This window comes from Paenibacillus sp. 598K, from assembly GCF_003851045.1.
GTDB lineage: Bacteria > Bacillota > Bacilli > Paenibacillales > Paenibacillaceae > Paenibacillus_D.
Window position 1 is genome coordinate 14,428 of record NZ_BFBX01000042.1, and the last position, 57,671, is coordinate 72,098.

The 57,671-nt window shown below is 56.6% G+C and carries 50 protein-coding genes, 2 tRNA genes and 1 pseudogene (1 of these 53 running past the window's edge); 43 read left to right on the forward strand and 10 right to left on the reverse strand.

All coding sequences use genetic code 11. The features are described 5' to 3' along the window. Nucleotides 1-110: 110 nt before the first annotated feature. From PA598K_RS13755 to PA598K_RS13775, 5 genes are all read left to right on the forward strand, one after another. Nucleotides 111-1,076 (forward strand): DoxX-like family protein, encoded by a 966-nt coding sequence (locus PA598K_RS13755; RefSeq protein WP_128657522.1) that lies wholly within the window; start codon nt 111-113, stop codon nt 1,074-1,076. Beyond that, the gene (locus PA598K_RS13760; RefSeq protein ID WP_128657523.1) at nt 1,045-1,722 is read left to right on the forward strand and encodes a DUF4166 domain-containing protein; all 678 of its coding nucleotides are present in this window, start codon (nt 1,045-1,047) and stop codon (nt 1,720-1,722) included. Before PA598K_RS13755 ends, PA598K_RS13760 begins: the two co-directional genes overlap by 32 nt. 122 nt (nt 1,723-1,844) lie before the next feature. Beyond that, entirely contained in the window at nt 1,845-2,330 is a 486-nt protein-coding gene (gene fur, locus PA598K_RS13765) for a ferric iron uptake transcriptional regulator (RefSeq protein ID WP_128657524.1), read from the forward strand. Nucleotides 2,331-2,462: 132 nt separating this feature from the next. After that, nucleotides 2,463-2,858 carry a GNAT family N-acetyltransferase gene (locus tag PA598K_RS13770; RefSeq protein WP_128657525.1) on the forward strand — a complete coding sequence of 132 codons (396 nt, stop codon included), beginning with the start codon at nt 2,463-2,465 and terminating at the stop codon, nt 2,856-2,858. Nucleotides 2,859-2,864: 6 nt separating this feature from the next. Further along, a complete protein-coding gene (locus PA598K_RS13775; RefSeq protein ID WP_128657526.1) occupies nt 2,865-3,626 on the forward strand; it encodes a DUF4184 family protein in 762 nt (253 codons plus the stop codon). A gap of 84 nt (nt 3,627-3,710) precedes the next feature. On the opposite strand, the gene PA598K_RS13780 is transcribed toward PA598K_RS13775, so the two are convergent. After that, complete coding sequence (locus PA598K_RS13780; protein ID WP_128657527.1) at nt 3,711-4,073, reverse strand: c-type cytochrome; 363 nt, start codon at nt 4,071-4,073, stop codon at nt 3,711-3,713. A 159-nt stretch (nt 4,074-4,232) separates the two neighbouring features. Between PA598K_RS13780 and PA598K_RS13785 the strand changes: the two genes are divergently transcribed. The 5 genes from PA598K_RS13785 to PA598K_RS13805 all read left to right on the forward strand — a co-directional run bounded on the left by PA598K_RS13785 (nt 4,233) and on the right by PA598K_RS13805 (nt 9,613). Further along, nucleotides 4,233-4,664, forward strand: coding sequence for a disulfide oxidoreductase (locus PA598K_RS13785; protein WP_128657528.1), 432 nt, complete (start codon nt 4,233-4,235; stop codon nt 4,662-4,664). Between the two features lie 53 nt (nt 4,665-4,717). Continuing rightward, nucleotides 4,718-5,482, forward strand: a complete 765-nt coding sequence (hisA, locus tag PA598K_RS13790; protein WP_128657529.1) for a phosphoribosylformimino-5-aminoimidazole carboxamide ribotide isomerase — start codon at nt 4,718-4,720, stop codon at nt 5,480-5,482. Nucleotides 5,483-5,710: 228 nt separating this feature from the next. Further along, nucleotides 5,711-6,562 carry a M15 family metallopeptidase gene (locus PA598K_RS13795; protein WP_128657530.1) on the forward strand — a complete coding sequence of 284 codons (852 nt, stop codon included), beginning with the start codon at nt 5,711-5,713 and terminating at the stop codon, nt 6,560-6,562. 78 nt (nt 6,563-6,640) lie between these two features. After that, entirely contained in the window at nt 6,641-7,315 is a 675-nt protein-coding gene (locus tag PA598K_RS13800; protein ID WP_128657531.1) for an SOS response-associated peptidase, read from the forward strand. 150 nt (nt 7,316-7,465) lie between these two features. After that, a complete protein-coding gene (locus PA598K_RS13805; RefSeq protein ID WP_128657532.1) occupies nt 7,466-9,613 on the forward strand; it encodes a DNA topoisomerase III in 2,148 nt (715 codons plus the stop codon). A 44-nt stretch (nt 9,614-9,657) separates the two neighbouring features. On the opposite strand, the gene PA598K_RS13810 is transcribed toward PA598K_RS13805, so the two are convergent. Continuing rightward, on the reverse strand, nt 9,658-10,290 hold the full coding sequence (locus PA598K_RS13810; RefSeq protein WP_128657533.1) for a TraX family protein: 633 nt from the start codon (nt 10,288-10,290) through the stop codon (nt 9,658-9,660). Nucleotides 10,291-10,483: 193 nt separating this feature from the next. Between PA598K_RS13810 and PA598K_RS13815 the strand changes: the two genes are divergently transcribed. The 5 genes from PA598K_RS13815 to PA598K_RS13835 all read left to right on the forward strand — a co-directional run bounded on the left by PA598K_RS13815 (nt 10,484) and on the right by PA598K_RS13835 (nt 13,997). After that, the gene (locus tag PA598K_RS13815; protein ID WP_128657534.1) at nt 10,484-10,951 is read left to right on the forward strand and encodes a GyrI-like domain-containing protein; all 468 of its coding nucleotides are present in this window, start codon (nt 10,484-10,486) and stop codon (nt 10,949-10,951) included. A gap of 91 nt (nt 10,952-11,042) precedes the next feature. Next, nucleotides 11,043-11,492: a DUF6789 family protein gene (locus tag PA598K_RS13820; protein ID WP_128657535.1), complete on the forward strand. Its 450-nt coding sequence runs from the start codon at nt 11,043-11,045 to the stop codon at nt 11,490-11,492. Between the two features lie 6 nt (nt 11,493-11,498). Continuing rightward, entirely contained in the window at nt 11,499-12,077 is a 579-nt protein-coding gene (locus PA598K_RS13825; protein ID WP_128657536.1) for a GNAT family N-acetyltransferase, read from the forward strand. A 109-nt stretch (nt 12,078-12,186) separates the two neighbouring features. Further along, nucleotides 12,187-12,657 (forward strand): VOC family protein, encoded by a 471-nt coding sequence (locus PA598K_RS13830; protein ID WP_128657537.1) that lies wholly within the window; start codon nt 12,187-12,189, stop codon nt 12,655-12,657. 185 nt (nt 12,658-12,842) lie between these two features. Beyond that, the gene (locus tag PA598K_RS13835; protein ID WP_128657538.1) at nt 12,843-13,997 is read left to right on the forward strand and encodes a glycosyltransferase family 4 protein; all 1,155 of its coding nucleotides are present in this window, start codon (nt 12,843-12,845) and stop codon (nt 13,995-13,997) included. On the opposite strand, the gene PA598K_RS13840 is transcribed toward PA598K_RS13835, so the two are convergent. After that, nucleotides 13,986-15,023 carry a YkvI family membrane protein gene (locus PA598K_RS13840; RefSeq protein WP_128657539.1) on the reverse strand — a complete coding sequence of 346 codons (1,038 nt, stop codon included), beginning with the start codon at nt 15,021-15,023 and terminating at the stop codon, nt 13,986-13,988. The genes PA598K_RS13835 and PA598K_RS13840 overlap by 12 nt on opposite strands. 90 nt (nt 15,024-15,113) lie before the next feature. Then, nucleotides 15,114-15,839 carry a hypothetical protein gene (locus tag PA598K_RS13845; RefSeq protein WP_128657540.1) on the reverse strand — a complete coding sequence of 242 codons (726 nt, stop codon included), beginning with the start codon at nt 15,837-15,839 and terminating at the stop codon, nt 15,114-15,116. A gap of 163 nt (nt 15,840-16,002) precedes the next feature. Between PA598K_RS13845 and PA598K_RS13850 the strand changes: the two genes are divergently transcribed. From PA598K_RS13850 to PA598K_RS13925, 16 genes and pseudogenes are all read left to right on the forward strand, one after another. Next, nucleotides 16,003-16,572 (forward strand): xanthine phosphoribosyltransferase, encoded by a 570-nt coding sequence (locus PA598K_RS13850; protein WP_128657541.1) that lies wholly within the window; start codon nt 16,003-16,005, stop codon nt 16,570-16,572. 78 nt (nt 16,573-16,650) lie between these two features. Next, nucleotides 16,651-16,977, forward strand: coding sequence for a hypothetical protein (locus PA598K_RS13855; RefSeq protein WP_128657542.1), 327 nt, complete (start codon nt 16,651-16,653; stop codon nt 16,975-16,977). 106 nt (nt 16,978-17,083) lie between these two features. Next, complete coding sequence (locus tag PA598K_RS13860) at nt 17,084-17,311, forward strand: hypothetical protein (protein WP_128657543.1); 228 nt, start codon at nt 17,084-17,086, stop codon at nt 17,309-17,311. Nucleotides 17,312-17,313: 2 nt separating this feature from the next. Next, nucleotides 17,314-17,475, forward strand: a pseudogene (locus PA598K_RS37950) (TFIIB-type zinc ribbon-containing protein); the annotation flags it as partial. A gap of 575 nt (nt 17,476-18,050) precedes the next feature. After that, a complete protein-coding gene (locus tag PA598K_RS13870) occupies nt 18,051-18,824 on the forward strand; it encodes an ABC transporter ATP-binding protein (RefSeq protein ID WP_185601937.1) in 774 nt (257 codons plus the stop codon). A gap of 25 nt (nt 18,825-18,849) precedes the next feature. Continuing rightward, nucleotides 18,850-20,190: an FAD-binding oxidoreductase gene (locus PA598K_RS13875; protein WP_128657546.1), complete on the forward strand. Its 1,341-nt coding sequence runs from the start codon at nt 18,850-18,852 to the stop codon at nt 20,188-20,190. Between the two features lie 5 nt (nt 20,191-20,195). After that, nucleotides 20,196-21,068, forward strand: a complete 873-nt coding sequence (locus tag PA598K_RS13880) for an ABC transporter permease (protein ID WP_128657547.1) — start codon at nt 20,196-20,198, stop codon at nt 21,066-21,068. Nucleotides 21,069-21,080: 12 nt separating this feature from the next. After that, nucleotides 21,081-22,403 carry an amidohydrolase family protein gene (locus PA598K_RS13885; protein WP_128657548.1) on the forward strand — a complete coding sequence of 441 codons (1,323 nt, stop codon included), beginning with the start codon at nt 21,081-21,083 and terminating at the stop codon, nt 22,401-22,403. 25 nt (nt 22,404-22,428) lie between these two features. Beyond that, a complete protein-coding gene (locus PA598K_RS13890) occupies nt 22,429-23,502 on the forward strand; it encodes an ABC transporter substrate-binding protein (protein WP_128657549.1) in 1,074 nt (357 codons plus the stop codon). 77 nt (nt 23,503-23,579) lie between these two features. Then, on the forward strand, nt 23,580-25,253 hold the full coding sequence (locus PA598K_RS13895; protein WP_260405406.1) for a CocE/NonD family hydrolase: 1,674 nt from the start codon (nt 23,580-23,582) through the stop codon (nt 25,251-25,253). Further along, a complete protein-coding gene (locus tag PA598K_RS13900; RefSeq protein ID WP_128657551.1) occupies nt 25,246-26,085 on the forward strand; it encodes a creatininase family protein in 840 nt (279 codons plus the stop codon). The genes PA598K_RS13895 and PA598K_RS13900 overlap by 8 nt, the downstream gene beginning before the upstream one ends. Before the next feature lie 315 nt (nt 26,086-26,400). Next, the gene (locus tag PA598K_RS13905) at nt 26,401-26,646 is read left to right on the forward strand and encodes a hypothetical protein (protein WP_128657552.1); all 246 of its coding nucleotides are present in this window, start codon (nt 26,401-26,403) and stop codon (nt 26,644-26,646) included. 187 nt (nt 26,647-26,833) lie between these two features. Continuing rightward, a tRNA-Leu gene (locus tag PA598K_RS13910) sits at nt 26,834-26,917 on the forward strand. 830 nt (nt 26,918-27,747) lie between these two features. After that, entirely contained in the window at nt 27,748-29,460 is a 1,713-nt protein-coding gene (gene ilvB / locus PA598K_RS13915; RefSeq protein ID WP_128657640.1) for a biosynthetic-type acetolactate synthase large subunit, read from the forward strand. Between the two features lie 156 nt (nt 29,461-29,616). After that, a tRNA-Leu gene (locus tag PA598K_RS13920) sits at nt 29,617-29,700 on the forward strand. Between the two features lie 128 nt (nt 29,701-29,828). Next, on the forward strand, nt 29,829-30,251 hold the full coding sequence (locus tag PA598K_RS13925; RefSeq protein WP_128657553.1) for a hypothetical protein: 423 nt from the start codon (nt 29,829-29,831) through the stop codon (nt 30,249-30,251). A 50-nt stretch (nt 30,252-30,301) separates the two neighbouring features. On the opposite strand, the gene PA598K_RS13930 is transcribed toward PA598K_RS13925, so the two are convergent. Beyond that, a complete protein-coding gene (locus tag PA598K_RS13930; RefSeq protein WP_128657554.1) occupies nt 30,302-31,990 on the reverse strand; it encodes a beta-L-arabinofuranosidase domain-containing protein in 1,689 nt (562 codons plus the stop codon). 99 nt (nt 31,991-32,089) lie between these two features. On the opposite strand from PA598K_RS13930, the gene PA598K_RS13935 reads away from it, so the two are divergent. The 9 genes from PA598K_RS13935 to PA598K_RS13975 all read left to right on the forward strand — a co-directional run bounded on the left by PA598K_RS13935 (nt 32,090) and on the right by PA598K_RS13975 (nt 47,054). Next, on the forward strand, nt 32,090-33,004 hold the full coding sequence (locus PA598K_RS13935; RefSeq protein WP_185601939.1) for a helix-turn-helix domain-containing protein: 915 nt from the start codon (nt 32,090-32,092) through the stop codon (nt 33,002-33,004). Nucleotides 33,005-33,296: 292 nt separating this feature from the next. After that, nucleotides 33,297-34,805, forward strand: coding sequence for a sensor histidine kinase (locus PA598K_RS13940; RefSeq protein ID WP_221414137.1), 1,509 nt, complete (start codon nt 33,297-33,299; stop codon nt 34,803-34,805). Continuing rightward, on the forward strand, nt 34,798-36,417 hold the full coding sequence (locus tag PA598K_RS13945; protein ID WP_128657557.1) for a response regulator: 1,620 nt from the start codon (nt 34,798-34,800) through the stop codon (nt 36,415-36,417). The genes PA598K_RS13940 and PA598K_RS13945 overlap by 8 nt, the downstream gene beginning before the upstream one ends. Before the next feature lie 134 nt (nt 36,418-36,551). After that, nucleotides 36,552-38,363 (forward strand): hypothetical protein, encoded by a 1,812-nt coding sequence (locus tag PA598K_RS13950; protein WP_128657558.1) that lies wholly within the window; start codon nt 36,552-36,554, stop codon nt 38,361-38,363. A 29-nt stretch (nt 38,364-38,392) separates the two neighbouring features. After that, nucleotides 38,393-39,343, forward strand: coding sequence for an ABC transporter permease (locus PA598K_RS13955; protein WP_128657559.1), 951 nt, complete (start codon nt 38,393-38,395; stop codon nt 39,341-39,343). Nucleotides 39,344-39,367: 24 nt separating this feature from the next. Further along, nucleotides 39,368-40,246 carry a carbohydrate ABC transporter permease gene (locus PA598K_RS13960; RefSeq protein WP_128657560.1) on the forward strand — a complete coding sequence of 293 codons (879 nt, stop codon included), beginning with the start codon at nt 39,368-39,370 and terminating at the stop codon, nt 40,244-40,246. Beyond that, on the forward strand, nt 40,230-41,345 hold the full coding sequence (locus tag PA598K_RS13965; protein ID WP_128657561.1) for a hypothetical protein: 1,116 nt from the start codon (nt 40,230-40,232) through the stop codon (nt 41,343-41,345). Before PA598K_RS13960 ends, PA598K_RS13965 begins: the two co-directional genes overlap by 17 nt. Continuing rightward, on the forward strand, nt 41,342-43,792 hold the full coding sequence (locus tag PA598K_RS13970) for an FG-GAP-like repeat-containing protein (RefSeq protein ID WP_128657562.1): 2,451 nt from the start codon (nt 41,342-41,344) through the stop codon (nt 43,790-43,792). Before PA598K_RS13965 ends, PA598K_RS13970 begins: the two co-directional genes overlap by 4 nt. 49 nt (nt 43,793-43,841) lie before the next feature. Beyond that, complete coding sequence (locus tag PA598K_RS13975; RefSeq protein WP_185601940.1) at nt 43,842-47,054, forward strand: galactose-binding domain-containing protein; 3,213 nt, start codon at nt 43,842-43,844, stop codon at nt 47,052-47,054. Between the two features lie 55 nt (nt 47,055-47,109). Here the strand turns inward: PA598K_RS13975 and PA598K_RS13980 are convergent, their stop codons facing one another. After that, nucleotides 47,110-48,792 (reverse strand): carbohydrate-binding protein, encoded by a 1,683-nt coding sequence (locus PA598K_RS13980; RefSeq protein ID WP_128657564.1) that lies wholly within the window; start codon nt 48,790-48,792, stop codon nt 47,110-47,112. Between the two features lie 304 nt (nt 48,793-49,096). On the opposite strand from PA598K_RS13980, the gene PA598K_RS13985 reads away from it, so the two are divergent. Further along, nucleotides 49,097-49,939: a divergent polysaccharide deacetylase family protein gene (locus PA598K_RS13985; RefSeq protein WP_128657565.1), complete on the forward strand. Its 843-nt coding sequence runs from the start codon at nt 49,097-49,099 to the stop codon at nt 49,937-49,939. Here PA598K_RS13985 and PA598K_RS13990 read toward each other — a convergent pair. Then, nucleotides 49,907-50,593, reverse strand: coding sequence for an N-acetylmuramoyl-L-alanine amidase family protein (locus PA598K_RS13990; RefSeq protein WP_128657566.1), 687 nt, complete (start codon nt 50,591-50,593; stop codon nt 49,907-49,909). The two genes, PA598K_RS13985 and PA598K_RS13990, sit on opposite strands and share 33 nt — an antisense overlap. Before the next feature lie 142 nt (nt 50,594-50,735). Between PA598K_RS13990 and PA598K_RS13995 the strand changes: the two genes are divergently transcribed. After that, nucleotides 50,736-50,942 (forward strand): YqzE family protein, encoded by a 207-nt coding sequence (locus tag PA598K_RS13995; protein ID WP_128657567.1) that lies wholly within the window; start codon nt 50,736-50,738, stop codon nt 50,940-50,942. Between the two features lie 75 nt (nt 50,943-51,017). Here PA598K_RS13995 and PA598K_RS14000 read toward each other — a convergent pair whose 3' ends face one another. The 3 genes from PA598K_RS14000 to PA598K_RS14010 form a co-directional block, all read right to left on the reverse strand. Further along, nucleotides 51,018-51,881, reverse strand: a complete 864-nt coding sequence (locus PA598K_RS14000; RefSeq protein ID WP_128657568.1) for a hypothetical protein — start codon at nt 51,879-51,881, stop codon at nt 51,018-51,020. Nucleotides 51,882-52,044: 163 nt separating this feature from the next. Next, on the reverse strand, nt 52,045-52,965 hold the full coding sequence (locus PA598K_RS14005) for a YqhG family protein (protein WP_128657569.1): 921 nt from the start codon (nt 52,963-52,965) through the stop codon (nt 52,045-52,047). Then, nucleotides 52,962-54,770, reverse strand: a complete 1,809-nt coding sequence (locus PA598K_RS14010; protein ID WP_128657570.1) for a DEAD/DEAH box helicase — start codon at nt 54,768-54,770, stop codon at nt 52,962-52,964. The genes PA598K_RS14005 and PA598K_RS14010 overlap by 4 nt, the downstream gene beginning before the upstream one ends. A gap of 286 nt (nt 54,771-55,056) precedes the next feature. Here PA598K_RS14010 and PA598K_RS14015 point away from each other — a divergent pair, with 286 nt between their 5' ends. Then, nucleotides 55,057-57,671 carry the 5' portion of an adenosylcobalamin-dependent ribonucleoside-diphosphate reductase gene (locus PA598K_RS14015; RefSeq protein ID WP_128657571.1) on the forward strand. It continues 205 nt past the right edge of the window, so the window shows 2,615 of its 2,820 coding nt (coding positions 1-2,615); its start codon is at nt 55,057-55,059; its stop codon lies off the right edge, out of view.

The window sequence follows — 57,671 nt, forward strand, 5'->3', positions numbered from 1 at the left end:
GTCTATCGGTGGATCGCCGGTCGCCGCTACCGATGGTTCGGCCGCAGCGCCGTCTGCGCGCTGCCGGATGCCGAGCAGCGCGGGCGCGTCCTGGAGGGAGGAGATTCGCCATGACCAGACCCAAGCCTATCTATGTAGAGCTTGAGATCGCTACGGATATGGATACGTTATGGGAGCATACCCAGGTGCCGAGTTTGCATGAGCAATGGGATTTGCGTTTTAGCAGCATCGAGTATTTGCCGCGCTCGTCTGCCGAAGCGCCGCAGTCGTTTCTCTATCTGACACGCATCGGTTTTGGTCTGGCGATCCGTGGGACCGGCGAGACCCGGGCCAGCCTGACGAGGAACGGCCGGTTGTCGACGCTTCGCTTCGGTTCGGAGCAGCCGCTCTCGCTCATCCGCGAAGGCGCGGGCTACTGGCGCTACGAGCCATTGCCCGAGGGGCGCGGCATTACGTTTGCGACCCGCTTCGATTACGAGACGCGCTTCGGCTGGCTTGGCCGCTGGCTGGACCGCCTGTTGTTCCGGCCATTGTTCGGCAGGGCGACAGCGTGGAGCTTCGACGCGCTGCGCATCTGGATCGAGCGGCGCATCCCGCCTGCGGTGACGATCCGGCTGACGTTGCTCCACTATGCGCTCGTCCTCTTGCTGGGGGCGCTGTGGGTGTACCAGGGGCTCGTGCCCAAGCTGCTCTACCCCGAGGCGGGCGAGCTGGCGCTGCTGCAGCAGACCGGGATCGCCGCAGGCTTCGAGCGATCGGCCTTGCCGGCGCTCGGCTGCGCACAGATGCTGTGGGGGGCGGCGACGGTCGTCTGGCATCGCCGCCGCTGGATGTATCCAGGCCAAGCGCTGCTCATCCTCGGCTTGACCTTGCCAGCGCTCTGGCTCCAGCCCGAGCTGCTGCAGCAGCCGTTCCAGCCGCTCACGCTAGCTCTGGGCATGCTGGGCATCGCGCTGGGAGCAGGGCTGACGAAGCGTTTCGTGCCGCAAGCGGGCCGTTGTCGGCGTACAGAGTCAGCGGCGCGTGGAGAGAGGAGAGGTGACGATGCCATCGATCTATCAGCAAGCGTTAGGTGACGACTATGAACGGCTGCACCCCCGGATACGCGAGCGGTTCGGCTTGCGGAGCGAGGCTGGCGTCGCTTGCATCGGCCGCGGCGTGATGGACCGCGTATGGTACAACCGGCTGGCTGCGCTGCCGCTGGCAGTCGGCGCGCGGCGTCATCTGATGTTCCCGCAGGCGGGCGAGCAGGTGCCCTTCACCGTACACAACTATGCGTATACGGATCGCTGGGGCCGCGAGACGGTCAGCTGGGTGCGCAAGTTCCGCTTTCCCGGTCGTCTCCGGCAGTTCGACGCGACGATGATCTACAGCGACGAGCGCGGTCGCATCGTCGACTACCTCGGCAATCGTCAGCACCTCGCCGTCGATCTGGAGCTGTCCGTTGATCCGCGCGGCGGCATCCGCATCCGCTCGGGCGAGCAGCGTTGCTACGAGGGGCTGCTGCAGTTCCGCTGGCCGCAGCTCTTCACCGGCGCCGCCGAGGTGTGCGAGTGGTACGACGATGCGGCGGATTGCTACCGGATCGAGGTCGACGTCACGAGCCCGCTGCTTGGCCCGGTGTTCCGGTACGCTGGCCGGTTCCAGGCGGAGTTCGTGAAGTGTCCTTCTTCGGCGCTGCCGCTGGATATTCAGCCGCTTCGAGAGGAGCGGCGCGAGTAGTGAGGTATATTACCTCTGGCGTTCACAAGACATTCCTTTGCCAAATGAGCTCAGTTGAGATATAATCAAATGAGAATCATTCTAAACTAGCGTGTCTGGAACGACAAACGGAGGTGTTGGATATGATACCTATAGTCGAAGAGCTCGGCAAGATCAACCATCAGCTGAAGATGAAGGGCTACAAGCTGACTCCGCAGCGCGAAGTGACGGTGCGGGTGCTGCTGGAGAACGAACAGGATCATCTGAGCGCTGAGGACGTATATATGCTGGTCAAACAGAAATTTCCCGAAATCGGTCTGGCGACGGTGTACCGGACGCTGGAGATGTTAACGGAGCTGCAGATCGTCGAAAAGGTCAACTTCGGCGACGGCGTCGCCCGCTTCGATCTCCGCAGCGACGACCATGCTCATATGCATCATCATCTAATCTGCCGCGACTGCGGAGCGGTGCAGGAGATCAAGGACGACTGGCTGCAAAGCATCGAGGAGCGAATCGAGCGCGAGTTCGGTTTCCTCGTCAGCGACCATCGTCTGGACTTTACCGGCGTGTTCAACAAGTGCGCGAAGACCAACAAATCGGAGTGCCGCAAAAAACGCAAGGCTGTCTAACTCATAAGCAACCGCAAAGCTCCTTGAAGCATAGGAGCGGACACGATGCAGCGCCGATTGTCGGGCTTACCGGCAAGGCGCTTTTTGTGCTACAATGAATGGAAATGCTTGTCAGTCTACAGGAGGGATACGATGATCAAATACAGCAACAATCACGCGCTGGAAGCAGCTGATGTGGCAGAGGTGTTCCGGGCATCTGGCATGAAGCGGCCCTATGACGATCTGGATCGCATCCAGCGCATGATCGACCAAGCCGATGTGCTGATCACCGCATGGGAGGACGGCCGGATGGTCGGCGTGGCGCGAGGCATTACGGACTTTAGCTATTGCTGCTACCTGTCCGATCTGGCGGTCATCGCAAGCCACCAGAAGCGCGGGATCGGCAGGGAGCTGATGGACCGCGTCCGTCAAGCGATTGGCGAGGAGTGCTCGCTTGTGCTGCTGGCCGCGCCGGGCGCCGTATCCTATTACCCGCAGCTCGGCTTTGAGCGCTCGGAGCGAGCCTATGTGCTGGCAAGAGGGCGCTGAGATACGATGCCATTTACGTTTGCCCATCCGTTGTATGCTTTGCCCGCGCGCCTCGTTGTCCGTCGTCTCAGCTTGAGCGGGCTGGTGCTGGGCAGTATGGCGCCCGACTTTGAATATTTCCTCGCGCTGGAGCCCTATGCGACAATCGGCCATACGTGGCGAGGCTTCTGGCTGCAGGCGCTGCCGCTTGGCGTTGTGCTGGCTCTGACCTTTCATTATCTGGTCAAGCGTCAGCTGGCCCGTCATCTGCCGTCGCTCGGGGCGCTTGATCGACGAGCCGCAGCATTGGCGGCCGCTTCGACGAATTACAATCGCTTGCGTGACCGCATCCTGGCGGGTCTTAACTTCTTGCTGGCACTGCTTATCGGCTTCATCTCGCATATTGTGGTCGACGGTTTCACGCATCGCGGCGGTTATGCGGTCGTCCGCGCAGCCTGGCTTCAGCGCGAGCTGGGCGGCTACCCGGTGTACAAGCTGCTGCAGCACGGTTTGTCTCTGCTCGGACTTGCGGTGCTGACGGTGCTGATACTGCGGGCGCTAGCAGCCGTCAGGCTGACGACTTCCTCACCTTCGCTCCCCGTCTCGCGCAAGCTGGTCTATTGGGCCATCTTAGGTGTGGTTGCGCTCGCGACGCTCAGCCTGAAGCTGCTCCTGACGGACAGCGACAATCTGCTTGGGATAACGGTAGTCAGCACGCTCTCCGGCGGGATGCTCGGCATCGTCACGGCTTCGGTCTGGTCGGCCTGGTTCGTGCGTCGGCACACATAGCTTCGCAGCATCGAACTCATCGCAAAAAAAAGGCGGGCCGGGAAAATCCCGGCACACCTTTTTGCTGCAGCTTGTCCAGCTCTTTTATTTCTTTTCGGCCAGATAAAGCGAGATGTTGATAACCTCGTCTTCGGAGATCTTGCCCTCAAACCCAGGCATACCGTTGCCGCCATTCATAATGGTGCGGTAGATTTGCTCCTTGGTCAAGGTCGAGCCGATCTTGTCGAGAGCAGGGCCCATGCCACCTTCGAGATTGCCGCCGTGGCAGCCGATGCAGTTTTGCTGGCTGAGCAGCGTCTCTGCGGCGCCGGCGTCAATGTCGCGTACTGGCACCTCAAAGGCCGCTTCCTGCTCCGCCTCTTCCTTGCTAGGCAGGGTGAACAGGATTAGGTAGATACTGAGTAGTCCAGCCAGACAGAAAACCCCGAACATCGTCCATTTGTACATATACAAGCTCCTTTCTTCATGCTAAAATTTTATTCAATACATTCCAGTACATAAGTGAATCCGTCATGCAAACGCGAGCAATGGTGCCGGTACACGCGCCGGATCTTTCCTGGGTATGTAGAATATCAAAGTAATCGATGCGCAACAAGGAGTGATCATGTGAAATCAAGAAAAAGCAGCAATTGGTTGTTCCTCGCCTGGGCGGCTTCCGTTATCGCCACGCTGGGCAGTCTCTACCTGAGCGAAGTGCTCCACTATGTTCCCTGCAGTCTGTGCTGGTATCAGCGCATCTTTATGTACCCGCTGGTGCTCCTGCTCGGGATCGCCACTGCGCGCGGCTCTTCGGTTATTATACCCTATGCGCTGCCGCTTGCAATCATTGGCGGCGGATTTTCCGTCTATCACATCATCATCCAGCATATTCCGAAGGACTCTGCACTGGCCAACGCCTGTGGCGCCGTCTCTTGCGCAGAGGACTATCTGAACTGGTTCGGGTTCATTACGATCCCGATGCTGGCCCTGGCGGCATTCATCATTATTATAATTGCTCTGCTGCAGGTTCACAAGCTCGAGAAACGTTACGGCTACTAAAATCGGGCCTTTTGAACAAAGGGAATGGACGAGGAAAGGAAGGATTATGAACGATGCAATTCCGGCCATGTATTGATCTTCATCAAGGCAAGGTAAAACAAATCGTCGGCGAGACGTTAAATACCGAGCAAAAACCAATTATCGAAAATTTTGTGTCCGAGTACGGATCAGCCCATTATGCGTCCCTTTTCCAACGAGATGCGCTGCAAGGCGGTCATGTCATCATGCTGGGCGGCGGCAACGAGCAGGCTGCGACGGAGGCGCTGCAGGCGTATCCGGGCGGTCTGCAGATCGGCGGCGGCATCACGGCGGATAATGCGGCGCGTTACCTGGAGCTGGGAGCGACGCATGTCATCGTTACCTCCTATCTGTTCGAAGGCGGGGAGCTGAATGAACGCAACTTGCAGCGCCTGGTCGCCGAGGTAGGGAAGGACCGGCTTGTCATCGATCTGAGCTGCAAGGCCAAGGATGACGGCTGGTATGTCGTCACCAAGCAATGGACAGTCTTCAGCAGCTTCGCGGTCGACGAGACGCATCTGCGTCAGCTCGCCGAATATTGCGACGAGTATCTGATCCATGCCGTCGATGTCGAGGGCAAACGCTCCGGCGTTCAGCGGGATCTGGCCAAGGCGCTCTCGGAATGGACGACGATCCCGACGACGTATGCGGGCGGCTGCCGGTCGCTGGACGATCTGGAGCAGTTCCGCGAGCTGACCGACGGCAGACTGGACATTACGATTGGCAGCGCGCTCGATATTTTCGGCGGCGCACTGTCTTATGATGAGGTTGTGGCGTACAATCGCCAGTTGGCCCGATAAGCATCGCAAAGGCCGCGCTTCCTTACGAGGGAGCGCGGCCTTTGCGTTGCGGCATCTGTGCGATTAGCGAGCATGTAAAGTCTATGAAAATGTTTTCCTGGCTAGCTGTCCGGGTATGGAATGCTATAGCGCGTAATAGTTTTACAACTTGGAAACAAGTCGACACGATGGCGAGATATGAGAGCCCTATACTCAGGTCCAGAGATAGCAGGATGAGGAGGAAGGCATATGAAACTCTCAAAAACGTTAGTAGCGGCAGGTCTGGTCATCGCCTGCACCGGTTATCTGGCGCTGGCCCAGACGCCGCTCGATCAATGGCTCATCAAACGGGCCGCCTCGGAACCGATGGTTCAATCGATAAAAGGCGCGGAGATCCAGCCTGCTGCTCCGTTGTCAGTCGCATCGGCGGCCTCCCAAGCCAAAAACGCGCTGGAAAACGCGTTGGCGGCAATGATCCAGACCAACCGGGCGGACAAGACGATCGACAAGCAAGGCGGCAAGCAGGTGGTCACCAACCAGACGAGCATGCTGGTCCTCGTCAACAAAAAGCGCGAGCTGCCGGCCGATTATGTCCCTTCGGACTTGACGGTCCCGGACGTGCCCTTCACCTTCAAGGAGGATCATCCGAAGAAGCGGCTCCGCAAGCCGGCGGCCCGCGCCCTCGAGCGGCTGTTCGCAGCGGCGGAAATGGACGGAATCGAGCTGAAGGCGGTCTCGGGCTATCGCTCGTATGCAACGCAGAAGGCGATCTTCGAGCGTAATGTCGAGCAAAAGGGCGAAAAGGAGGCCAACCGGACAAGCGCCCGGCCGGGCCAAAGCGAGCATCAGACCGGTCTGGCGATGGATGTATCGAGCAGAAGTGTAGGCTACGGTCTTGTCTCGTCGTACGGCGAGACGAAGGAGGGCAAATGGTTGCGCAAGCACGCGCCGGAATATGGTTTTATCATTCGTTATGAGCAGGGAATGGAGAAGAAGACCGGATATGATTACGAGCCCTGGCATCTGCGCTTCGTCGGTATCGATGCGGCCAAGCGGATCGCGGAGAAATCGTTTATTCTGGAAAGCTTTTTGGCGGGGTAGCCCGCGGGGAATTATCGGGTCGATGCATAAGATAGCGGCAGCTGCGGATAATGGAGGTAAAAAAGGTGGCTGATCTCCATGTGCGAACGATTTTCGTTGACCGCTGATATTGCCGAACTGCAACATGCTTTTGGTCTGACCCAGATTCTTACCCCTTATCAAAGGCGTTACAATATTGCCCCGTTGCAGCAGATCCCCATCGTCATCGGCAGCCGTCACGAGCGGAAGCTGGTCGATTCGAGATGGGGATTGTTCCCGTATTGGGCCCCAGACTCGGTGAACGCCGACTTTGACTCCGTTAGCGGCAAGAAAATTTTCGAACGTATCTTGAAACGACAGCGTTGCATCATTCCGTGCAGCGGCTTTTACAGCACGCGCACCGAAGGCAAGGATAGCCGCTCCGTAAGGATCGTACTGCGAGAAAAGGCCGTCTTCGGCATGGCCGGGTTGTACGAGACTCGCGTCGATCCGCGCGGCGTCAAGCATCGCACCTTTACCGTCATTACAACAACGCCGAACCGCATCGTCTCCGAATATACGGAGCGGATGCCCGTCATCCTCGAGCGCGAGGATATGGAGCTGTGGCTGGACGCCGACGCGACCGACCCGACGCTATGGCAGACGCGGATCTATCCATACGCCGCCTCGCGGATGGACAGCTATCCGGTGAACCCTCGTCTCCAGCAGGACGGGATGGACTCGCCGGATTGCATCGTTCAATATGAGCCTGGCGCGCTCACTGTGAAGCGCTAGGCTCTCGGCGGCCCCCCGCGCAGTCTCTGTGAGCGGAGTCTAGCGACAGGACGGCGGTAGGAAAAAGCCGTCTCTGCTTTGACAATCGTCCCCGCTTCCGTGGATAATGGTGGTTACACCTGATTTTACGGAAATGGGGGCTTTTTTGGCATGAAAGCATTGGTATTGGCAGAGAAGCCGAGCGTCGCGCGGGAGCTGGCGCGCGTGCTCGGCTGCCATCAGAAGCAGCGGCATCACTTTGAAGGCGGGCAATATGTCGTCACCTGGGCGCTCGGACATCTCGTGACGCTGGCGGAGCCCGAGGACTACGACAGCAAGTACAAGAGCTGGACGCTGGAGGATCTGCCGCTCCTGCCAGGCAAGATGGAGCTGAAGGTGATGAAGGAGACCTCCCAGCAATTCCGGGGGGTGGCTCAGCTATGCAAGCGGAGCGACATCCAGGAGCTGATCATCGCCACCGATGCCGGTCGGGAGGGCGAGCTCGTCGCCCGCTGGATTATGGAGCTGGTCCGCTGGCGCAAGCCGTTCAAGCGGCTCTGGATCTCCTCGCAGACCGACCAGGCGATCCGCGATGGCTTCCGGTCGCTGAAGCCCGGGCGCGACTATGATCCGCTGTATGCCTCCGCCGTCTGCCGCGCCGAGGCCGACTGGCTGATCGGGCTGAACATGACCCGCGCCCTGACAGTCAAGTACAATGCCCAGTTGGCCGCCGGTCGCGTGCAGACGCCGACGCTCGCGATGATGATGACGCGCGAGCGCGAGATCGACAGCTTCCGGCCTCAGCCGTACTGGACGGTCAGCGCTGACCTGGGCGGCTTCCAGGGCGCATACCGGACTCAGGAGGGCCATGACGGCCGTCTATGGGACCAGAGCGAGGCCGAGGCGGTAGCTGCGCGCCTACAAGGCAAGCAAGCCCGAATAGACAAGCTGAAGACGTCGCACAAGACGGAGCCGCAGCCGCTCGCCTACGATCTCACCGAGCTGCAGCGCGACGCCAACAAGCGGCTCGGCTTCTCTGCCAAGCAGACCTCTACGGTGCTGCAGCGGCTCTACGAGCAGCACAAGCTCGTCACCTACCCGCGCACCGACTCGCGCTACCTGACGAGTGACATGGCGCCGACGCTCAAGGGCAGGCTGGAGAGCGTGGCGGTAGGGCCTTATACCTCGCTGGCGCGCAAGGCGCTCCGCCAGCGGCTCCAGATCACTGGCCGGATCGTCGACGACAGCAAGGTGACGGATCACCATGCGATCATCCCGACGGAGCAGTACGTGCAGCTGGGCGCGCTCAGCAACGAGGAGCGCAAGCTGTATGACCTGATCGTCAAGCGCTTCATCGCCCTGTTCTACCCGGTCTATCGCTATGACGAGACGAGCGTCGTGCTGCGGGCGGGAGAGGACGCGCTATATGCGCGCGGACGGATCGAGACCGATGCGGGCTGGAAGGAGGTCTACGGCGCCTCCAACGCAGTAGCGGAAGAGGACGAGGAGGAGGGAGCGCGAGAGCAGGAGCCGCAGCAGCTGCTGCCGGCGCTCCAGCACGGCCAGCAGCTCAGGATCGCCAGCGCCAAGGCGAGAGGACTGCAGACGCAGCCGCCGCCGCGCTACACCGAATCCGCGTTGCTCTCGGTGATGGAGAAGCACTCGCTCGGCACGCCGGCGACGCGAGCGGACATCATCGAGAAGCTGCTGCATACGGATACGATCGAGCGAGTACGGGGGCGGCTGCAACCGACGGGCAAAGGCAAACAACTGATCGAGCTCGTCGTCGAGGAGCTGCGCAGCCCGGAGTTGACTGCGGAGTGGGAGCGGGAGCTGGAGCGGATCGCGCGCGGCAAGGGCAATCGCGAGCAGTTCATGGCCGGCATCCGACAGCAGGCGGAGAAGTGGGTCGGCGAGGTGAAGGCGGAGACGCGGGAGTACAAGCCGCATAATCTGACGCACTCCCGCTGTCCCGAGTGCGCCAAGCCGCTCATGGAGGTCAAGAGCAAGCGGGGCACAACGCTCGTCTGCTCCGACCGCGAATGCGGATATCGGCGGTCGGCGGAGCCGGCGCTTTCGAACAAGCGTTGTCCCCAGTGCCGCAAAAAGATGGAGATCCACACGGGCAAGGCAGGCAAATACGCCCAGTGCAGGCCGTGCAACTTCGTCGAGAAGCTGGATGGCGAGCGGAGCGGGGGCGGTCGTCAGCATCGTCGCCAGCAGGAGCAGCTCGTCCAGCAATACAGCGACAATGTCTCGCTCGGCTCAAGCCTGGGCGACGCGCTCAAGGCGGCGCTGGAGCAGCAGGACAAAAAATAGGTTCGGCGGAACGGAACATTGTCGACATGACACGGCTGGCCGACTTATCTTGTCGGGATCATCAACTGCGCCAATCCCAGGAGCACCAGATGGCCGGGGTAAAAGCTGCGCCATACCCAGCGAGGCAACGGGATGCGGTCAATGGTGCGAAAGACGATCGGCCAATAGACGAGCAGCGCCGTAGCAACGATGCTGTACAGCTGCGTCTCCCAATGCTTCGTCAGCAGCGTCGATAGATTAAGCAGCAGATGCAGCAGCAACTGCATCTGCCCCCGGCTGTAGCGATAGATGAGCACCAGCGCTAGCCCGTAATAGCCGTAGTTGAAGCTGAACGTCTCGAGGATGTAGGCGGCGAGGGCGACGATGGCGACCATCAGGACGGGATGGGACCACCGCTGCATCGCCACCAGCGCCAGCAGACTGACCAGCAGCGTGCCGACGACGTTGATGTCGTCGGAGTGCAGCGCCCATTGATACGGGAGCTGCGAGAGGACGGCGATTACAGCCAGCCGCACGATGTACCGCTTCATGTTGGAGGTATGGTGGAAGCCGAGCACCAGGGCGTACGTATACAAGGGGAAAGCGAGTCGGCCGATAATCCGCCATAGCGAATCCTGCGGGAAAAATACCAGGCCGATATGATCGATCAGCATCGTCAGCATAGCTACGATTTGCAACGCCAGCACCGCCTTTCATCAAACCGTTGGTATTGTCAGTATACGCGGAGGACGACGATTTCAACAAGTCGGGGGAATTGGTTAAAACAGTTGCAGCGAGGGGCAAGATATGAGTACAATGGGTATTGACAACTATCACTCAGACAGCGATCAGCCGAGCCGTATCCATTCTGAAGCCTTGGAGGAAACCGCTATGGACAATTGCACGCTGGTGAACAAGCCCTCGCTAAATTTGACCGGCCTGAGTTACTCCGGCCCCTACTCAACCCTGCCGGAGCAGGCGATTCGACTGCAGAGCGAGTTCCTTGCACGAAAGCACGAGTTGAACAATGATGTCAAGTCCTCCATCGTGTACAGCCCGTTTCACGGCAATGAGGTATTCGCTACTTACTGGGCTTGCTTTGAGACGGCGCATCTGGAGGAAGTCCCGGAAGGGATGGTCCAATTTACCGTGCCGGAGCATGCCTATGCCATGGTCACCTGCACCAATGAGAGAATGGGGGAGGGCTACGAGCAGATCGCAGCCTGGATGGCCGAGCACAAGCTCCAGAAGGATGACAACGCGGTGACGATTGAGGTTTTTTATATCGATGAGCATTTGGAGGAAGAGCCGGTAGATATCCTGATCCCGATCAAGGAAGCGGCTTTGCCCCGAACCTAGCATACAAGTGCGAGCTGCGTTCGCGAAGAGCGACAAGCAGCTCTTTTTTCTGTGACCGGCTCGTGATATTCGGTTATTAAGAGGTGTCGACATGACCGATGATTGGCGTCGCTCACTGCTGCGCGGGACGACGGCAGGTCTGCTGTCGGGCGTCGCGCTTGGCCTGCTGCTCAAGGCGATCGAGCAGTGGAGCGGCAGCAAGGTGTATACGTTATTGTTGAATGTAGATTTTATCCCCTGGTTGCCGGAAGCGCTCCCCGAATGGCTCGAGTTCGCCATGCATCTGGTCGTCGCAGTGCCGCTCGGCTGGGCCTGTGCGTACCTGGCGGTCCGTTACGGCCGTCCGCTGCGCTTCGGGGCTGCGACAGGGCTGGCAGCCGCTGTGCTGACCTGGGCGCCGCTGACTGCACTCTCCGACCGCACGCCGGACACCGCTGACATCGGCGCGCTCCGCTGGTGGCTGGCTGCCCATCTGATCTACGGTCTGGTGCTCGGACTAGCGCTTCGACGGTTAATGTCCCGGCGAGAGGTGAGGAGGTAAGAGGCTATGGCCTATCTATACGGAGCCAGGATCATGCTGCGAGAATATCGACCGCTGGATTTGCCCTATATGCGGGCGTGGGTCAACAATCCTGCCATCACGTCCTCGCTCTCCGATGTGTTCCTGTATCCGCATACGTTACAGGAGACCGAGCAGTTCCTGCAGCGGGCGATGGAGGGGGAGGAGAGCCACCGCGGGTTTGTGCTCGCGCACCGGGACACCGAAGCCTATATCGGTCAGATCGATCTGTTCGAGATCGACTGGAAAAACCGGACGGCCGAGTTGGGTATCGTCATCGGCGATCCGGCCGATCATGGACGCGGCTATGGTCGCGAAGCGATCGGCGTACTGCAGCAGTTTGTTTTCCACGAGTTGAACCTGCATCGTCTCCAACTGGAGGTGCACGAGGATAATGCTGCCGCGTTGGCGTGTTATCGACATTGCGGCTTCCGTGAGGAGGGGCGTCAGCGGCAGCGTCATTATCGGCATGGTCGTTACACCGATCTGGTGCTGATGGGCATCCTCCGCGCAGAGTACGAGCAGCAGCTGGATGCCGCACGGCAATCGAGGAGGATGGCGGAGTAAGGGTTCAGACGGAGCCGGGCCGGGTATAGGAGAGAGAGGGATGCCAGGGCATCCATATTGACTCCGCGCAGCGGTGAGCTGTGCGATCCCGGGAAGGAGACAACCGTACATGAATCCACACGAGGCGGATATCGACGGCTACACTTTAATCCAACTGCCGGTCAGTGATTTGGCGAGATCGGTTGCGTTTTATAAGGATCTGCTAGGTTTTGTCGAGGAGAACCCGCAGTCGGAGCAGAAGAGCAGCCGATTCCTTCGCATTCGCAATGGCGGCGGCGAGGATGGTCGGGGAGCCGGCCCGACGCTTCATCTGATGGTGACCGATGCGATCAAGCTGAAGCCGACCCAGTGGGAGATCGAAGGCCAGCCGATTCATGCGCTGGAGCTGCATTCCAAAAACATCCGCGCGCTGCATGAGCGGCTGACGGATGCTGGCGTCCGGATCATCGAGAAGCCTTATTTCACCCCTCCGGCGGGCGGCTACCTGAAGTTCCTCGATCCCGATAGTCACCTGATCTGCATCAATCAGGCGGAGGAGTATACGACTAACGATGATGTGCAGGCTGAAGCCGGCGTCTGACCTGGCGTGATGCAGATCCAGCGCCAATATGACCGAGTTGCGCCAGTAAGGGCGGCCGGGTCGCCGAGTGCGACCCGGTCGCTTTGTTGTGCATAAAAGCGGTTACGGCGCATGACTCTGTCAATCGATGGCGCAAAGCGGTATAATTGAGGCAAACCCAAAGGCCGGATAGGAGGCAATCGGATTTGAAAATTTTGCAGGCGCTGTTTTTCCCGCCGGAGCAACCGGGCGGCGTGTCGTCGATGGTCCCCTATGTTCAAGAACGATTTCAGCAGATGGGCTGGCCAATGGATATTTTCTCCCTGCCCAAACGAATTCGCAACAAGGGCCACGAGGACGTTCAGTTCGTCACGTTTGACATCGCTTCTTATGCAGGCAGCTCGATTGTGGAAAAATACATTCAGACCTACCGCGACTATGTCTGGTGGACCCGTATGCGAATCAAGAGCAGCTATGATCTGATCCATGCCCATCACCCGATCGCTGCGCTGGTCATGGAGCAGGTATTCCCGGACACGCCGGTCGTGATGACGATCCACTCCAGCTACGAGCGCGAGCTCATCCTGAACGGCCGCATCCAGGAGGGCAGCCAGGAGCATCGGTTCCTGACCGCGCTCTATGGCGAGCTGGAGCATCGGATGGACGGCCTGATGACGGTCTCGGCGTCGTTCCGCAGCTATCTCGCGCCTTACCTGCAGCATCCCGAGCGCGTGCGCGTCATCCCCAACGGCTTCGACGAGAAGCGATTCCGTCCGATCTCTCACGAGAATGCCGTGCCGCAGCTGATCACCGTATGTCGGCTCGTCCCGGCCAAGGGGCTGGATATCCTCCTGCGCGCCTGCGGCGAGCTGAAGCGACGCGAGATTCCGTTCGTGCTGCATATGATCGGCGACGGCCCGATCCGCGAGGAGCTGGAGCAGCTGGCGGTGGAGCTGAATCTGTACGATGATATTATATTCTATGGCTATATGCTGCATCCGGAGGAATTCATGCCGTTCTTCGATATCTTCGTGCTGCCCTCGCGCGCCGAAGCCTTCGGCTCGGTATTCGCCGAGGCCGCGCTCTGCTGGCTCGCGCTCGTCGGCACCGACGTGGGCGGGATTGCGGAGCAGATCCAGGATGGCGTCAACGGCCTGCTCGTCAAGCCCGAAGATCCGATAGCCTTGGCCGAGGCGCTCGAGAAGCTCATCTCCGACCCGACCTATCGCTACAACATGGCGCGGGCGGCATGGGAGCGGGCCAAAAAGGACTACTCCCTGCAGCGCGTCATCCTGCAGATGCGCGAGTTCTATCTGAACAGCGTCTCCGAGGCCGCGCCGAGCAGCGAGTCAGAGTCCTAGGCTGCGTCGACGGATAATCAGGAAAAGCCAGCCAAGGCTGAATAAACCAAACAACGGGTACAAGGTCGATACCAACGGGCCGAAGCCGATCTGGCTGGCGGCATAGCAGAACGCGAGTATCGCTAGGATCAGCAGCTCGCGCGGCCAGCGCAGACGCTCGCGCAGCTGCAGCGATAAGCCGTAAATATCGGCGATCAGCGTGGTGAAGATCTCGGCGAAGATGAGGAAAATATATATTAACTGAATCGTGCCGCCAAGCTCTCTGGCGATCCCGCCCATCGGGATGGCGAACTGAGAGATGCCGGGCATGTACAATGACAAAGCAACATGTCCGACCAGCAGCATAAAGCCGATCCCGATGCCGCCGATCCAGGCCCCGGCGACGATGACGCCGCGGTCCCGGATCCTCGCCCCGAGCGGTACGAGCACCGCCTGCGCCATCGACAGGTTAAACGCCGCATAGAGTAGCGGAGACGCCCACAGCGCCCAGGGGGAGTAGTCGCTGCCGAGCAGCAGCCATCGATCGGAGCCGGGCGAGCGGATCGTATCAACCATGATGATCGCCGTGAAGAGGAGCATGATCGGCACGACGATTGTATTGACGACGAGGATCGCCTGCATGCCTTTGCGCAGCAGCAGGAAGCAGCCCAGCAGCGTGATCAGCAGTCCGGTCTGGTAATGCAGTCCGAGATGCTCGTTGAAGATCGAGCCTGCGCCTGCCAGCATGACCGCCGAGACGGCCAGCAGGACGACCAGCATGAAATAACTGACCCAGCGTCCGGCCTTTGGACCGAACAGCGTCTTGTTGAGATCCTCATAGGAACGCGCGCCGATCTCCGAGGCGATCAGCATCATTTTGGCGCCGAGCCAGACGAACATGGCGGTCGAGATGAGGATCGCGGCCGCTCCCCAGGCGCCGAAGCGCGTGAAGAACTGCAGGATCTCCTGACCGCTGGCAAATCCTGCTCCCACGATCGTACCGATGTAAGTGAGAGCGACCTGAAGCGTTAATCCCAGCCTCCGCATGGCTGTCCCTCCTCTCATCCACTCTTACTAGCGTATGAGAGTACAGGGACAGGCATGACTGCGCGTGCCTAAATGATCGTCGGACAGGCGTCAGGCGTGGCTAAAAAGCTTGATGGAGAGAATTTCGCGGTTTTTCGGGTCCATATCGAATTTGAGCAAGGCGCCTTTGGCCTTGTAGCCGATGACGTAGCTCGTATGGGTCGTCGGCTTGCCCAGCGCCTCTAGCACATCGTCTTCGAAATCGCCGATCCTCACGCCATTCAGCCCGGTTCGAACGCCCGATTCATACACCTCGATGAAGCGGATCTGCTGATCCTTGCCGTAACCGACGGAGAAGCCGTTATAGCTGCTCACCGTGATCGCCTCTTCGCCGTCCTTCAGCGTATAGGTGTCGTTGGCAGCGCCGAACTGTTCATTAGCTTTGACGATCGACTCGCCGATCGCCAGATTGATCAGCTGCGGGGCGCCGGTATTCCATTTTTCTTCGATGACGCCGGCGGTCACATTGTCCTCCGGAGGTCTGACGTTCTCGCCCGTCCCCTGGCTCTTGCCGCTCTCATCGGGCAGGGGCAGCACCGGCTCGTCGACCGGCGGCTGTTTGTCGTAGGATTGCTGAGGGCTGTCCGCGCCATCTGACGGATCGTCATCGGCAGTCGGCGGTTGCTGGGTCGTATCGGGACCGGCTTCGGAGGCTTGTCCATCTGTGCCTGGCGAACCGTCCGTCGGCTGCTGGCAGCCGGATAATGCGAGGAGCAGGGCGGTGCTGACGGCGATCAGCCGCAGCGATTGCATCCAGTCGTATGTACGCATCGTCAAGTTCGACCTCCTGATTGACTCACGATGATGTATAACCAAGGGATTAGGCCCATAGCCTAATAGAAATAAATTTGCAGGTTTCACGCCGATCAAGTTGCGCAAGCGCCCTCGGCTGTGGTAACTTATCCAAAAAAGGTCTTCCGGTGAAGGGAACGTGAAACTCATGGAATTGCTAAAAGAACGCATTTTGCGCGAAGCTTCGATCTTGAATAGCGATGTGCTCAAGCTCGACGGCTTGCTCAATCACCAGGTCGACCCGGTGTTAACGATGGAGATGGGAAGAGAATTCGCCAGAAGATTTGCCGAGGAGAATATCACCAAGGTCATCACAGTAGAATCCTCCGGGATCCCGGTGTCCTTCGCGGCGGCGCTGACGCTGGGCGTACCCTTGCTGTTCGCTCGTCGCAAGAAAACATTGATCGCCGACCCCGACGCGCTGTCGGAGCGCGTGCCATCCTTCACTAAAGGTATTGTAACAGATATTATGGTCTCAAAGGAATATCTGACCGCTGAGGATCGTGTGCTTTTTATCGACGATATTATCGCCAACGGCGATGCGGCGCGCGGGCTGATCAAAATTATCGAGCGTTCCGGGGCGGCGCTCGCCGGCATGGGCGTCGTCGTCGAGAAGACGTTCCAGGCAGGTGGCCGTACGCTGCGAGAGCAGGGGATCCGAGTGGAGTCGCTGGTTCAGATCGCTTCGTTGGATGGCGGCCAGATCACGTTCGTCTAAGGCTGGGGCGGCCGCTCTTTCCTCAGCCGCCATTTTCCTTTATAATGAGCTATAGTGGCCGAGAGGAGGCAGAAAAGAATGGGAAATCCACAATTTTCCTTGGAGTTTTTCGAATCCAAGTTAGCAGATGCCAAAGTTCATTTCGAGCGTGCGCTCGATTGCAAACACACGGAGTTTGACGATCTCTATCCTTACATGATCGAGCATCCGCAGTTTTTCTGGTACAAACGTTATGTCGCCTGGTCGGAGCTGCTCACGATCGTCAAGTTGGGGGAAGAGCTCGAGTTGGATTGGAAGCCGCATTTCACCGAGCGCCAGCGCGAGTATATCGGGAAGCGGGTCATGTCCTCCCGGGTGCTGGACGAATGGTTCGAGACGAATGATTCCAAAGAGCATGTTGGCTAAGCGCCGACTCGAATAGCAGCAATGCACGACAAAGACCTCGGGTAGACGGATCCACGCGCTCTGCACGAGGTCTTTGCTTATCTTCACTTCGAAAAGGGGGATCCGGGTGGTATCGGACAAGCAGTTGGACCACTACCGGCAGGAAGGCATCAAGGTGCGCGTCGTCCGCGACGAGATCGCAGCCAATGACGTGCTCGGCATCGTGGTCGCATGGAACGAAGAACAGGTCATGATCCGCAAGCCTAGCCGCCGGATCGTCAAGCTCAGTCGCTCGTATACGTATGAGCCAGCCGAGCTAGAGCGGCACCAAAACGAATCAAAGGAGGAGGAGTAACGATGAAGTGTCCGGTGTGCGAGGATGTTCGTATGCGAGAAGTGGAGAAGGACGGCGTCATGATCGATGTCTGTCCGGACTGCAAGGGCGTGTGGCTCGACCGGGGCGAGCTGGACAAGCTGATGGCAGGCGTGCGCGAGATGAGACGCGAGCTCGGCGAATGGGACACGTCCTCGGCGAGCCCGAACAGCGAGAGGTCTGGGCCAAGCGTACCGAGCTTCGGCAACGGAGCTCCCGACTACGCCGGACAACGGCAGCCCGAGCCGCGGGATAGGTCCTCCTCCGATGGATATGGCGATCAGCATGGGCCCAATGGCCCCTACCACGAGCAGCCGCGCTACGATCGGGATGGCTATGACCAACATGGCTACGATCGTCACGGATATGACCGCCGCGGCTATGACAAGCACGGCTACCCGTACAAGCGCAAGAAGAAAAAAACGGTGCTCGATGTGTTCGGGGATTTGTTCGACTAGCAGAACGTTATTTGTTTGCATATCAGAACGTCAGCTCTTTCTTAGGGGCTGGCGTTTTTTAGTGCGCCATTCATATATGACTTATAAATTACATATAGAGTTATATGAAGGTGAGATATTTGCAATTATTGTTGTGCACAAGCACAAAAACCTCCTCAGATCTTATCTTCAATTACAATTAAAAGTCACTTAAGTTGACACAAACTATTCATGCATCTAACATTTAACCTAAGAATGATGATTCAGGAGAGGCGGTGTTGCTGATGTCCACCATTACGGCCAACACGCTAGTTGCCATGCAGCATCTGAACAAGGTCTATTCAAACGGTACGGTTGCTGTCCAAAATGTCAACCTGGATATTAGTGAAGGCGAGTTTTTTTGCTTCGTTGGTCCATCAGGCTGCGGAAAGTCGACCATTTTTAAGATGATTACCGGTCTGGAGACACATACGGAAGGGAAACTAGATATCTTTGGCATGTCTCCAAACGCAGCACGGAAGAAGAACGAAGTGGCGTTTGTGTTTCAGGATCACACCTTAATGCCTTGGGCAACTGTGAAGGAAAATGTATGTCTGCCCCTGAACCTTCGAGGCGTTTCGAAGAAACAACAAATAGAAGAAGCCGAGCGGGTCCTGGAGCTCGTCGGTCTGCAGGATACGATGATGATGCTGCCGCGCGAGTTGTCGGGGGGCATGAAGATGAGAGTGTCCATCGCAAGGGCGCTGATCTCTCGCCCAAGACTGCTGCTTATGGATGAGCCGTTTGGCGCGCTGGACGAGATCACTCGCCAGAGTCTGCAACAGGAGCTGCTTCATATTTGGGAACAGGATCGGAGCATGACCGTGCTGTTTATTACCCATAACGTTTTTGAGGCCGTCTATTTGTCCACCAAGGTTGTCGTGATGACGCCAAGGCCCGGAAAGGTTGAAGCGGTCGTCGAGATTCCCACCCCATTCCCGAGAGGGGATGCGTTCAGGACGACCCCGGAGTTTAGCCGGCTGGTCGGCGTTGTATCTCAACATTTAAAGCATGGATAAGGTAGATGAAAAGGGGGAACACGGCATGGCGGTGCAATGGGAGAAGGAAATGATGGATCTGCTCGGCGAGAACGGGTTTGTGCTCGATTCAACAACGAGAAGCAAGTTGTCCAAAGATTATTATTGGTACTCTCCGGTCCTGGATCAGAAGTTAAAGGATAAGCTCGCCGAAGGCATAGTAATTCCCGTCAATGAGGAGGAGGTAGCCGCTACCCTCGCTTGCGCCTACCGTCACCGGATTCCTGTCACGGTTCGAGGCGGCGGCACGGGAAACTACGGTCAAGCCGTACCGCTGACAGGCGGCGTCGTGATGGCGCTGCACAAGATGAATCAGATTCTGGAAATTGGCGATGGCTATGCGAGAGTGCAGTGTGGAGTGAAGCTGGGCGTGCTCGAGAAAGAGCTGCGAGCCAACGGACATGAGTTATGCATTTACCCTAGCACGTATATGAAAGCGACGGTGGGCGGGTTTGTCAGCGGCGGTTCAGGCGGCATCGGATCGATCTCCTGGGGCAACCTGTGGGACGGCAATGTACTGGCAGCGGTGGTCTATACCATGGAAGAAGAACCCCGCAAGCTGACGGTTTCGGGAGAAGAGTTGCTGAACTATATTCACAGCTATGGAACAACAGGGATTGTCACAGAGCTAACCTTGCGCACTGCCAAGCGAACCGAGTGGATGCAAACCATTGTCCAATTCGACAATTTAACTTCAGCGATGCTCTTTTCGGAGAAGCTCTGTCTGGACCCGGCTATCCACAAGCGGCTGGTCAGTACGGTGGAGTGGCCAATTCCCTCCTATTTTCTCCCCTTTGCCCAGCATATCGAGGAGGGGAGTGCAGCTGTCCTGTTGGAGACAGAGGAAGGTACCCTGCCCGCCCTTACTTCGTATGCCAGCGAAAATGGCGGCCAGGTCAAGCATGTCATTCCGGCCGATAAGTATCATCAGACGCTGGGCCTGTCCGATTTTACTTGGAATCATACGACACTCTGGGCCATCAAGGCCGATCCCAAGCTTACTTACTTGCAGTCGGCCTTCTCGCCTACCTTTTATTTGAAGCAAATCGATGACATCAAGCAGAAGTACCCGGACGGGGTATATTTGCATTTTGAATGGGTGCTGAGCGGAGGCAAGCTGATGCCTGCGGCCCTGCCGGTGGTCTGTTATCAGTCGGAAGAGCATCTGTATGAGATGATCGATTTTTTTGAATCGGTTGGTGTGCGTATTAATGATCCGCATACGTTCGTACTCAATTACGGCTCGCGCGCATCCTACGAACGCATGCTGGGGGCCAAGCAGGCCAATGATCCCCGCGTGCTGCTCAATCCAGGGAAAATGAATGTGAAGCCTATATTCGGGGAGTGATTCTCATGGCTATGGACAAAAAAGCCCTTTATCTCGGACCAGCCAAACGGCGAATTCGCTTGCCGTTCCTAAGTGGTCTCTCTGGCATAAATCGAACGGGCGGATCGCTGCTGAGCTCGCTCCTTCCACCTGTCGTCGCTTTGATGGTGTTTGTCGGCGGCTGGCAGTTGTTCGGCATCTTGTCGGGTATTCCCGCGTACATCCTGCCGAAGCCTACGGACATTCTGGAGGCCGGAATCAAAAATCACGTCAACCTGTTCAACTCCGTCTACAAGACGATGTCTTCGGCACTGATTGGCTTTATCCTGAGTGTGATCTTCGGTGTCGCGGGAGCCATCCTGCTGGCCAGTTCCAAGCTGGTTGAAAAAAGTCTATATCCGTATGTCATCATCCTTCAGACCATCCCCATCATCGCCATCGCGCCCATTATCGTTATCTGGTTCGGAGCAGGAACGAATGCCATCGTCATCATCGCCTTCTTGATCGGGTTCTTCCCGATGCTGTCCAACACGCTGGTAGGCTTGAATTCTACAGAGAATAATCTGAAAAATCTGTTTTTCCTCTACAATGCCAATCCAATTCAGACCATGTGGAAGCTTCGTATTCCGGCGGCGCTGCCGTATATTGTAGCCGGGCTCAAAATCTCATGTACGCTTGCTGTCATCGGCGTCATCGCCGGTGAATACATCGCTGGTATCGGCGGCGGCAAGGGCGGCCTTGGCTACGCGATTACCGTTGCGGCCTCCAGGCTGCAGACAGCCTACCTGTTCGCCTGCGGCTTGGCCGCCTCGGTGATGGGGATTGGCTTCTATCTGGTGATCAACTATATTTCCAAAAAGCTGCTTAGCTCCTGGCATGAATCGGAGATGAAGCATTAAGGAGGGGCAGCCATGGCATCTGATTTGGATATGAGCTTCGTTAATGTCTCCCTGCCTTTGAGAGCTTCGGGCTGCCTGTATGAAGTCGGGATTGCGGGAGGCAAGTGGTCGTATGTGCGCAAGCAGGAGACGCCCCCTGCCGAGGGGACCGTTGTGTCACTGGAGGAGCTTACTCCTGAGCAGGCTGCCGACGGAATCGCAGTGGATCTGGAGGGCCGATTGCTGCTGCCGGGGCTGGTGGACAGCCATATGCATCTGGACAAAGCCTTCACGATTCAATCGGTTGGCAACCGGTCCGGCACCTTGCGAGAGGCGATTGAGAACTATAGCGCCGCAGCTCCGGGCTTCACCCGGGAACAGATCAAGGATCGGATGCGGGAGGCGATCCGGCAAGCGGCGGCTTATGGAACGACCTCGATCCGTTCGCACCTGGATTTCAACTGCAGGGAAAGCACCGACGTGGCCATGCGTACGGTCTATGCTGCCTTGGAGCTGAAGGAAGAGATGCAGGATGTGATGGAGCTTCAGTTTTTCCCCATGTGTCCCTACGATCCAGGGGCTAGAGGCGTGGCGGAAGCATATGAGGAAGCGCTCAAGCTAGGTCTGGACGGCGTCGGTGGCGCTCCGCACTTGTCCACTGATCCGGAGGGTAGCATCGCCTATCTCTTCCGGTTAGCCGACAAGTTGGGCTTGCCGATTGATCTTCATGCGGACGAAAATGATGATCCCGCCATCCGCACGGTGGAGTTCATCGCGGAGCAGACGCTTCGATATGGCTTCCAAGGCAGAGTGGCCACCGGCCATCTCTGTTCCTTATCGGCAATGGATCATCCGACAGCCGAGCGTGTCATGCGGAAGATGGCGGATGCGGGACTCCGGGCCATTACACTCCCTGGCGCCAATCTGTATTTGCAGGGAAGAGGGGATCGGGGGCTTGTGCGCCGCGGGGTCACCCGGGTGAAGGAGCTGGTAGAGGCGGGGGTTCCGGTGGCTGTGGCCAGCGACAACATTCAGGATCCGTTTCACCCGTTCGGCAGGGGCGATCTGCTGCAGATCGGATTGCTGTCCGCCTATGCCTCGCATCTGGCGAGTGAGCAGGAGTTATTGCTGCTGCTGCGGATGATGACGGAGGTCCCGGCCGCCATCCTTGGTCTGAAGGACTACGGTGTGCAGCCTGGGCAGGCCGCAGATTTTGTCATTTTTGATGCACGGACAGTGCACGACCTCTTGTCCTGGCTGCCGGCAGGGCGGTGGGTCGGCCGCAAGGGGAAATGGATCAGCATCAGCCGTGAGCACAGATGGAGCAGGGAGAGTAGAGAGAGAATCGCTAAATAATCGATTCCAGGAGGAGAGAGAAACCATGCGAAACCTAAACCAGAACAAGAAAAAGACGAAACCGGCCCTGGCCGCGATGCTGCTCATAGGGGCCGTCATTCTCAATGCTTGCGGTGGAAATGCGGGAGGGGCAGGTGGCGCCAATGCGCCAGTAAATGCAGAGCCCGCTGGGACGACGCCCGGCACCAATCAGGTGGAGGCGCCGCAGGAGCTGGTTGAGGTCAAGCAAATTACGAATTGGTTCGCGCAGGCCGAGCACGGTGGACAGTATGCGGCGCTCCTTAAAGGCTTCTACGAGGAAGCTGGGCTGGACATGGAAATTGAATCGGGCGGACCCGGCATTTCGGCAACGCAGATCGTGGCTTCGGGAAAGGCGCAATTCGGGATGGGGCAGGGAGATGAGATTCTGTTCGCGAGACAAAATGGCATCCCGCTCGTTGTCCTCGGCGGCATCTTCCAGAAGAATCCCCAGGCGCTGATGTTCCACAAAGGCCAGGATATCCAGGGATTCGAGGATCTGGATGGACGCAAGGTGTACGTGGGCAATGGCGTGGCTTACTGGGAGTACATTCGAACCAAGTATAACCTCGATAATGTTGAGCAGTTTGCTTACAATGGTCAGCTCGCCAGCTTCCTCGAGGACGAAACGGCGGTGTCCCAAAGCTACATGACCTCCGAGCCGTTCACACTCGCGCAGGAAGGCATCGAGGTCGACTATCTGCTCAATGCTGACTCCGGGTATATGCCATACGGCAATATCCTGTTCACGACCGAGAAGTTCCTGGAGGAAAACCCGGATATCGTCCGAGCCTATGTCGAAGCGTCTATCGAGGGCTGGAATTATTACAAGGACAATTACTCCGAGGTCAATGCATTTATTCAGGAGTTCAACCCCGATATGCCGATCGACAAGCTGGAATACAGCGCCCAGCAGCTACAGCCGCTCGTGTATGGCTTTGATGCTGAGGAGCACGGCGTGGGCTACATGACCCAAGAGCGCTGGCAGACCCTGATGGATCAGCTGCTTGAGCTGGGCCTCCTGGAAGAAGCCATCGATGTCGAGACGGTCTATACCAACGAGTACTTACCCCAGGACTAGGTTCTAAAGATACTATACGAGGAGGCGATACGATGCAATTCGCAGGTGTAAACGTAGAACGCGGAGCGCCCTGTCGCATGCGTGACGGGATAACGCTCTATGCAGATATTTACCGCCCTGCGGACGCAGGGTCATACCCGGTGCTGCTGATGAGGCAGCCGTATGGCCGAACGCTGGCTTCGACGGTCACGTATGCCCATCCCGTCTGGTATGTCGGGCAAGGGTATATCGTCGTGATTCAGGATGTCCGGGGACGGGGCGATTCGGAGGGCAGCTTCACGCCCTTCATCCAGGAGGTAGAGGACGGGTACGATACGGTGGAGTGGGCGGCCGCTCTGCCAGGCTCCTCTGGCAAGGTAGGCATGTACGGGTTCTCTTATCAGGGCACAACGCAATGGGCTGCTGCTGCTGCTCGACCTCCGCATCTAGCGGCGATTGCGCCTGCCATGTGCGCAGCCGATTTGTACAATGGGATGTTCTACCCGCATGGCCGGTTTGCCGTAGGCAGCTTTCTGCCCTGGGCTTTTCAGTTGGCGCGGGATGAGGCGCGGCGGGCAGAAGACGGCGAAGCGGAACAGCTGTGTTCGCAGCTCATGCGCCAACCGGATGCCCTGCTGTCGGAGCTGCCGCTGCTCCAGGAACATCCGCTGCTCGCGAGCTACTTCCCGTTTTATTATGAATGGTGCGGTCATCCGCTCTATGACGACTACTGGGAGGCCCGCAATTTCCTGCCGCGGGCGCTCCAGGAGCCGCTGCCGGCCCTTCATATCGGCGGCTGGTTCGATAATTATCTTGGCGGAACCTTGCAGACTTACGAAGCGCTCCAGCGCCTGCCGCAGAGCAGTGAACGGTACCACCGCCTGATCATTGGGCCCTGGGGGCATATCCCTTGGGGTCGCAAGGCAGGCGGGGAGGACTACGGACCGGAGGCTGAAGGGAATCTGCATGAGGCGCATCTCAACTGGTTCGATTACTGGCTGAAGGGCAAAGGGCAAGGACTCCAGCAAGAGCCTGCTGTGCGCTACTACGAACTTGGAAGCAAGACATGGCAAGCGGCAGAGACGCTCCCGCCGACATGCGATATCTCCTCCTCGGAGGGCGTCATGTATTACCTCGCGAGTAACGGCAAGCCGGCCAACGGAGCCTCGGGCGGCGGCCTGCTGACAGCCGGGCAGTCCATTTCAAAAGCCGGGCCGGAAGCTGACGTGTATGTGTATGATGCGCGTCTGCCGATGTCCTGCAGCGGTTATCTCCCGATGGACCGCAGTTCGATCCAGGACCGGTACGAAATCTTGAACTACACCAGCGAGCCATTAACGCAGGCGATGCGGCTCTGGGGCGCTCCTCAGGTGTCCATCTGGTGTCAGTCGATGGAGGGAACGACCGACTTGGTCGCCATCTTGTCCGCGGTCAGTCCGGGCGGCAAGGCTACTTTTCTATCGATTGGCAGAGGAGAGATCGGCGGCGACGGGGAGCGTGGGCTGACGGAGTGGAGCCCGGTCACGTTTGCCATGCGGCCGCTAGCAATGGAGCTGGAGGCAGGTATGTCCATCCGTATCGAGTTGACGGGCAGTGCATTTCCTCTGTTCGTCAGACCCCCCAATGGGCTCGCAGCTGAGCAGTTACCAATCGCGAAGCCGGAGCAGCTCCGGATGACAGCAGTGGCAGTTGGCAGGAGTGAATCGTGGCCGTCATGGATTCAGTTGCCTGTTATCGACACGGCTACAGAAAGGAAGGGATCGCATGTTTGAGCGTTATACAGGTGAAGCTTGGGAGGCGCGTTTTCTGCCCCGGCTGACGTATCAGGAAATTGCAGCATTGCCCAAGGAAGATGCACTGGTCATCCTGCCCATCGGGGCTATCGAGCAGCATGGGCCGCATATGCCAGTGATGACAGATGCCTTGATTGGGGAGGCTGTGCTGACCCATGCCCTGGATCAACTGGACGAGGAGGGCAACATCTGGCTCCTCCCTCCATTAGCCTATGGCAAGAGCAATGAACATCTGGACTTTCCTGGGACGATCTCGCTTTCCGCATCCACCTTGCAGGGGTTGGTCACTGATATTGCCACAAGTGTGGCCAAGGCAGGATTCCGGCGACTGGTCTTGTTCAACACGCATGGAGGCAATACGGATTTGCTGAATGTGGCAGCCAGGGAGCTGCGGATCTCGACCGGTCTGATGGTTTTCTTCCTGAGTCCGAGCAGCTTGAATGCAGCGCATGATTTGCTAAGCGATGAGGAAAAGGAGTATGGCATTCACGCTGGGGATTACGAGACGTCGCTAGTCATGGCAATCAAGCCGGCATGGGTTCACACCGATAAGCTGGTGAGGGAGATTCCGGACCTGTCAGGACTTCATTATCTGACGTTGGAGGGGAAGACCCGGTTCGCATGGGTCATGAGCGATATCTCCTCGAGCGGTGCGATGGGTGACTCCACACAGGCGACTTCGGCTAAAGGTGAATTAATTCTGAGTCGATGTGCAACGACACTTGCGCTTGCCTTGAAGGAATTAGCCACATTTGAGATCAGCACGGTCCGGTCCGCCCCAAGAGAAGAGATGTCAGTACGGGACGCTTGACACGTTAGAATTGGCGATGATGACAGCGCGGCAAATGTGAGCATACCGAGGGCCTCTTTAGAGATCTCAACAGATATCTCTCTGCTAATGTTAACAATGCGTAAAGAACCCTCGGTTGAAGTGGAGATTAGCTAGATGACACGTCATAAAATATAACTTGAAATTGTCAGAAAATTAAGTTATAATTAGGTCAACTACAAAGCCGCTGTTTCAAATGGACGCTGATGGGTAATATAGACTATCCCTATTGCATATCCTAATGGACGTAACCAACTGAATGAATAGACTAGAATTAAAGAGAGAGAGGAAATTACGATGAACAATGATTACTTTGAGCGACTGTATACAACTGTGGGCGACCTGCTGTACCGCGTCAGAATCTATGATCGGGATCTGATGAATACCGACGAGATTATCGCGATGGATGAAACTTACGAGAAGATTCAGGTGAACAAGTGGATGATGGGCAGCCCGCAGTGGCAGGAGCGAGCGATCGAAAAGCTTGAGAATATGAACTATCGCCTCGTCACGATCATGGAAGATTTGTTGTATACGGCTTAATCCCAACCAGTCTAGAAGACTGGTTTTTTACTTTTGTCGGCATGATTGATTTTTGTATCTGCTAGAATGAATTTTCGCAATTATTCTATTTTTTAGTTCGTTGTGCAGGGTGCTTGACTTCATCTTACCAGACATGCTATGATACTTCTTGTGACTGAGGCGATAAACTTCAGTTCATGAGCAATATGCGGTCGTGGCGGAATTGGCAGACGCGCTAGATTCAGGTTCTAGTGGTGTAACAGCCGTGGAGGTTCGAGTCCTCTCGACCGCATCCTCTCAATGATAAGGATCTTGAATTCGTCTCTTTAGACGATGTTCAAGATTTTTTTTTGCATTCCTGGAATATGCGACGCGTTGCTAATGGTCTGCGCTGGGTCAGCCATTGAAATAATGCAGCGTCTGTGTTATTATCAGAAAAATCAGAAATGGCGAAGAAGAGAAGGCTATGCAATAGCGTTGATGTCCAGAGAGCGGAGGGAGTGCTGAAACCTCCGTCGTAACGCATGTATAGTGTCGTCTCGGAGCTGTTGACCGAATGCGGAAGGCGTGATCGCCCGCCTGCTAGTAGGCTCAACCGGTCTGGCGTCCGTTAACATGCTGCAGGTAAAGCATCGGCTTTACCTCGTGAGTCTGCAATTGTGAGATTGCAGTAAAACTGGGTGGTACCGCGAGCATTCCCCTTTCGTCCCAAGGCTTCAAGCAGCTGCTTCGAGCCTTGGGATGGAAGGGGTTATTTGCTCTATACCAACAGGCAATGAAGAGAAAGCCGGCAAGGGCGGTTATGCCCAGAAAGCAGAGGAAATGCTGAAACCTTTGCCTTAACCCTTTGCATGGTGTCGTCTTGGAGCTGTTAACCCGAAAGCGGCCGGGTTCCTTCCGTGCCCGCAAGTAGACTTAGCCGAAATGGTGCTCGTTAACGCGCCGCAGGTAGGCCTAGGCCCTACCTCATGAGGCTGCATTCGCGAGGATGGCAGCGAACTTGGGTGGTACCGCGAAAGAATACCCTTTCGTCCCTGTATGAGCTGACCGCTGTCAGTTTGCTCAGGGGGAGAGGGAATTTATTTGCCAAAGGAGGCCGCCCAAGTGGAACAGCAATTAGGAATGACGAATGAAACAACGACGCTCTCAGAGGAAGATATCACTGGCTCGGAGGTGCTTTTGCGCGGCTTGCTGCAGGAAGGCGTAGAGTGCGTATTCGGGTATCCGGGAGGAAATGTGCTCTATATTTATGATGCGATGGTGGATCAGCCTGACTTCAAGCATATCTTGACCCGGCACGAGCAAGGCGCAATCCACGCGGCGGACGGCTATGCCAGGTCGACGGGCAAGGTTGGGGTATGCATCGCGACATCCGGTCCGGGAGCCACAAATCTCGTGACCGGGATCGCAACCGCCTATATGGATTCGGTGCCGCTGGTGGTCATAACGGGGAACGTATCTACGACCGTCATGGGCACGGATGCTTTTCAGGAAGCGGACATTATGAGCATCACGATGCCGATTACGAAGCACAGCTATATGGTTCGCGATGTCCACGACCTTCCTCGCATCATTCGTGAAGCCTTCTACATCGCCAATACGGGCCGCAAAGGTCCTGTGTTGATCGATATTCCAAAAGACGTGTCCAATCAGCGGATGGCCTATCGCCCAGCTGGCACGGTTCAGTTGCGCGGATACCATGAAGCCCCGGAACCGAATCCGGCAGATCTGGATGCGCTGATTCAGGCAATTTCAGAAGCGCGCAAGCCGGTTATTATTGCGGGCGGCGGCGTTGTCTATTCGAACGCCTCGCAGGAGCTGGTCACATTTGTCCACAAGACCCGGATTCCAGTAGCGTCGACTTTGTTAGGCCTCAGCGGGTTTCCGAGCGATGACGAAATGTGGCTGGGGATGCTCGGACATCATGGCGTGTATGCGGCCAACATGGCGGTGCAGAATGCAGATCTCATTATTTCGATCGGCTCGCGTTTCGATGACCGGGTCACGATGAAGCTGGACGGATTTGCGCCTCAGGCCAAACGTATCGCCCATATCGATATCGATCCGGCGGAAATCGGCAAGAACGTCGAGACAGAGCTCGCGTGTATCGGCGATATTAAGAACGTGCTGGCCTATGTGAACGCGAAAGCGCAAGCAGCCCAGACGGATACCTGGCTCGAGCAGCTTCAGGCGTATAAGGTGCAGCATCCGCTTCGGTATACCGATTCGGATACTGTCATCAAGCCGCAATATGTGCTCGAGATGATTAGCGAGACGACGCAAGGAGATGCGATCATCACCACTGATGTAGGTCAGCACCAAATGTGGACCGCGCAGTTTTACCGTTTTAAGTATCCTCGCTCACTCATCACCTCGGGCGGTCTCGGCACGATGGGCTTTGGCCTCCCGGCCGCGATCGGCGCTAAAGTCGGAAATCCGGATCGTCTCGTCATCTCGATCAACGGCGACGGAGGCATGCAGATGTGCGCCCAGGAGATGGCGATCTGCGCCATTCATCAAATACCGGTCAAGATCGTAGTCTTGAATAACCAGGTGCTCGGGATGGTTAAGCAGCAGCAGGAATTGATGTACGAACGACGCTACAGCCAGATCGACCTGTCCGGCAGTCCGGACTTCGTCAAGCTTGCGGAAGCATACGGACTCAAGGGATTAAGGGCAACGAACAAGGAAGAGGCCTCCAGCGCGTGGTTAGAAGCGCTGCAGACGACAGGACCTGTGCTCGTCGAGTTCGTTATCCCGACCAGTGAGAATGTATACCCTATGGTGCTTGCCGGCACGCCTCTGGACCAAATGATTCTAGGGTACAATGAATAATTGGGCTGAAGTCTATTGCGATGAACATGAGATCGAATTTTCACAATATATTTATTATTTGAAACGGCCTCTACAATGTTTGACTTCATCTACCCGGCCATGTTAAGATATGTCTTGTGACCGAGACGCGCAAGCGCCTCAGCTCACAAGATATATGCGGTCGTGGCGGAATTGGCAGACGCGCTAGATTCAGGTTCTAGTGGTGTAACAGCCGTGGAGGTTCGAGTCCTCTCGACCGCATCACCTTATAAAATGTAGGATCTTGAATTCGTCTGAGACGAGGTTCAGGGTCCTTTTTACATACCAGGAATTCGCAGCGAGTTGTTGATGAATGAGATGATATTGATAAGGTCCAAAGGAGATATACGATGAAAAAAAGACCGTGGCATTTATGGCCGATTGTGTTGTTTGTAGGCTTCATGTATGTAATGGGCATTTATGATTTTTTTATGATGTTATCTCACAATGAAGGTTACTATGCCGATCATAGTTATGATCAGGCGGTGGTGGAGTATTTTACAAATTATCCGATTTACTTCATGGTATTTTGGATTGCCAATTTGCTAGCAGGCGTTTTGGCGCCGATCACCCTTACTTTCAATCCAAAATGGGCAAAAAACCTTGCGTGGATATCCTCGGTTGCGGGCTTGATTTTGCTACTGCTCACCTTTACTTTCAGAAACAGGTTATCAGTTCTAGGAGGCGGCGTTGCTGCATTTGATATTTTTATCCTGCTCATGACAGTAAGTTTTTATTTTTATTGCAGGAGAATGGCGAACAGACAAGTATAGCTTTAGATGAGCTTTTGAGTTGTCCTCGTGACGATTCGGGAGCTTTTTTTTCATCTGTTGTCTCCCCTAAACAGCGCCTGGCGGCGGTCGGAAGCAGCCTCCTCCATTGATTGGCCTAGCAGATCTCGGATCGGGCGCAGCCGCACGTCGCTGCCGCGAACGCGGTATTGGGCTGCTTGGAGCGGCTCGAGCTCGCGCAGCTCCCACACATCCAACAGCGGATGATTGGCGTGCTCCGTTCCCAGCATGAGCGGTCCATGATAGAGGGCGCGATAGCCGGGAGTCGAATGCACATTGACTGGGTGGCCCCAGCGCAAGCCGACCGTAAAAACCGTTTCCAGGACCATGCCGAGGCGCGGCACGCCCTCCCACACAAGGAAGCCTCTGCTCTGCCGCGCAGGTTGCCGCTCGCCGTCGATAAGCAGGCGTGTCTCGCCGCAGTCGGCCCACGTCGGGATGAATAGCTGGAGGGTAATGGATTGCCCCGGCTCCCAATCGCAGTCCGCCACCTCAAGCCTGACGCGACCCTCTACCGGATAGCTAGTGTCCTGCTTGAGCCTTAGTCGCCCTCCCCGCAGTGTCAGCATGGCCTCGCTTTCCTGAGGGAACGGGATATATACGCGGTTGGCGTCCCCTTCTACAAAGTAACTGCTGCCGATCACACTAGATAGACCGTCTCCGCCGCGCATCGTGCAGCACCAGGAGGCTTCCAGCAACCCTTCCTTCGGTTGAAGCACTGTAAGGTCCGCCCCAAGGCAGCAATCGCAGCCAAAACCGCCGTTTGGCCGCTGTCCATAGCCCATGCCGTTGTATAGAATGCCGTGCGCAAGCTCCAAATAACCGGCTTCTGTCGTGTGTCTCCAAAGTTCAACGGCAGCGATAAACGAATCGATGACGGCACAGGACTCGGTCCACTCCGGCCGCCCGAACCAATTGTAATTGGCGTAATGCTCGGTCATCCCTTCACGGATGTACCTGGAGAATGCTTCGCGCGCCAGATTCAGCAGGACAGCGTCGCCTGTTGTTTCGCCGTGTCTCAGGATACCACGAAGCGCGGACAGCGTCGCATGCGTCTGAAATGACAACCCGACCCAGTCGATTGACCGGAATCGGTCAATCATTTCGTCCAGGAGCTTGCCCAGTTCGGGCCACCGGAGCAATTGATAGGCTTGTGAAGCCCCGTCCAGCACAATAAAGGCGCAACCAACATCTGTAGATAATCGCCAATTGCCCGTCAATTGCCCATACAGGCTGCCGATGGCTTCGCCGGCCGGCGGACGGATGCCGGGATCGACAGGATATTCCCTATATAAGCCTCGTATGGGCAGCAACAACCCCCGAACGATGTCCTTAACGACCTGAAGCGAGAAAGCGTCGCCCTTCCACAAGTGATACTCCGCCATTGCCCTCAGCAACCAGCTATGGCCCGATAGCTGCTGTTCGTCGGCAATGCCGATAGCAGCAATCGGCCCAATATAGCCGCAGTCATTCAAGCGATCAGGCAGCCGGGATATAATCTCCTCCAGATGAGCGGGCACCCTCCCGGTAGCCTGTGCAAGTCGGGTCAGCGCAAGAATCGTTCTTCCTTCCCAGTCTCCGGGCCATGCATAGTCGTCTTCCCGAAACAGACCGGGATAGCGGTAATCTTCCGTCTCCAGCCGGTCGTAATTGAGCAGACTCCTGTACCGAATGTCTCCCCGAACAGTGAGGTCGGCATAAGCGATCGTTTCCAATAACATCAACGTTTACCCCTTTGATAGATGAAATTTTATTGTTGTGTTTTCATTTGGCATATCCCTATAATACAAATGAAAAGCCCTTCAATAAATAGAATATTATTGTTAAGGAGTGATAAAAAATTGCGCATAAAATCAAGAAAAATATCGCCGAAAACCGTCGGATTTCTCTATGCCGACCGCTCCAGCGTAGTGATCCGCCTGGAAGGAATCGGAGAGGAAAGGGCGGAAAATCAAGCGTATCGGTGGAACGGATTGGAACGCGGGCAGCATGGCTCTGCTATTTTCCAGATCACCTTGCAAGGCAGGGGCGAGATCCGTTTCGGAGAGACGGTGTATGCGCTGCCAAAGAACCATGCCTTCCTGTGCCGTATACCGGGCGATCATGAGTACTATTTGCCCGAAGGGGAGGCGTTCTGGGAATTTCTATTTATCACCGTGCATGGGGAGGATGCTTTACGCCATTGGATGGAGCTTGAACGCAAATTAGGTCATGTCTTTGAGCTGCCGCCCAAGTCCGAGCTGTTGAAGCTGCTGTCCGGTTTGCTGGAGGACATCGTGGAGTCTCCGCTTGTCGATTCATTCGAATTGTCCGCGACGCTTTATCGTATGGTGCTCGAATTACATCGAATTGCCGATGCGGCGGAGCCGATACAGAACGATATGCCGGCACCGTTGCGGCGTGCGATCGACCTGATCCGCGAGCGGTACCGCGAGGACTTGTCGCTAGAAGCGCTCGCGGCCTTTTCGGGACTGTCCAAGTATCATTTTTGTCGTTTGTTTCAGAAAAAAATGGGAATCAAGCCGATGCGTTTTATCCGTCATGTGCGAATCGAGCAAGCGGTTCTGCTGCTTTCGCAGACGGATATGCCAATCGCCAAGGTGGGTGAGGCGTGTGGATTTTCGCATACCAATTACTTTATTAAGACGTTCCGCGAGCTAGTGGGCGTAACGCCGGGGGAATTTCGCCGTTCGCCAGAGCATCTCTCATTCGGCCAGTGGAAGGTGGGAAGGTAAGCCGATGATGATCAGAGGGAGATTAACGGTCTACCTGGTTTTATTTTCTGTCATCCCGCTTGTCGTCGTCAGTCTCTTCCTATATGCCCAAGCCTCGGGGGTCGTGCGGATGCAAGCCGAGAAATATGCAGGCTCGGTGCTGCTCCAGGCAACGTCGAGAATCAATCAATTGATGGATGACGTCATGAATGCCAGCGTCAAGCTTGTAACCGATCCAGTCGTACAGGATGAATATACGAACGAACAGGGGGTGTTCTCCAGAAATGCGAGGTACAGGGCGATCGAGAAACTGATGAACAACACGCTGATGGCTCAACCGCAAATATCCTCTATTTACGTGTGTCTTAACAATGCAGACCTGATCGGAGCCGGTGGATTGGCTCCCGCGTATGCCGCCGATTGCCGGAATGTCCAGGCTTATCAGGCGGCCTTGGACAACAATCTCCTGCCCGTCTGGCTCGGTATGCACGAGAACGAGTTCGATGAAGGTACCGTGTCGCGCAATCGCTACGTCATGACATTGGCGAGAACCGTTTACAGCTATGACACGTACAAGCCGCTCGGCGTATTGATGATCAATATCGAGGATCAAACGATTCGGAACAACTTTCAAACGGGGTTTGATGGCGAAGAAGCCGTTTTTCTCGTAACAGATCCGCACAAGAATACGATATACGACAGGCAGCTCTCGCGATACGACAGGAAGCTGAATGCTCCTTATCTGGACAGGGTCATTGCCGAGCAGACCTCTGGTGGCTTTGCCTGGAAAGGACAGCGCGGGGGAGAGAAATATATCAGCTTCACTCATCTGGCGAATTCGGACTGGATTTATGTAGCCGAGCTCCCGATCGATTACATTACCCGTAATTCCGATCTTATCTATCGGGCGATGATTGTCGCTGTCACAGTTTGTTTTCTATTGGCTATGGTGGCGGCATACATTTTGGCCCGTAAATTCACAAGCCCTATCAAGATTTTGCTAGCTTCTATCCGCAGGGCCAAGGATGGCCATTTCAGCGAGACCTTCGAATCGGATCGCAAGGACGAGATCGGCGTCCTTACCCGGAGTTACAACTCGATGATCGTTGAGATTAAACAGCTGCTAGCCAGGTTGGAGCGGGAAAACCTCCAGAAGAGACGCATGGAGCTCGACGCGCTGCAAGCGCAGATCACCCCGCATTTTCTGTACAACGCTTTGAATTCGATCAAATCGCTTGCTCGTCTTAACGGGCAGGATCTCATCTACCGTACCACCACAAGCTTGATCGGACTGTTGCAGCTCAGCATAAGCCAGAACAAGGTGCTTATTCCGATCGCCGACGAAATGGATATGGTGAGGCATTATCTTGGCTTGCAGAGTGTGCGTTACCCTGGCCGAATGCAGGTGCTTTTCGAAATTGAGGAGGAGTTGTCCGAAAGGCTGACGGTCAAGCTGATCCTGCAGCCGCTAGTGGAGAATGCGATTGTCCACGGACTCGATCTTAGCGCGGCGAATGGAATTATCGTCATTCGTGTATTTAGGGAAGGCGGCGATATCGTAATGGAGGTTGAGGATAACGGAAAAGGGATGGAGGAGGACGCGTGCAAAACGCTGCTTGCGAACCCCCCGGAGAAGCGGACACGGTTTGGCGGGATGGGCATGGGGCTCCGCAATGTAGATGAGCGGCTGAAGTTGCACTACGGCGGCCAGTACGGCGTTTCATTCCGCAGCACGCCGGGAGTTTGCTTCGTTAGCGTCATTCGCATACCGGATACGCCGCCGCAAATAGGAACAGGATCGGAGGTGACGAAACATGTATAAAGTCATGATCGTAGACGACGAGTATTACATTCGGCTCGATATCCGGGCCATGTTGGATTGGGAGAGCCTTGGCTTTCGCCTGACTGAGGACGCAGTGAACGGGGAGGATGCACTCGCGAAGCTCGAGAAGGAGCGGCCCGATATTATTCTGCTCGATATCGGCATGCCGGGCATGGGAGGCATTGAACTGTTATCGCAGTTGAGGCAACGGGAGTTTGCCGGTTGGACCCTTGTACTTAGTTGCCATGACGAATTCGACTACGTCAAGGATGCGTTATTGCTTGGCGCACAAAATTATTTGCTTAAGCACAAGCTTGAGCCCAAAATGCTCGAGGAAACGCTGTTAAAGATGGTGGAACACCTTGAAGGCGAGCGACGGCACAGCGAACAGGTCATCCGCTGGCAGTCTATAGCGGCCCTCTCCCTGCAAGAGCAGCGCAAGCAATTTATACGACAGCTGGTTCACGGCGCGTATTCCACATCTGGAGCCGTATTGGGTCGCATGAAGCAACTGGAGCTCGGTTTTCCGGTTCGGCAGTTGATTGTCTTACTAGCCAAGCTCCATCCCGGCATGATGCTGCAACCTGAGATCGGCTTCCGCAAGTCGCACGCCCAGAACGAGCAAATCGCCGAAGCAGTCAATCGGGAGGCATTAACCCCCGAAACCGGCTTCTGCTTCGCAGAAAATGAAGAGGAACTGGTGCTAGTGATCGGCTTTGATCCAGCGCCCGGGTTTTTGCACATCCAGTCCTTGTTGTACGATCTGGTTAATCGCGTGCAAGGCTTCGTTCGCCAGCGCTTCGATATTGACATGTCTATTGGCGTCAGCAACGGCAACAGCTCGCCCGCCCAGTTGCCGGAATCTTGCCGGCAAGCGCGTTCTGCCCTGGAAGGCGTCTATTACCTGGGGAAAAACCGTATCATTTCCTTTTCTGAAGTAAGCGATTACACCGCGAAGCCGGAAAAGAGTTTCCGGGAATATGAACAAGCGCTCCTGCGAGAGCTGGCCAACGATTCGAGGATTGCAGCTATCATCAACGATATGTACGCGGCGCTGGTTGAGCAAAAGGTTGCTCTGGCCGAAGCGAGGGCGTTCACCTTCGAATTCGTTTCTTTCCTCAAAAAGCAGCAGCGAGAACACGGGATTACAGATTCCGAATTGTTTGAAGCGGGCCATTCCCCCTACGAGGCGGTTGGCAGAACGGAAACGGTCGAGGAAACGCAGGCCTATCTCATCCGTGTGACGATCCGTTTGAGCGAGCTGATCTCGATTGCTTCCAAACAGAAGTACAGGCCCGAGATCGCAAATGCTATCCGCTATATGAAGGAGCATTTCAGCGATGAGCTTTCTCTGGATACGGTTGCGGCTAACGTCGGCATGAACGCAACCTACTTTTCGAACCTGTTCAAGAAGGAGACTGGTCAGAATTTCGTTGCGTTTCTCCAGAGGATCCGGATGGAGAACGCGAAGACGTTGCTCCGAACGACCCACGACAAAGTGTATGATGTCGCCTCGCAGGTCGGCATTGACAATTACCATTATTTCTGCAAAACCTTCAAGCAGGTTACGGGGATGACGCCTCTGCAATACCGCTCAAAGGCAAGGCAATAACTTCGAAAAAAAATATGCCGCTTTTCCGTAAAATGGACAATAATTTCGAAAGAATTTGAACAAGAAAGCGGTTCCAATCGGGATATAATGAACGAGCCTGAATAACAGGCCATTCTCAAAGAGGGGGAAGCAATGTGCGGTTTATAAGTAAGAAAACAAGGAGCAGAGCCAGTCAGTTCGGCGTGGCTGCGCTACTCGTCACCGCCGTGCTGGCGGGATGCTCAAACAGCGGAAATAACGGCAACGGTAATCCAGACTCCGGCCTGCCATCGGGAGCGACTCCAAGTAACAGCTCCGCCGCGGCCAAGCCGCAGGAGGGGCCGAAGCCGCTGCTGGAGTACAGCTTCTATCAGGAAAGCGACTCGCCTCCGAAATATGCGGATAATCCGAACGATGCGCTAACGCCGGTCGTTGAGTCCAAGTTTAACATCAAAGTCGGTAAAGTGCTCTACAATCAAGGTTCCACCTTCAAAGAAAGATTCAACATGCTGCTTGCGACCAACGATTTGCCGGATGTTATCTATGCGCAATCCAGCGCGCCAGTCGTCGCCAGCAGCGGGCAGTATGCCGAGCTTGGCGAACTCATCAAGCAACATATGCCCAATCTACTGAAGTACGGATCGATGGATACTTGGCGCGATTCCTACTTCGAAGGCAAAATTTACTCCGTGCCGGCGCTTTGGGTGGACACCGCGTTGCCGCAATTCAACGATGTATACACGCTTCCCTCCGGCAACTGGGGACTGGTCATACGAGAGGACATTCTGGATCGGCTGGGCTACAAGTATACCCCGCTGCGCGAAATCGAGGAACGGGTCAATGAGACGCAGCAAAAACCAAGCTTCGAGGATTTCAAGATTGAACCGGCAATCGAGACGCCTGAAGACCTCTATTCGTTTTTACAAAAGGTCAAGGCATTGAATCTGAAAGTCGGCAATAAGGAGGTGATCCCGCTGTCTATCCCGTGGTGGGCGCAGCACCATCTGGCGAATATGTTCGGCGTCAGCAGCTCCTGGCAATACCATGAGGACGACAACACGGTATCTGGTACGCCATTTGGGGACAAATATGGCAAAGAATATTTTCAATTTTTAAACAAGTTGTACAACGAGAAACTGCTGGATCCCGATTTCGCCATTCAGAAGGATCAGCAATTGGCGGAGAAGCAGGCGAGCGGCCAAGTAGCCGTCGCGCTCGTGCTGATGGGCGACCGGTCCGCCATCCATGAGGCCATCGACAAGATTGCGCCAGGAAAAATGTATCATCACATCCCCATGCCCAAAAAGGAAGGGATTATCCGCAACGGAATTGACACCCTTAACCCCGCGGCCTTCCAGTTCTTTATCAAAAAGGACTTCGAGGACATTCCCCGGCTGCTGCAATATTTCGATTGGTTCTTCTCAGACGAGGCGTTGGATCTGAAGATTTGGGGGCCGGAATCTCTCGACTTGTGGGAGATCAAGGACGGCAAAAAGGTATTCAAGGACGACGCGCTCTACCAGGCGCTGGTCAAGAACGAAGAAGGCGGCATTGCCGATGAGCGATATTATACGAAGGGACTGGGCCGTTACGGTCACCCCAAGCAGTATTCAAAGGCCTTCAGCGCCGCTCCCGGACTCGTCGGCTACAATCCATACGATTGGGAGCGCAGTTATCCTTACAAGGTCACGGATATTTTCGAGATGTCATCCAGCTATGTTACGACAACCGCGCTGGAGCGGGAAGGCAAGTTGCTGGCCGGAGTGGACGATCTGACGAACGGACCGGGCAACTGGTTGTGGTCCGACTTCTATAACAACAAGTCGGCAAAGCTCTATTCCGCGAAGCCGGGGAGCTTCGACAAAAATTGGGATGAACTCAAAGAAGAGTTTATGAGTCGCACCAAGTATGAGGAAGCGCAAGTCGCCATGGAAAAAGTATTCCGGGAACGCGGATTGCTTAAATAGATGGGAATCAGCGAAAGGAGCACGATCGGGTGAGACAGAGTAGAATAAGCGGCAGGATCAGGACAATTTCCCAGCAGAAAGTGCTCCTGCTGTTTTTGCTGCCGGCAGTGGCATTCGTAGCGGTATTCAATTATATCCCGATGTTTGGCCTGGTGATGGCTTTTCAGGATTACAACATATTGGACGGCTATTTCCGCAGCGAATTTGTCGGGCTGGAGCATTTTCGCGCCTTTTTCGAAGCGCCTGACTTCTATCGGGCGCTTCGCAATACACTTGCCATTAATTTGATTTGCTTGCTTGTGGTGTTTCCTCTGCCGATCGTCTTCTCGATCTTGTTGAACGAGCTGTTCAGCTCCAAATTGAAGAAGACGATCCAGACGATCACCTATCTGCCTTATTTCATCTCCTGGGTCGTTGTGGGCGGTCTCTTCTACAAGCTGCTGGAAAGCCAGTCCGGCGCGGTGAATGTGCTGCTGCAGTCGCTCGGCTTTGAGGATGTGGCGTTCTTTCGCGAGCCCGCCTATTTCTGGCCGATTATCGTCATCGCGACGATCTGGAAGGGTATCGGTTGGAACTCGATTCTGTATTTGTCGGCTATCAATGCCATCGATCCCCATCTCTATGAGGCGGCCGAGGTAGACGGCGCCAATCGTTGGCAGCGGATGTGGCACGTGACGCTGCCCGGCGTAACCGGCACTGCCGTCTTTCTGTTCATTCTGACGGTAGGCAGCCTGATCAACGGCAGCGGGGGAGCGAGCGGGTCGATGGCGCCGAACTTCGAAGCGTTGTGGAATTTCCGCAACGCGCTGGTGGCGGAGCGCTCCGACGTGCTGGACATTTATGTTTACCAGCAAGGGGTTCAAGGAGCGCAATATGCTTACGCTGCGGCGATCGGTGTCTTTCAGTCGCTGCTGTCCATTGTGCTGATCTTCACGAGCAATTATCTGATCAAAAAATGGCGTGGTTCGGCATTGTTCTAGCCCGCAGAAGGAGAGAATTACACGATGAGCCGGAAAATCGGATGGTTCGACATCATCTTTGGCTTCCTATTCCTGGTGTTATGTTTTCTGACCATCTATCCATTCGTCTACGCTTTGTCCTACTCCTTCAGCAACGGGCAAAGCGTAATGACAGATACGGTCTATTTATGGCCGATAGACTTTACATGGGAGAACTATCGCACTGTATTTGCGAATCGCTCGATTCTCAGCGCCGCAGGAATTTCCGTTTTGAAGACGATTGTCGGCACGGCTTTGTCGTTGATCGTCACCGCCACGGCCGCTTACTCGGTTTCCAAGAAAAATTTGGTCTTCAAGAAAACGGTGCTTTTGTTTTTTATCCTGCCCATGTACATTTCCGGCGGATTGCTGCCCTTTTATATTCTAATTTACAACCTAGGGCTCATGAACACCTTTTGGGTGTACTTGCTGCCGGGCGCCTTCAGCGGCTTGTTCATGTTCCTCATGAAGGTGTATTACGAGGCGTTGCCAGGAGAAGTCGAAGAATCGGCAAGAATCGACGGAGCCGGCGACCTCCGACTGTTCCTCAAAATTATCGTGCCGCTGTCGCTCCCGGTATACGCGACGGTGGCGCTATTCGTGGGCGTCGGTCAATGGAACGCCTGGTTCGATGCGATGCTGTTCGTCAGCAATACCGATCTGCATCCGCTGCAATTGTTGCTGCAGAACATTTTGCGGGAAGCGGAAGTGACGACATTCGCTCAGGTGGCTGCGCTCAGCTCGCCACAGGCCGTCCGGCAGACGACCGTGGAGACGCTGCGGATGGCGACGCTGATGGTAACGACGTTGCCGATTCTGTTCATTTACCCGTTCTTTCAGAAGTATTTCATCAAGGGAGTGGTGCTAGGTGCAGTTAAGGGATAAAGGCTGGCAAGTGTCCGCAACAAAGCTTACGGTTTTGACCAATGCCAACGGCGTCTTCCAGGACGGCAATGTGGCGATGTGCCGCGACAGGGAGGGGGTGCTCTGGGCGCTTGTCGGGCACCATCATCTGGGCGGCATCACCTTGTGGCGGGGCACTTCTCTGGAAGACCTCGAGAATCTCGGAGCGGTTGCCTACACGTTCGAAATGGGGCGAGCGGGAGAGGCATTTCACGGCATCCCCTATCCGGACGGACCGCGATCGAGAGGGAAGCTGTGGCCGAACGGGCTGTGGATCGACCCCGCGGACGGGCGATTCTACTGCTATGTGCATAATGAGACCGGATGGGGAGCAGAGGATACCTCCTATACAGCGTTTGGCCTTAAGGAAGGAGAGCCGGATTTTCGTCATATCGGGTTGATGGTATCCGACGATCGGGGACACACCTGGGATTTCGTCGGCTGGGTGCTCACATCGTTCTTCCCTTGCTGGACGGAATTGTATCGTCCTGACGGCATGAAGGGCGGCCAGTCTGCTGAACGTTTCGTACTGGGCGCGGGCGATTTCTGTTTCTACCCGAACGAGAAGGATGGCTACTTCTACATTTTCTATACGCAAATTACGGCGGGGCGCTCAGACTCTGTGAAGGCTGACCATATCTACGCTGCCAGAGCGCCGATGTCCGGCAAGGGGTTGCCGGGGCAATGGAGCAAGCTGTACGAAGGTAAATTTGGGGAACCTGGGAATGGTGGCCGGGAAACGCCGGTCGTCCTTTCGGGTAACGTCCCGTTCGTCTCCTACAACCGACACTTGAGCAGTTATATGATGACAAGCTATCGTCGGGAACTGTGGGTGCGAGGGCTGGGCGCTTGCCAAGTCTCGTTCAGCTCTGATCTGATGAACTGGAGCGAGCCGCTGCCGCTCGACAGCAGCCGAGAGGACCTGTCACGCCCTTATTTTACGATGTGCAGTCTCGAACCTGAAGGTTTGATCCAGGATACCGGGCAACGGTTCGGGCTATTGATTGAGACCAACGGAACGGATGTCTACTATGCCGAAGTTTCGATCCCGGAAGACTTCGAGAAGGAGGAGACAAAATGAGGAAGCTGCTTATAGGGATGGCGGTCATCACCTTGCTTACGGGAACGACCCTCACGGCAGGAGGAGCAGCCGCGAGCACGGGTACGGACGTCGGCATTTGGTACAGCACCTGGTATTCGAAGCTGCCCGACATCCGTGGGAACTGGTTGACGAATTTTGGGGGCTCAAGTCTCAACCAGTTCGTAGGGGATGTCGACGGCGACGGGAAGGCGGACGCCGTTACATTCGATGCGGGAGGCGTCTGGCAGGCAGCCCTCTCAAATGGTAGCGCATTCAATGCGCCAATGCAATGGCTTGCTGGTCACGGTTCAGGTTCCCAAGAACAATTTTTGGCTGACGTGAACGGCGACGGGAGGCAAGACGCGGTGGCCTATTTCGACAGCGACGTGAGCGGGGACGGGGCATCCGGCGATTGGTATGTCGCATTGTCGACGGGAAACGGGTTTCAGAGTGCGACACTTTGGAAATCCGGAGCGGGTCATAATGCCACGAGACGCATGCTGGGCGATGTCAATGGAGACGGCAAAGCGGACGTGGTTGTCTTCGTCGCCGCCATATCCGGCGGCGCCTGGTCAGTAGCCTTGTCCAATGGCGACGTTTTCCAGACGGCGACTTCCTGGCGGACGAACTTTGGAGGTGCGTCCAGCAACCAATTCCTGGCCGATACAAACGGGGATGGCAAGGCGGATGCGATCGTCTACTCTTCAGACGGCAACTGGTTCCATGCCCATTCGACCGGGTCGGCTTTTGCTCCGGAAGCGTATTGGACCGCCGGCCACGGTGTCGGCTCCGCCGCTCAGTATGCATACGACGGCAACGGGGACGGCTACGCCGACGCCTATGTCTACTTCAACGCCGACTTGATCAGTCCGGACGGCAAGGTGGGCGACTACATCGCCCGGGAGTATGCGCGGGATCTAAAGCAGATGACGGGAGGCAACACGCTGTTGAATTCCGGCTTTGGTTACCAGGCGACAAAGCTGATGCACGGGAATATAACGGGCGATAGTTACGGCTGGCAGGCTTCCGTGGCGTTCTATGCGACTTCCGGCGGAGGTACCTGGAAGGCGGAGCGTTATCGTCAGGCAGACCCGGTAGCTAACGATACGTGGGGCGGATTTACGCCAAAGCCCCCAATCAAGTACAGGCCGCTGACGCTCGGTTCTTATCAAACGTACGACAGCGGAGATGCGGCGGTCATCGATGAGCATTTGGCGACAATTTCGGACGCCGAAATCGATTGGCTGCTGTTGGACGAAACGAACGGTCTGAACAATGTCAGCGGCGCAATTCTGAACCGGGCGGCAAGGCTGGCTCAGCGGATCAAAGCATGGAATGACAATACTTCCAACCGCGACATCCGGTACGCCTTTGCGATCGGAAGGGTGCAGTGGACTTTGGACCCGCTCACGATCGAACAGGAAGCCGGCCAAGTGTGGGATGAATTCGCCAATCATGCTTCCTACGGCGGCCCGAATTATTACTACGAGCTGAATGGCAAGCCACTCCTCGTCATTTATGCCGGAGCATCCGTCCAGAACGCATGGCTGAGCTATTCCGGCAGCAAGACGAATACGAATCATTTCACTGTACGGTTTGCGTCTGGCGCGGCGGCCGGCGAATATGGTTGGCAACTGCCGCCGACCGGTACGGTCGACGATAACGAAGTGATGAACGTGATGCCGGGATGGAACAACCACGTCGGCAACTTGCCGATCGTGAACCGGAACAAGGGCGTATTTTACAGCCAGTTGACCTGGGAACGAGTGCTGAACCGCACTGTCAAACCGGACATCGTCATGATCAATTCATTCAACGAGTTCGCAGAAGATACCGGCGTGCAGATTGCCGATACGAGCGGATTGGATGCCACTTCCGAGAAATGGTACAACAGCGCTGGAGTATTGGATCCATCGATGTACTGGAATATGACGAAAAATTATATCCGCCAGTTAAAGCATCCAGCTTCCACCTCCAAGGCGTCTGTCGGCTACTCAGGAACCCAAGGCGCCAATGGCTGGACCTACGAGGAATGGCAATACAGCGGATCGACGCGCACCGTTGTGCCGATGACGTGGAGCGCGGCGAGCAACAGGTGGACGGGCGGTGCGTCCTATTCCCTGATCGGCAGAGATTGGCAACACCCGGATATCAACCGGCAATCAGTGCGCGTCCTGACGGTGCCGACCGCCGGTACCGTCACGGTTACGGGCAATATCGCCAAGCAAGCGTCCGGCGGCAACGGGGTGCGGGTGCAAATCAGGAAAAACGATCAGGTGATATGGCCAAATGGCGGGGGGTATGTGACCGTCTCCGATACGGCCGGGATTACGCCTTTCCTGATGACAACGGTGTCGGCAGGCGACAAGCTCCAGTTCGTGCTCGACAGCAACGGGGCGATCGATTACGACGGCACGAACTGGAATCCCACGGCAACCTATGAGTGAGCTGAACAAAAGACGCTTGCAACAGGAATCCATGTGAGGAGAGATGAGAATGAGGATGGTCAATCGGCTCGTGAAGGGATGTCTTGCATTTGTAGTGTTGTGGGGTGTCATGATTAGCTTGGGAAATACGGGCAAGGCACAGGCTGCGGAGAAGCCGCTGACGATCCCCGCGTTGCAGCAATGGACGGGAGGCTCGGGTTATTACAACTTCGGAGCTGCATCCAGAATCGCGATCGATCCGGCCTACACGACCCAGCTTACTTCAATCGCGAACGTATTGGCGGACGATCTGCTGCAACTCACAGGCCTTGCAATCCCCGTCGTGTCCGCTGCCGACGGACTTGCAGGGGACATCGTGCTTACGCTCGGAACGACCGATCCCGTACTCGGTGCGGACGGATACGTTATGGATGTGACGGATCGGATTGTTATTAACGGGAAGAACGCGAACGGAACGTTCAACGGTACGAGGTCGGTGCTACAATTGCTGAAGCAAGGCTTTGCGATCCCCTCCGGCACGGCGAAAGACTGGGCCGCTTATCCAGAGCGGGCGTTAAGTATTGATATCGGGAGAAAATATTTCACGATGACTTTTTTGAAAAACCGGATTCGGGAGCTTGCTTATTTGAAGTACAACATGTTCCATCTTCATTTTTCCGACAACGAAGGATTCCGGATCGAATCCGTCAGCCATCCCGAGATTGTTTCGCAGCAGCATTTGACCAAGGCTCAAGTAACCGAATTAATTCAGTATGCCGCCTCTTACCATATCACTATTGTGCCCGAACTCGATATGCCCGGCCATATGAAGCCAATTTTGGCGAGCCGTCCTGACTTGCAGCTAACAAGAAATACGGGCCTGAAAGAACCTGATCTTATCGACCTTTCCCTTCCCGCCAGCTATGACTTGATGGAAGAACTTTTGCAAGAATACCTGCCGTTGTTTCCTGGTCCGTATTTCCACATCGGCGCGGATGAATATTTGCACAACTATGATCCGTTTCCCCAATTGCAAGCTTACGCGACGGCAAATTACGGAGCGGGGGCGGTCGCCAGCGATACGTACCAGGGCTTTATCAATTGGGCCAACGACATTGTCAAGTCTTACGGAAAAACTACTCGAATCTGGAACGACGGGATCAAGAACAGCACAGCGGCCCCGCTCGATACCGATATCCAGGCGGAGTATTGGAGGTGGGATCCGAATCACCCGAGTCTGACTCCTCAGCAATTGCTCGATCGGGGCCAGACGATTCTCAATACGAACAGCGAATATTTGTATTATGTACTTGGTAGAGACTGGAAACCAAACCCTGCCGCCGTTTACGAGCAATTTACGCCGTCGCTGTTCCCCGGCGGGTATACGATTGCCGATAATCATCCCAAAAACCTGGGCGCTTCTCTCGCGATATGGTGCGACAATGCGGACTCGGAGACGGAAGGTCAGGTTGAACTGGGAGTGCAGAATACGCTGCGTTCATTGTCTCAGGTCAATTGGGGATCTCCGAAGCTGGCAGCCTCTTACTCCGCTTTCCTGCCATTGATCAGTCATATCGGTAGCGCCCCAGGATATACTGGAAGCTCTTCGTTTAGCAAGGCCGGCAATTTGGCGCTCGGCAAAAAAGCAACGGCTTCTTCTTCAGAAACGCCATCAGAAACGACATCGTTTACTCCGGAGAATGCGATTGACGGGGACAGCATTTCGTCCCGCTGGTCGAGCCAGTACAGCGACGCGCAGTGGCTGCAAGTCGATCTCGGCGCGACCTATTCAATAAACGAGGTTGTTCTTAACTGGCAAACCGCATATGGAAAATCGTTCCAAATTCAGGTGTCTCAGGACGGCTCGGTATGGCATACAATGTACAGCACGACAACAGGGAACGGAGGCATTCAGGAGTTAACCGGACTCTCCGGCACTGGAAGGTACGTCCGGATGCTCGGGACGCAGCGGGGGACGGCCTTTGGCTACTCGCTGTATGAGTTCCAAGTGTTCGGGACTTCTCCCAACCTTGCCCAGTATAAGACGGCGACGGCTTCGTCGGTCGAGCCGTCTACCACCTATACGGCAGGCATGGCGGTAGACGGCAATACAAACACACGCTGGTCGAGCCAGCATAGCGACCCCCAGTGGCTTCAAGTCGATTTGGAGGATGTATACGACATCTCCAAGATTGTTCTGAACTGGGAAACGGCCTATGCCAAAACTTATCAAATCCAGATATCGAATGACGGAATAGGTTGGACGACGCTGTACAGTACGACATCAGGCGCCGGTGGCGTGCATGAACTCGACCGATTGTCGGTATCTGGCCGTTACATTCGGGTGTACTGCACGGAACGCGGTACTCCGCATGGTTATTCTTTGCATGAATTGCAAGTGTTCGGCGCGAATCTGGCGTTGGGAAAACCGGCCACGGCTTCATCAGTGGAGACAGCCACCTCCTACTTCCCGAACCTGGCGACGGATGGCGCTTCGAATACAAGGTGGTCGAGCCAAAGCAGCGATCCTCAATGGCTTCGGATTGATTTGGGAACAGCGACAAGTGTCAAACGGGTTGTGTTGAATTGGGAACGCGCTTACGGGAAGGCGTACCAATTGCAAATGTCCAATGACGGCATCGTCTGGACAACGATCTATAGCACAACTTCCGCCACTGGCGGCATTCAGGATATTGGCGGATTATCCGGCAACGGTCGGTATTTGCGTCTCTACGGGACACAGCGGGCGTTGACGCCACACGGCTACTCCTTGTACGATTTGCAAGTCTACGGAGATGGAACGGTTGGAACCAATCACTCGTCATATGGGTTCTCGGGTATTCAAGGCGCCAATCAGTGGTCCTATCAAGAGACGGCTGATCTCATTACGTATACTAATATGACATATGACCCGGTCGGCAAGCGTTGGCAAGGAACAGGAACCTCGTATGTTTATGCCGATTCGCAACATCCGGGAGCAACGACCCGGTCGGCTCGCGTCTGGACTGCTGATGCCCCCGGGACGCGAACGGTATCGGGATCTGTGAGGAAAGCCAACCCGAACGGCAATGGGGTGAACCTGAAAATTATGAAGGGCTCCACGCAAGTCTGGCCTGCCGGAACCGGATGGCAATTACTGTCGGGAGCTGATATGACAGGTACGACGTTCAACTTCAACGTCAACCTGAACGCTGGGGAGAAGTTGTTCTTCGTATTGGACGGAAATGGAGACGTCTCTTACGATTCGACCTTGTGGGATGTGACGATTTCATCAAATGGATAGACGAAAAGCTCCGGTGCCGCAAGGTTCCGGAGCTTTCTTTTTAGAGACATGCTCGTTATTGGGCGCTGACCTCGATCCAATCGATGTTCGGCCCTTCCGAGCCGGTCGTCTGGAGACGCAATGAATTATTGCCGACGTTCATCGGGACGGTGATCGTTTTTTCGGCCCACGTCTCCCAGCTGCCGGTAGCGTTGAAGGCGGTATTGTCAATCACTTTGGTTCCGTTTACATAGACGTCGAGACTGCGAGAGCCCGAGGCAAGCGCATAGCGAATCTTGACGTTTTTGGTGCCTGCAACAGCACAGTAGATGGCATTCCATTGGATGGCGGCGTTGCTATAGCCGTGAAAGTCGGCATACCCGGTGCCGCTGTAGCCTGGATACAACGACTGTGCCGACGCGTCGGTCAACGTCGTGCCTGTCTCTGCCTCGTAACGCGTGACGGTCGAACCGCCGCCTCCTCCGCTGCTCAGATCGGCGACGAAGGTCGTGACGCTTTGAGCTGGAAGATGGGCAAAGAAGGAGCCGCTGCTGGCATCGAGAGCGGTGCCCGCTTGCAGGTTCTGACTGCCGGAGGTGATCCAGCGCGACACTTGCCCGGCCGAGCCGTTTTGGAGCACGAAGTTTTGATTGACGGCCGTCGTTCCGCGATTGACCGCGACGATGACCACTTTATTGTCGCCCTTGTACGCCGAGGTGAATACTTGCGTGTCCGGGTTTTTGGTGGCGTCGACTCGCACATAGCCAGGACGGACGAATTTGGAGAAGTGAGCCATCGCATAGCCGCGCTTGCTGATCGTGCCGTCTTCCTTCATCGGGCTGTATTGTCTGCGGATATACCACCAGATGTAGGCCTGGAATTCCCCGTCGACCAGATTGTGATGGATATGATGCGCGACATCCAGCGCCTCCGGCCACAGATCGGCCGAGTTGTTATTGCTGTTCGGATAGTAGACCTCCGTCATCCACAGCTCCTTGCCTGCGCCCTTCTGCTTGAACAGCGGGTAAGGCATGTTGGATACGCTGGTGCCATACGTATGAGCGCCGAGGATATCCATATTGGCCAGCGCTTGCGGATCGTTGAGGATCGGGTCCGAGATGTTTTTGAGGTATTGGAACGATTCCGGCGCGATGACGCGGCTTTGGATCGAGCCTGCATTTTCTTTCATGAATCGCAGGATTTCTTGCGGCGTCCACCAGGTCCAGTCGTGGGCGTAGTCCGGCTCGTTTTGCACCGAGATCGCATACAGCTCGGCGCCGTTGTTTTTCATATAGGTGACAAAATCATTCAAATGCTGCGCGTAAGCGGCATATTGGTTATAGCGCAGCCGTTTGGAGTTGGGAACGCCGTTGCGCGTGAACGTCTCGATCATATGATCGGGCGGATTCCAGGGCGAAGCGATGACGATGCCGCCCAGCTCTTTGGCGCGTTTGGCGGTTGCCACCTCGCGATGCCAGTTGTTCGGATTCGGATCGACAAAGACACGGACGATTGAGAGGCCCAATTGTCCAGGACCATTTCCGAAAGCGGTTTCACGTTGAGCCGGCGTTAAGTCGCCGATCCATGCCGGATGATTCATGCCGCCGAAGCCGCGGATCAGTTGGCGCTCATCAGCCAAATTGATGACGGCATCGCTGGCAGCGGAAGTTGGTGCAGGGAAGGCCGAGATGAATAGAAGCGGAACCACCAATGCGCATGCCAAAAACAGACAAAATGACCTTTTCAAGCTTGAAATCATTTTTTCATCGCCTCCAATTAGGAATGGTTTTGGTATGCCTGCGCCTGTTGGATTCTGAAGCGGATGCCATCACCTCCTCCGGCGCGAGTCGCACGACTGAATATGAGTGCTAGCCTGCCCGCATACCTACATCCTAATTGTTGGGTATTATTCCAGTCCATATAAAAAGTCAATCCGTTTTGGAGTTTTTAAAGATAAACCATTCTGAAAGTGATCCATTGGATATCTTAACAAGCGATACATATTCTGCCCATCAATTCCGCACAATGAGAGAAGACTTTCATTGATGAGGAGTGAACGCCAGATGTCGTATTGGCTTCGAATATCTTTGCTGACCCTCGTGCTCTTGTCGATTGGCTACACCGGCTCTGCGCCGCGCATAGCCGTGTTCGGCGGGTCTATGATGCAGCATAGCGCCTCGGTTGGTCAACCGACAGCAGCAGGCTCCAGCAAGCGGGTAGCGATCGTCATCGACGACTTCGGCAACGGCATGTCCGGCACAGAGGATATGCTCTCGCTGCCGATCCCGCTCACCGTAGCGGTCATGCCGTTCCTGCCGACGAGCGGGCGCGACGCCGAGGAGGCGCATCGACGCGGGCATGAGGTAATCATCCATATGCCGATGGAGCCCAACCAGGGCAAGCGCGAGTGGCTAGGCCCCGGCGCACTGACAGCCGATCTCGACGATGCCGAGGTCCGCAAGCGCGTCGAGGCGGCAATCGCCGCTATCCCGCATGCCGTCGGGATGAATAATCATATGGGCTCCAAGATAACGGCGGATAATCGCATCATGGCGATCGTCATGGAGGTATGCCGCGAGCATGGGCTATTCTACCTGGACAGTCGCACGACGCACAAGTCCGTTATCCCCGATGTAGCTGCCGAGTATCGCGTGCCGATGCTGACGAACAAGCTGTTCCTCGACGATCAGTATCACCTTGCCCATATCCAAAAGCAGCTTCAACGATTGCAGCGAAAGCTGGAGGGAGAGGGGACGATGATCGCCATCGGACATGTCGGCCCGTCTGGCAAAAATGTCGCGGCTGCGCTGCGTCAGTGGTCCGGCGAGATGCGTCAAGGGGCAACGTTCGTCAAAGCGTCCGAGCTGATCCCTTCATCGGCCCGTGACCAGCAAATATTGCCGTAGGCCGTTGCAGATCGCCTTGGCGATCTCGGTCTGACCTTGCGGTCGCGTCATCATATCCCGGTCGCCGGCGTGGCTGAGGAAGCCCATCTCGACAATTACGGCGGGCTTGTCCGTCTTGCGCAGGAGATAAAAGGTGCGGCCGCTGCGCGGCTGCGCCGACGTGTGCTGCTGCTGGTTGAGCGCATCCTGGATGCACTGGGCGAGCAGCATGCTATGTCCGTCCTCCTTGTAGAGGACGAGCGGACCACGCTCCGTCTTATCCGGCGTCCAGTTGACATGCAGACTGACGATGATCCGGGTCGGAATCTCGCGCGCGAGCTGACGGCGCTGGGCGAGATCGCGCTTATGTCTGGAGCGGATCGGATGCCAGCGATTGTCATCGCTCAGCGCGTAGTCGCTATCCCGATTGAGCACGGCGTCGATTCCTTGACTGCCGAGCATCAGGTAGAGCTTCCGTGCGACCGCCAGATTGATATCCTTCTCCAGCACATCGCCATGATGGGTGCCGCCATCGATGCCGCCGTGGCCGACGTCGATCAGCACCTCGGCGCCAGGCAGCGCCCCCGAGATGTCGGGCGGATCGGCTAATGCAGCGGTCGGGCCTAGAGTCGCGAGCGTGAACAAAAGCGATAGCATGGCTAGGCGTCTATACATTGGATTAACCTCCTGTAGGACGGGTCAAAGGATATCAAGCGAGTATCCATTAGCGTGGCACAAGTGGCGGGTCGTCATACATGGATAGGCACATGTAAATCCGGGCATAATGGTGGCATGGACTGACGGGAGGTGAAGCATTGTGGCGGATGGTTCGGAGTTGGTCAAATACGTGACGGTACGGGTAGCGCGTTATATCGAGACACCCAAGGCAGTGCGCAAGCAAAAGCGGAAGGAAACAAAGGTGACAAAGGAGCATTGGTTGGTCCGCTGGTTCGGTCTTGCTCCGCTCGGCCTGATGGTCTGGTGGCGGAGCAGACGAGCAAGCGAGTCGTCGGATGACAAATAAAACAAGGGGCGCCCTGAAGTCGTAATCGACTCGGGCGCCCCTTATATGTGTCCTGCGATGTAAAGCGATAGGAGATTAACGGTAATAATGGCCGGACGTCGCAAGCGTGGCGAAGGGAATGTAACGCGGGCTATCGGTGTCGAGCGCAACATAGAGCTCGCCGTCCCAGTCATGATAGCCGGCGACGCCATAGATGTACAGATGCTGACCGTCGAAGGGATCTGCAGCGTACCAGATATGTGCGCCTTGGTCGAGTTGTTGCCTTATCGACGCAGCGGATGCTGCCAACGGCTCAGAGGTGAGCCATGGCATCCGCTCGTAGACATCAAAAGCAGGGATGCTGCCGGAACGGGTCAAACGCTCCGGATGACCTGCGGGCAACTGCTCCTGTACTGCTGATGCAGCCTGCTGCCAAGTCTCATCGCTGAGCGACAGCAGCAGCTCATCGCTGTGCGCATCGACATAGACAGCGGAGCCCGAGATTAGCGGCACCCGCCATACCGCCAGCAGCGGCGAGATATATCGCGGCTCAGCCTGAGCGGCTAGCGGCAGACTGTCCAGCTCCGGCGAATGCAGCGCCTGTCGGAGCGCCGCCTCGTCGAACAACGGATCGCCTCGCCCATACTCGCCTAGATGGTAGCCGCCGCCAGGGACGGCATAAGCGATCATATAGCCAAGCGGCCGCTCGCCGCTTCGAAGCACGACGAGCCATCCATGCGTGCCAGGCCCAAGCGGAGAGATGTGGCGATCAGCCGCGCGCCAGTCGGCATAATCGGGCAACGCCGACAGCTCTCCCAGCCACACATCCAGCTGCGCTTGCAGCGCCGTCATCGCTGGTCGCGACTCGAGTCGCTCGCTTCTTGCGACGTTTGATGTGGCAACGCTGGCGAAGAGGAGCAGCGCGGCGGTATACAAAGGAACCCATTTTCGTTTGGACACAAGCTCACCATCCTGTATTGGTCGCGCCTGTCCGCTATCAGCGGGAGGCTTGTCCTCATTGTAGCGGAACGGCAGCGGGAAGCATGCCGGAACCTGTCAGAGGGAGCGACAGCGGCACGGTTCTATTTTTGTTGGAATGAAGCGAATCGCGTCTGCTCGGCGATCAATCGATGCCCGCCAGATGAAAAATCCCGCAATTGATGGCAGATGTCTGCACGCGCGGCTTGTATTGCCAGTCGATCTCCGCCTTGCGATTCTCGAATTGCGCCTCGATATGGGCGCGTTGCTCTTCCTCGGCAGAGGAGAGCAAAGCTTCGTAATAATGGGCGATCAGCTGCTGCTCCTCCTCGAGCCGCTCGGCGGCTTCCTGAGCCCAGCTGTAGTCGTAGCCGCGCAGCTTTTTCTCTAGCGCTTGCTCGACCAGCCCCGCTGCCCGGTGCAGCGTGATTGCACTGCGGGCGATGTGGATATTGGGCGGCAGACGCGGCGTCATCCGCATCCCGGCGAGTCGCTCCTGGAACTGCTCAATCACTTGGCCGGTTGCCAGCGAGATGCCGTAGGAATGGATCTCCTCGCGCTTGCGGTCGCACTGGAACTCGACCATCAGATTAACCCCAAGCCATGGAGTATAGGCTGTAGATTGCAGCGGATGGCTCTTGCGCGCCTCCGGCTCCTGGAACAGACAGACGTAGCTGCCGCCGCTGCGCGCCGCCTCGAACAGCTGCTCCAGTCGCCGCGAGCCGTAGTAGAGATCCTCCCGCGGCATCCGCGCCCCAGCCGTCGTCCCATGAACATAACCAAAGCTGCGGGCCAGCGCGGCATCCGTCTGATCTGGCTCGGCGCCAGCTTGCTCCTCCTGCGCGCGATCATACCGTTCCTTGTCCGTGACGAACAGGAAGGACATCGTCTCCGGCTCGGCGCCCGTCCGGTCGACGAAGCCCCAGTAGTAAGGCCGATTGGTCAGGATGCGATCTGCAAGCGGCGAGAGCTTGACCTTGAAGTGCGCCGGCGACTTCTCGATGATCTGGCAGTCGGTCGACTCCAGATAGTGCTGGACGAACCGATGGATCTGCTTGGCATTCATGGCTTCACCTCCACAGGTTGGCTGATCGCGTCGAGCAGCGGCTGGAACGGCTGGCCGTCCTGCTGGCTGCGCCAATCCTGCTGCTCGGCGCGGACGCTGCTGAGCGAGTGGCCGAGCTGGCGGAAGCGGCTGTTCAGCTCGCGCTGTCCGCTAGATTCGAGCATCGCCTTGGCGATTTGCTTCTCCAGCGACTGATCTTGCTTCTCGAATCGTTCGAGGATTTCATCCAGCTCGCCGATGACCAGCTCGAACAGATTGATTTTCTCGTGCAGCAGATTGACGATATGCTCCTCGATCGTGCCGAGCGTGCATAGGTTGTAGATTCGCACATCCTCTGTCTGACCGAGCCGATGGACGCGTCCGATCCGCTGCTCGACGCGCATCGGATTCCACGGCAGATCGAAGTTGATCATATGGTGGCAGAATTGCAGGTTGATGCCTTCGCCCCCGGCTTCGGTCGCGATCAGCACCTGGGCTCGGCCGCGGAACATATCCATCATCCAGTCCTTCTTGCCGCGATTCATGCCGCCGCGATACGGGACGGCGATCAGATCGTGACTGCGGAAAAACTGCAGCAGATACTCCTGCGTAGCGCGGTATTCGGTGAATACGATAACCTTCTCGTTCATTTCGCGGATCAGACGCAGCGCGGTCTCGGCTTTGGTGTTGGCCTGGATCTGGCGGATCACCTCGACCAGCCCCCAAATTTTGGGGCGCAGCGCCGAGTCCTCCGGCGTTTTCTTGAACAGGTTGACCAGCGTCAGGAAGACGGCGTCGCGGCTGCTGCACACCTCGCGCTGCAGCGTGACGAGCGAGAGCATGCTGGTCAGATCGCCGCCGCTTTCCTGATAACGCTGCTTGACGAACGCGGTAACCGCGTCATAAAGCGCCTGCTCCTCGGCGGATAGCTTGAGCGGGATATTGCGGACGATCCGTCTGGTGAACTGTATCCCGCCATCGCCGCGACGATTGCGGATCATGACGCCGGAGAGCGCGCTTTGCAGATCGCTTTCGTTTTTGGGCAGACGTTTGTCGACGACAAAATTGGCTGCAAATTCGCTCTGGCCGCCAAGCTGACCGGGCTTCAGAAGCGTAATCAGGTTGTAGAGCTCCTCCAGCTCGTTCTGGACGGGCGTGGCCGTCAGCAGCAAGCAATATTTTTTGCGCAGCTGCGTGACGAATTGATAGTTGGTCGTCTTCTTGTTTTTGAGCTTGTGCGCTTCGTCGATGATGAGCATATCGTAGTCGGTATTGAGCAGCAGCTCGCGATGAGGCTCGCGCTTGGCCGTATCGATCGAGGCCACGACGACATCGTAATGCCAGGTATGGGCCTTTTTCTGAGCGACCGCTGCGATGCCAAATTTTTGGTTCAGCTCGCGTACCCATTGCAGCACGAGAGAGGCGGGCACGAGGATAAGCGTCTTGCGGACGAGCCCGCGCACGATATATTCCTTGAGCACGAGCCCGGCTTCGATTGTCTTGCCGAGCCCCACCTCGTCGGCCAGGATCGCGCGTCCGCCCATACCGTCGAGCACCTTGCGCGCCGTATCGATCTGATGGGGCATCGGGTCGAAAGCAGGGAGGACGCGCAGCGCCTGCAGCTCGTCGAAGCTGTCGATTTTGCGGGCTTCCTGCGCTTCGATGGCGAGCTTGTAGAGCACCCATTCATCCCAGGGACCGTTTTTGGTCAAACGCTGCTGCAGCTCCTCCTGCCAGCTGCGATCGAATTGCAGCTCTACCAGCGGATGCAGCTTGCTCTTGCTTGCCGCGCCCGTCGTGCCTTGCGCCTTGGTTGTGTCAGCCACATCTTACACTCCTTCCATGTGCGAAAGATTACATGCCTCTCAGTATTGCCGCAATCTGCGGGAATCATAAGAGAAGGCGCAAAAAACGAGTCGCGGCAAGGGCTGAAGCAGCGCTCGTAGAGCGCGAAGGTTGTCACACAATCGTGAGATTGGGAGGATAGAAATACAATATGTAGTATGTTAAAATGAGTTATGACCACAATATATGGAGTCGGAAGGTGGAGCTCTCTGTATCTTGCTGCAACATAAGATCGCCTGACCGACAGGAGATGGAGGCGTTGTGACGATGGCGGAACTGCAGACCGGCGCGCTGAGCGGGCTGAGCGAGAAGATCTTCCTGGACCGATATGCCTGGAAGGCTAGTGATCCGGGAGAGGCCAAGTTGGGCGATACGGTGTTGGTATTGACGAAGGACGACCCCAAATTCCCTACCAAGGAGGCGGGTGAGGTAATCGCCCGGGTCGGCAAGCAGGTCACTGTAAAAACGCGGAGCGGCCAAACCGTGACAACCGATACGGACAAGCTGACCTTGACACGAGAGCAGACGCCGGGCCAGATGTGGGATCGACTGGCGCGGGCGATGGCTGACGTCGAGGAGACGGAGCCATTGCAGCAGCAATGGGCCGAACGCTTCCGTTATATTCTCGACGACTGGAAACTCGTGCCTGGCGGTCGGATCGCAGCCGGGGCGGGGGCAAGTGACGAGCTGACGCTATTCAACTGCTATGTGCTGCCCTCTCCGCATGACAGCCGGGGCGGCATCCTCTCGACGTTATCGGAGATGACGGAGATTATGGCGCGCGGGGGCGGCGTCGGCATCAATCTGTCGTCGCTGCGGCCGAAGCGGGCGACCGTCGCCGGCGTGAACGGCTCCTCGAGCGGCTCGGTCTCATGGGGCGGTCTGTTCAGCTACACGACAGGCCTGATCGAGCAGGGGGGGAGCCGTCGTGGCGCGCTTATGCTCATGCTGAATGACTGGCACCCCGATCTGGAGGACTTCATCACCGTCAAGCAAAAGATGGGCGAGGTGACCAATGCCAATCTCTCGGTCTGTCTGAGCAACGCCTTCATGCGGGCGGTCAAGGAAGACCTGGAATGGGAGCTGGTCTTCCCGGATACGCGCGATCCCGACTATGATCGGCTCTGGCAGGGCGATCTGCAAGCCTGGCGCAAGCTCGGCAAGCCGGTGCAATCGTATCGCAAGCTGCGGGCCCGCGACATCTGGCATACGATCATCGAGTCGGCGTGGCGTTCGGCCGAGCCGGGCGTCGTCTTCATGGAGCATTACAATGAGATGTCCAATAGCTACTATTACAATCCGATCATCTGCACTAACCCATGCGGCGAGCAAGGTCTGCCGGCGTGGGGCGTCTGCAATCTGTCGGCGATCAACCTCTCGCGCTTCTACGACGAGGCGACGCATGATGTGGACTGGCCGGAGCTGGCCAAGGTGACGAAGTGGGCCGTCCGGTTCCTCGACAATGTCATCGATGCGACGCCGTACCACTTCCCGGAAAATGAAGCGAACCAAAAGCGGGAGCGCCGTGTCGGGCTTGGTACGATGGGACTGGCCGAGCTGATGATACGTCTTGGTATCCGGTACGGAGACGAAGCGTCGCTTGCCTTCCTGGACCGTCTCTACGCTTTCATAGCTCGCGAGGCTTATCTGGCATCGACGGAGATCGCGGCGGAGAAAGGTTCGTTCCCGGCCTTCAAGCCGGAGCCGTTCCTGAAGAGCGGCTTCATGCGGGAGCTGACGGGCGTCTATCCGGAGGTGGGCGAAGCGGTCCGCAGCCGCGGCATCCGCAATGTCACGCTGATCACCCAGGCGCCAACCGGCAGCACCGGGACGATGGTCGGCACGTCGACCGGCATCGAGCCTTATTTCGCCTTCGAGTATTATCGTCAGAGCCGGCTCGGCTATGACCGGCAGCTCGTGCCGATCGCGCAGCAGTGGCAGGACGCCCATCCCGGCGAGGAGCTGCCGCCGTACTTCGTCACGGCGATGCAGCTGACGGCCGAGGAGCATATCCGCGCCCAGGCCGCGATCCAGCGTTGGGTCGACAGCTCGATCTCCAAGACGGCCAATGCGCCGGCAGACTTCACCATCGAGGATACGAAGCGTCTATACGAGCTCGCCTTCGAGCTGGGCTGCAAGGGCGTGACCATCTATCGCGACGGCAGCCGCGACGTCCAGGTGCTCTCTACTGCGAGCAAGGAGAAAGACGGCGAAGCGGAGTCGAAGAGCGAGGGTGAGGGCGAGCAGCCTGAGGGGCAATCTGAGGTGCAGCCGCTGGATGAATCGGCGGGGGAAGCGGAGCAGACAGGCGGAGTTGTGGGAGAGGCAGGTGGAGCTTCGGGCGATAGGCTGGCGGCAGTGCCGCAAACGCCGATCGACAAGCAGTACAAGCGGCGGCCGCAGGTGCTGCGCGGGGCGACCTACAAGGTCAATACGCCATTCGGCATGGCCTACATTACGATCAATGATCTGGACGGCACGCCAGGCGAGATCTTCCTCAACGTTGGCAAGGCTGGCTCCGACGTGTTCGCGATGGCCGAGGCGCTCGGCCGCGTCTGCTCGCTATTCCTGCGCTACGGGGATCACGGCAGCAAGGCGCAACTACTGATTAAGCATCTGAAAGGGATCGGCGGCACTGGCGCCATCGGGTTCGGCGCGGCCCGCGTCGAGTCGATCGCCGACGCGGTGGCCAAGGCGATCGAGCAGCATCTAGCTGCGGCTGAGGAGGTGCTGGGCGAGCCGCAGCGGTTCGAGGCCGCGTATGCGCCGCAGCCAGCCGCGCATGAGGAGGCGGCGGCGATCGAAGAGGCGGCGATGCGCGAAGAGGTAGCGATGGATCAGGAGACAGCATCATCGCGCTCGGTGTATGCTCCAGGTGGAGT

Bases quoted from the DNA above. Each gene is read 5' to 3' on its own strand.
- PA598K_RS13985 (WP_128657565.1), top strand. From the start codon at position 49,097: ATGTCGTATTGGCTTCGAATATCTTTGCTGACCCTCGTGCTCTTGTCG.
- PA598K_RS13905 (WP_128657552.1), top strand. From the start codon at position 26,401: ATGAACAATGATTACTTTGAGCGACTGTATACAACTGTGGGCGACCTG.
- PA598K_RS13900 (WP_128657551.1), top strand. From the start codon at position 25,246: ATGTTTGAGCGTTATACAGGTGAAGCTTGGGAGGCGCGTTTTCTGCCC.
- PA598K_RS13930 (WP_128657554.1), bottom strand. From the start codon at position 31,990: ATGTTATTGGAAACGATCGCTTATGCCGACCTCACTGTTCGGGGAGAC.
- PA598K_RS13945 (WP_128657557.1), top strand. From the start codon at position 34,798: ATGTATAAAGTCATGATCGTAGACGACGAGTATTACATTCGGCTCGAT.
- PA598K_RS13775 (WP_128657526.1), top strand. From the start codon at position 2,865: ATGCCATTTACGTTTGCCCATCCGTTGTATGCTTTGCCCGCGCGCCTC.
- PA598K_RS13855 (WP_128657542.1), top strand. From the start codon at position 16,651: ATGGGAAATCCACAATTTTCCTTGGAGTTTTTCGAATCCAAGTTAGCA.
- PA598K_RS13840 (WP_128657539.1), bottom strand. From the start codon at position 15,023: ATGCGGAGGCTGGGATTAACGCTTCAGGTCGCTCTCACTTACATCGGT.
- PA598K_RS13970 (WP_128657562.1), top strand. From the start codon at position 41,342: ATGAGGAAGCTGCTTATAGGGATGGCGGTCATCACCTTGCTTACGGGA.
- PA598K_RS13980 (WP_128657564.1), bottom strand. From the start codon at position 48,792: ATGATTTCAAGCTTGAAAAGGTCATTTTGTCTGTTTTTGGCATGCGCA.
- PA598K_RS13850 (WP_128657541.1), top strand. From the start codon at position 16,003: ATGGAATTGCTAAAAGAACGCATTTTGCGCGAAGCTTCGATCTTGAAT.
- PA598K_RS13805 (WP_128657532.1), top strand. From the start codon at position 7,466: ATGAAAGCATTGGTATTGGCAGAGAAGCCGAGCGTCGCGCGGGAGCTG.
- PA598K_RS13825 (WP_128657536.1), top strand. From the start codon at position 11,499: ATGGCCTATCTATACGGAGCCAGGATCATGCTGCGAGAATATCGACCG.
- PA598K_RS13815 (WP_128657534.1), top strand. From the start codon at position 10,484: ATGGACAATTGCACGCTGGTGAACAAGCCCTCGCTAAATTTGACCGGC.
- PA598K_RS13895 (WP_260405406.1), top strand. From the start codon at position 23,580: ATGCGTGACGGGATAACGCTCTATGCAGATATTTACCGCCCTGCGGAC.
- hisA (WP_128657529.1), top strand. From the start codon at position 4,718: ATGCAATTCCGGCCATGTATTGATCTTCATCAAGGCAAGGTAAAACAA.
- PA598K_RS13760 (WP_128657523.1), top strand. From the start codon at position 1,045: ATGCCATCGATCTATCAGCAAGCGTTAGGTGACGACTATGAACGGCTG.
- PA598K_RS13885 (WP_128657548.1), top strand. From the start codon at position 21,081: ATGGCATCTGATTTGGATATGAGCTTCGTTAATGTCTCCCTGCCTTTG.
- fur (WP_128657524.1), top strand. From the start codon at position 1,845: ATGATACCTATAGTCGAAGAGCTCGGCAAGATCAACCATCAGCTGAAG.
- PA598K_RS13780 (WP_128657527.1), bottom strand. From the start codon at position 4,073: ATGTACAAATGGACGATGTTCGGGGTTTTCTGTCTGGCTGGACTACTC.
- PA598K_RS13800 (WP_128657531.1), top strand. From the start codon at position 6,641: ATGTGCGAACGATTTTCGTTGACCGCTGATATTGCCGAACTGCAACAT.
- PA598K_RS13890 (WP_128657549.1), top strand. From the start codon at position 22,429: ATGCGAAACCTAAACCAGAACAAGAAAAAGACGAAACCGGCCCTGGCC.
- PA598K_RS13755 (WP_128657522.1), top strand. From the start codon at position 111: ATGACCAGACCCAAGCCTATCTATGTAGAGCTTGAGATCGCTACGGAT.
- PA598K_RS13960 (WP_128657560.1), top strand. From the start codon at position 39,368: ATGAGCCGGAAAATCGGATGGTTCGACATCATCTTTGGCTTCCTATTC.
- PA598K_RS13925 (WP_128657553.1), top strand. From the start codon at position 29,829: ATGAAAAAAAGACCGTGGCATTTATGGCCGATTGTGTTGTTTGTAGGC.
- PA598K_RS14005 (WP_128657569.1), bottom strand. From the start codon at position 52,965: ATGAATGCCAAGCAGATCCATCGGTTCGTCCAGCACTATCTGGAGTCG.
- PA598K_RS13875 (WP_128657546.1), top strand. From the start codon at position 18,850: ATGGCGGTGCAATGGGAGAAGGAAATGATGGATCTGCTCGGCGAGAAC.
- PA598K_RS13830 (WP_128657537.1), top strand. From the start codon at position 12,187: ATGAATCCACACGAGGCGGATATCGACGGCTACACTTTAATCCAACTG.
- PA598K_RS13940 (WP_221414137.1), top strand. From the start codon at position 33,297: ATGAACAACACGCTGATGGCTCAACCGCAAATATCCTCTATTTACGTG.
- PA598K_RS13880 (WP_128657547.1), top strand. From the start codon at position 20,196: ATGGCTATGGACAAAAAAGCCCTTTATCTCGGACCAGCCAAACGGCGA.
- PA598K_RS13820 (WP_128657535.1), top strand. From the start codon at position 11,043: ATGACCGATGATTGGCGTCGCTCACTGCTGCGCGGGACGACGGCAGGT.
- PA598K_RS13990 (WP_128657566.1), bottom strand. From the start codon at position 50,593: ATGTATAGACGCCTAGCCATGCTATCGCTTTTGTTCACGCTCGCGACT.
- PA598K_RS13870 (WP_185601937.1), top strand. From the start codon at position 18,051: ATGTCCACCATTACGGCCAACACGCTAGTTGCCATGCAGCATCTGAAC.
- PA598K_RS13795 (WP_128657530.1), top strand. From the start codon at position 5,711: ATGAAACTCTCAAAAACGTTAGTAGCGGCAGGTCTGGTCATCGCCTGC.
- ilvB (WP_128657640.1), top strand. From the start codon at position 27,748: ATGACGAATGAAACAACGACGCTCTCAGAGGAAGATATCACTGGCTCG.
- PA598K_RS13770 (WP_128657525.1), top strand. From the start codon at position 2,463: ATGATCAAATACAGCAACAATCACGCGCTGGAAGCAGCTGATGTGGCA.
- PA598K_RS13975 (WP_185601940.1), top strand. From the start codon at position 43,842: ATGAGGATGGTCAATCGGCTCGTGAAGGGATGTCTTGCATTTGTAGTG.